The organism is Blastococcus sp. SYSU D00813, from assembly GCF_054050735.1.
This window is the reverse complement of the sequence record NZ_JBJGZX010000007.1, coordinates 1-55,457: the sequence shown is the minus strand read 5'-3', so window position 1 is coordinate 55,457 and position 55,457 is coordinate 1. Positions and strand designations below refer to the sequence as shown.

Below are 55,457 nucleotides of genomic sequence, written 5' to 3'. Positions count from 1 at the left end.
GGGGAGGCCGGCGAGGTGGTCGGCACCGGCCCCGGTCCGGACGTCGACGTCGCCGGTGTGCTCGAGCACCTCTCGGCCCGGGGCGTGGACCGGCTGATGGTCGAGGGCGGCGGGACCGTCCTCACCCAGTTCCTCGCCGCCGACCTCGTCGACGAGCTGCAGCTGGTGGTGGCGCCGCTGTTCGTGGGCGACTCCCGCGCCCCCCGGCTGGTCGGCAACGCCTGCTTCCCGTGGACCGCCACCCACCGGGCCCAGCTGGCCGAGGCCCGCGCGATCGGCGACGTGGTCCTGCTGCGGTACGCGCTGTCGGAGCGGTTCTGCGCCGAGCACGCCGCGGGTGCCGCCCGATGACCGCCCGGCCGGCGACCGCGCGGCCCCCGGACGCGACGGTGCGCACCCAGGTCAGGGTGCCCCTGCGCTTCCCGGACGGGTACGCCACGACCGTCCTCGTCAGCAGCTTCTCCGGCCTGGCGGACGGCCGCGAGCACCTCGCCCTCGCGTGCGGCAGCCCGCCGTCCGTCCCGCTGGTGCGGCCGCACAGCGAGTGCCTCACCGGCGACGTCTTCGGCAGCCAGCGCTGCGACTGCGGGCCGCAGCTGCGCGAGGCGGTCGAGCGGATCACCGCCGCCGGCGGCTACCTGCTCTACCTGCGCCAGGAGGGCCGCGGCATCGGCCTCTACGACAAGCTCGACGCCTACGCGCTGCAGGACACCGGCCTGGACACCTACGAGGCCAACGTCGCCCTCGGCCACGCCCCCGACGAGCGCGACTACACGGTCGCCGCGCAGATGCTGCGGGCGCTGGGCGTCTCCCGGGTGGCCCTGCTCAGCAACAACCCGGACAAGGCCGACCAGCTGGCCCGGCTCGGCATCACCGTGGCGGCGTCGGTGCCCACGGGCGTGCACCTGTCCGCGGCCAACGCGGCCTACCTGTCCACCAAGGCGCGCAACGGGCACGCCGCGCTCGGCCCGGGCCGGCTCACCGGCGTGGGCTGAGCGGCGGCCGGCCGGCGGTCAGGAGGCCGCGCCCGCCTCCTGGCCGGCGCCCTCGCGCAGGGCGTCGGTCAGCAGCGCCACCAGCGCCTCGAGCTGCACGTCGGCGGCCGGCGCGACCTCGTCGTCGGACCCGTCGAGCGCCCGCGCGGCCAGGCCCGCCTTGCTGCTGATCAGCTCGGCGATGCGGGCGTCGAGGGTCTGCGCGGCGATGATCCGCCACGCGGTGACCGGCTCGGTCTGCCCGATGCGGTGGCTGCGGTCGATGGCCTGGGTCTGCTCGGCGTCGGTCCAGGAGAGCTCCGCGAGGACGACGTTCGAGGCGACCTGCAGGTTCAGCCCCACCCCGGCCGCGGTGAGCGAGCAGACCGCGATCGCGACGTCGGGCTCGGTCACGAAGGCGTCGACCTCCCGCTGCCGCGCCGAGGGGGTCTGGTCGCCGCGGATCGAGGAGTACCGCACGCCCTGGCGGGTGAAGGCCTCCTCCGCGGCGTCCATCACGTCGACGTGCTTGGCGAAGAAGACGACCTTGCCGGCGCTGCGGGCCAGCTGCGCCGCGTAGTCGGCGGCCAGCTCGGCCTTCGCGCGGCCGATCCGCCGCATCATGCCGAACACGTTCTCACCGGTGCCGGTGGCGGCGTCCTTGAGCTCCGCGCGGGCGATCCGGCGCACCAGCTCGGTGTCGATGCCCTCGGTCGTGACCGTGCGCGCGGCCAGCGCGTTCTCGTACTGCCGGACCAGCCGGCGGACGAGCTCCCGCTCGGCGGCCCGGATCGACCGGCCGGCCGCGCCGTCCAGCTCCACGGGCAGGTCGGCGATGCGGCGGGCGGGGATGTCGGCGGCGACGTCGACCTTGCGCCGGCGCACGATGCCGAGGTCGACCACGCAGCGGCGGGCGGCGGCGTAGAAGCCGGGGTCGGCGGGCGTGAGGCCGGTGGCCTCCAGGGCCTCCATCAGCGCGCCGAGCGGCTTGCTGTCGTCGATCCAGCCGAGGAACTGCCAGATCGCCCGGAAGTCGTCGATGTCGTTGATCAGCGGGGTGCCGGTCAGCGCCATGAGCAGGGGCCGCCCGGCGCGCTCGCGGAGGCGCTCGGACAGCGCGAGCACGTGCTGGCTGCGCTGCGAGGTCTTGTTCTTGATGAAGTGGGCCTCGTCGACCACCATGCCGCCGAAGCCGAACCCGCCCAGCCAGCCCACGTGCCGGTCGAGCACCTCGTAGTTGACGACGACGACGTCGGCGAAGCCGTCCACCGTGTCCCCGTCGCCCTGCACGACCGTGGCCCGCCGGTGCGGGATCCACCGGGCGGCCTCGCGGGCCCAGTTGGTCTTGACCACGTTCGGGACGACCACGAGCAGCGGGTAGGCGTCGGCCGCCTCGGCGGCCAGCAGCGCCTGCGCCGTCTTGCCCAGGCCGGGCTCGTCGGCCAGCAGGAAGGTGCGGTGCCCGGCGGCGGCCGCGGCCACCAGCTGCCCCTGGTGGGTCATCAGCTCCAGCCCGGCCGGGGTGAAGCGGGAGGTCGGGAAGGGCAGGTCCATGCACGCCGGGGCGCCGCCGGCCCGCTCGAAGGAGCTCAGCAGCGGGCCGATCAGCTCCCACCCGGCCAGCCGGCGGGGGGCGGCGGGGCGCTGGGCGACGGCGGAGAAGTCGGGGGCCAGGAAGGGGTTGGCCAGCTGCCGGGAGATCACCGACTGCGGCACGACCCGCCGCTCGGCGGCCGGCGCGGCCACCGGCTCCGGTGGAGCGGTCTCCTCGGGCTCGGGCTCGATGCCGATCTCGCGCAGCATCTCCCGCTTGAGCGTGCGGGCCGCGTCGGTCACCACGGCGTCCTCCGCCAGCAGCGCCATCAGCCCGGCGTCCCGGACGGCCGTGGTCGCGAGGATGGTGGCGATCCCGTCCAGCCGCTTGAGCTGCTCGGAGCGCCAGGCGTCGCTGCCCTCCGCCGTCCGGACGCGGGCGCGCTCCTCGCGCAGCAGCAGCGCGACGGCCTGGAACTCCGCCCGCACGGTGGGGGTGACGCGGCCGCGCTGGGCGGCGGCCTCGACGTGGCGGGCGCCGCGCGCCAGGATCCCGACGACGTCGCCGCGGGCGGGCACCCGGCGCTGTCCCCGGGGTGCGGTGCGGCGGGCGCCGGTCGGGCGCTGGCCCGTTCGAGCCACGGATCCTCCTCCGTTCACCGGGGCGGAGTCGCCCCGGCAGCGTGCTGCGGCCCGCGGACGGGCCGGGGACGTCCCCGGGGTCTCGTGCCCCGGGACCGGACGTCCCTGTCCCCCGCCGGCGACGGACGCCGGCGGGCCTCGAGCCGGGCGCCGCAGCCGCCGGTGCGGGCTGGGGCGCGGCTGCGCGCGGACCTCGGTCGGGTCGCGTGCGGCTCCCGGACCGGTACTCCTGCACCAACGCCTGGGCGCGTGCGCGATTCCCGGTCCGCCGTCCATCGTGCCAGCCGTGCGCCACCCGGCGCGCGCGGCACGCGTCAGAAGAGGTTCTCCCCGTGCGGCAGGAACATCGCCCACCGCGCGGGCGGGCCCTCGATGGTGGCGGTGACCGTGACCAGGGAGCCCTCGGCGCGGACGTCGGGGTCGCTGAGCAGGCTGCTCCACGGGCGGTCCGCGACCGCGCTGGAGCCGGAGGTCAGCAGCTCCTCCAGCTCGGTGGCCAGGGCCTCCGCCTCGAGGCCCGAGCCGGTGGAGTAGGCGAGCACCGCCCGCCCGCGGCCGTCCCACACCAGCCCGAGGCCGACGGTGTCGTAGGTGAGGTCGCTGCCGTCGGGGCGGCTGGTCAGCTGCGCCGAGAGCACGCCCTCGGCGTCGAGGGCGGCGGCGACCGCGGCGAGGTCCTCGTCGTCGGCCAGGCTCGGCCCGCCCATGGCAGCGCCGACCAGTCCCTCGATGCCGTCGTCGTAGGCGGCGTGCAGCAGCGTGCCGTCGTCGGGCGTGCCCAGCCGGCCGGCGCTGCCGGTCGGCGAGAGCGCGTGCTGCTGCTCGAGGTCGGTCTCCAGGTCCTCCCGCCAGCGCAGCACCGGCACCCCGTCCACCTCGACCTGCTCGGTGTCGGGCCCCACCGGCCCGGCCAGCGTCGTCTCCGCGATCGCGCCGGGGTCGAAGTCGCCCCGGGCGGCGGAGAGCAGCCGCGGCGCGACGCCGGCGGAGACGTCCGCGGCGACCTGCTGCGGCCCGAAGCCGAACTCCTCCTCGGCCGAGGCGGTGACCACCGTCACCAGGTTCACCAGGTCGCTGGCCTGCGTCAGGCCGCCGTCGTCGAGGGTCAGCGGTGAGAAGTAGTCGAGCAGCTCGTCGGAGGACACCCCGACGGGTGGGACGTCGACGCCGTAGGCCTCGGCGGCGGCGTGCCAGCGGCTCACGGTCACGACGCCCAGGTCGGCCGCGTCCAGGGGCGGGAGGAGGGCCAGCATGGCGGTGATCGAGTCGTCGGCCGCTCCCGTGCCGGCGCCGCCGTCCTGCCCGGCCGGCGCGGCGCTGCCGTCGGCGGTGGAGCTGCACGCCGGCGTGAGCAGCGCCAGCCCGGCGAGCAGGGCGAACAGCGACGGGCGGGCGCGGCGGCACGGGGACACGGCGCGGGATCATGCCGTCCGCCACGCAGCCGCGGGGCGGTCGCCGGCACGGGCGGCGGCGCCGTGAGGCTGACCACATCCGTGCCCGGCCGGGCTCGGAACCGGGCGGAGCGGCGGAACGCGGTGGTAACACTGCCGGCATGGCCGTGTTCGAACCGCGCACCCGCGTGGCGCAGACCCTCGCCACCACGGCGCTCCTCGTGCTGGTGCTCGGGGTGCTCCCGTTCCTCTGGGACGCCCCGGGCGTGTGGCGGGTCCTGGGCCCGGCAGCCGCCGCCCTCTTCGCCGTGCACGCCGTCCGCGTCGTCTGGCACGAGGCCTTCAGCACCCGGCACCTCACCGGCAGCCGCTGACCCCCGCACCGCGCGCAGCAGCCCCGGACCGCAAGACGCGGTCCGGGGCTGCTGCTTCTCGGGGGGTGCCCGGCGCGGGGCCGGGCCGGGTCAGCCGAAGATCAGCACCCCCAGGACCGTCGCGACGACGAGGCCGGCCATGACGGGGAAGAACAGCATCCGGGCCAGTTCCACCGCCGACACCCGGCAGAAGCCGGCGACGGCGAGCAGCGAGGACCACGCCACCAGCGTGCCGCCGCCGGACCAGATGTTGCCCATCTGCCCGATCGCGGCCAGCGTCGGGCTGCTCACGCCGGCCCCCTCGGAGAGCGACCCGGCCAGCGCCCCGGTGAGCGGGAGGCCGGAGAACCCGGAACCGTCCAGGCCCGCCACCACGCCGACCAGCATGATGCCGAGGGCCGTGATGAGCCCGTTCTCGGGCAGCTGCTCCTGCACCTTGGTGACCAGGTCGAACAGCAGGCTGGGTCCGGTCTCACCCTCCGCGACGCCGAGGATCTGCCCGGAGAAGTCGCCGCTGCCGATGAAGAAGAACCCGGCGATCGGCAGCACCACGCCCATCGCCTTGAAGGCGAACACCAGGCCGTCGATGATGTGGTCGGCCGCCGTCTCCAGGAACTTGGGGCCGCTGCGGGCGTAGGCGGCACCGAACATCACCAACAGGGCGATGCCGCCGACCAGCGCAGCCGCCTCGCCGCCGGCGAGGTCGTCCACGTCGTCGGACACCGTGGCCACGATGAGGTAGACGACCAGCGCCAGGTAGGCCAGCGGCACGAGCAGCGCGAACGCCTTGGAGGCCAGCGGCTTCTCCACCGGCTGGATCGTGTGCGCCTCCGGCGGCACGGGACCACCCGCCGGGGTGCCGATCAGCGCGCGGCCCTTGCCGAGGCGGGTGGCGACGGTCTCGGCCTCGTCGCGCGGCGCCGTGCGGCCCCCGCCGCTGACGGCGCCGACCAGCTCCCGCTGCCCGGTCGCCGACGGGCCGCCGCCACCGGTCTCGTCGACCGGGATGCCACCGGCGCCACCCGCACCGCCACCGGACGGGCCGTCGCCGTCGCGGCCGTCCGCCCGGCCCTCGGCGGCGTCCTCGATCGCCTCCGCGTCCGCGGTGCCCGACCGGCGGTCGCCCGCGGCCTCCCACTCGGCCAGCAGGGCATCGGAGGGCCGGCGCATCTTGCGGATCTCCATCGCGTAGCCGATGGCGATCGCCACGGCCCCGACGATCAGGGACAGGACGAGCGCCCGGTCGGCGACGAGCCCGACGTCCTCGATCCCGGCGGTGGTGGCCGACAGCTGCGGCGCCACCCCGATGATGTAGTCCGACGACAGGGCCATGCCCTGCCCGGCGACCGCGACGGTGAACCCGATCGCCAGCGGGCGCAGACCGGACCGGACCGCCACGGGGATCAGGACCGCCCCCACGAGCGGCACGGCCGGCGTCGGCCAGAAGAACAGCGAGATGAAGTACGTGACGATGATCAGCGTCCACCAGGACAGGTGGGCGTTGCGCATCACCTTCCGGAAGGGCGCGACCATCCGGCGGTCGGACCCCAGCCCCTCCAGCGCCCGGAGCATCGCCGTGACCATGGCGATGATCAGGAAGATGTTGAACAGGGCGGTGGCCGCCGCGAGGCTGGCGTTGAACACGGACGCCAACCCGGTCAGGAGGCTCCCCGACCACACGAGCGCGGTCAGGAACGTGGCCAGCACGGCTGGGACCACGATGTTCTTGCGCATGATCATCGTGGCCAGGATCACGACGACCCCGGCCAGGAAGACCCAGTGCGCTGCTTCGAGTTGCATCGACGCCCCTAGGGGTGTGAGCCCAATGTGATGACGAGCACCGTCCCCGACGGGTGGGGGCCCGTCCATGAACGAAGTGCACATCCGCTCCGCCCCGGAATGTGCAGCGTGCCGTAGGAACGTTTCCCCGCTGTTGACAGGGTGTTGGCCACGCGGACAGGAAGAGGACGCCTCGTGACCTCGACGAGACCGGTCAGGTCCCGCCCCCCGGCCTCCCCCGGCGGGAGCGCCGACGGGCCGCCGGCACGGGCCGGCTGGCTGCTCGCCGCCCTGCTCGGTGCGACGTTCCTGGGCACGGTGAGCAACAACATCGTCAACGTCCCGCTGCGCGAGATCACCGACGGCTTCGCCGCCCCGGTCAGCCAGGGCGTGCTGGTCGCCTCGGCCACGGTGCTGGTGCTCGCCGTGGCGATGCCGACGACCGGCTGGGTCAGCGACCGGCTCGGCCGCCGGCGCACCCTCGTGCTCGCCATGTCGGTGCTGCTGGTCGGCACCCTGGGCGCCGCCCTGTCACCGACCCTGCCCCTGCTGGTCGCCAGCCGCGCACTGCAGGGCGTCGGGTGCGCCCTGGTCCCGACCGCCGTCATGGGCACCCTGGCCCGGCTCTGGCCGGCCGCGCAGCGCAACCGCGTCATGGGCGCCTGGGGCGCGGCCAACGGCATCGGCCAGGCGGTCGGCCCGCCGATCGGCGGCCTGCTGGCCGACGCCTTCGGCTGGCGGTCGATCTTCTGGCTGCTGCTGCCGATCACCGTCGGCGTCCTCGTGCTGGCCGCGGCGATGATGCCCCGCGACGCCGCGCAGCGCGTACCGGTCGACGTCCCCGCCATCGGCTCGCTGACGCTCGGCGTCGCCGCGCTGATGACGGCGATCACCGTCGCACCCCAGGACGGCGTCCCGGCGTGGCTGCCCCTGGCGGCGACCGGTCTGGGCGTGGTGGCGCTGGGCGCCTTCGTCACCGCCGGGCTGCGCCGGCCGGAGGGCTACATCGACCCGCGGCTGCTGGTCGAGATGCGCTGGCTGCGCAGCGCGGTCGGCGTCTTCGTGCAGCAGGTGACGCTGTTCTCCACGCTCGTCGCCGTCCCGCTGCACCTCACCGGCGTCGTCGACCTCTCCCAGACCGCCACCGGGCTGCTGGTGTTCCTGCTCCCCGTGGTGTGGGCGACGTCGGCGCCGCTGGTGGGGCGCCTGGCCGACCGGATCGGTCCCCGGACGGTGCTGCGCTCCGGCCTGCTCGTGCTGCTGGCCACGTCGGTCGCCCTGTCGGTGCTGCTCGGACTGCGCTCGACGCTGGTCCCGGCCTTCGGCGCCGTGCTCGTCGTCGCCGGGCTCGGGGTGGCGCTGGTGCAGACGCCGTCGCTGGGCGGGGCGACCCGCTCGCCCGCCGGCCAGAAGGGCGCCGGCCTGGGGCTGTTCAACATGATGCGGTTCGTGGGCGCCTCGGTGGGCGCGGCGGCGGTGGCCGCCGCCTACCCCGGTCACCTCGGCTGGCTGTTCGGCGGCTGCGCGGCGGTCGCCCTGCTGGGCCTGGCGGTGAGCTTCGCCGGCCGCGAGGTCGCCGACGCGCCGGCCCCCGCCGCCCGCTGACCGCGACCGCCTGACTGTCGGACGCGCAGCCTGCCCCCGTCCGCCGAGCCCCGGCACCGGGGTGGCCGGGGCGGACGACAGCGCCGTCACCGCGCCCGTGCGACGGCGGGTCCGCAGTGGTCATCGTGCACATTGCGGGGCGGACCCCTTTGTGCAGTTCACTCGTGACCCAGCTCACGGCGCTCGCTAGCGTCCAGCCTCAAGATCAAACACGGACCGGAGGCATCGTGACTGCTGCACACTGGGTCTACCTGGCGGGAGTCGCCTCGCTGATCGTCGTGATGGTCATGCGCAAGAACGTGATCATCCCGGCGATCGTCGCGACGCTGCTCACCACCTGGGTCCACACCGGGGACTTCCTCAACGCGCTGGGCTCGGTGTTCAGCGCCAGCATGGTCGCCACCACGGAACTGCTGAACATCTTCCTTGTCCTGGCGGTCGTCTTCGCGCTCCTGTCGGCCATGCGGTCGATCGGCGCCGACCAGCGCATGATCGCCCCGATCGCGTCGCTGATGAAGAACGGGCCCGTCGCCTTCGCGGTCCTGTTCGTCGGTACGTACCTGCTCTCCCTGGTGTTCTGGCCCACCCCGACGCTGGCCCTGATGGCCGCGGTCGTCCTCCCCGCGGCGGTGCGCGCGGGCCTCTCGCCCCTCGCCGCCGCCATGGCCATCGCCATCGCCGGCCAGGGCATGGCACTCGCCTCCGACTACGTCATCGGGGTCGCCCCGAGCCTGTCCGCCGCGGGGGCCGGCGTGCCCGCCGACGACATCGCCGACCGAGCGCTGGTCCTCAGCTGGATCGTCGGAGCCGTCGCCATCGGCATGACGTACGTCCTGCACGTCCGCAGGCGCACCCGGGCAGCAGCGGCGGCCGGTGGCACGGCCGGCGAGGCCGCCGCGGGCAGCCTGACCGTCGAGAGCGTGCCCGTCGCGGTCGGCGAGGCCATGACCACCAAGCACGAGCCGCAGCTCACGGCGGCACCGCGGTCGCCGTCGACCGCGCCCGCCGTCGACGCCGGCAGCGGAGACGGCGGTGGCACCGGCACGAGTGACGCCGACGACGCGCCGGCCGGCGGCATCGTGGGCTTCTCCCGCCGCGCCGGGACCGCCGGGCCTGAGCATCCCCAGGCGCGCCTGTTCGCCATCGCGGTCCCGGCGGCCTTCGCGGTGCTGGTCGGCTACATCCTGCTGGGCAAGACCACCGACCTGGTGCCCGAGGTCGAGGCCGGCTGGGGCGCGGCGCTCGTCGGCGGCCTGGCCGTCCTCCTCATGCTCGGCGTCACCGTCAGCTCCGGCGGCGACGGGCTCGAGCGCGCCGGTGAGCACTTCGTCGGCGGCCTCGTCTTCGCCTTCAAGGCCATGGGAGTGGTCATCCCGGTGGCGGGTTTCGTGCTGGTGGGCATCTCCGACTTCGCCGGCCGGATCATGCTGCTGCCGGAGGACGCCGAGGCACCGGGCTTCCTGTTCGACGCAATCGCCAGTGGTGAGCGCTTCATCCCCGACAACGGCGTCGTGGTCATGTTCGCCATGCTGCTGGCCGGCATGCTGATCGGCCTGGACGGTTCCGGCTGGGCGGGCCTGCCGTTCACCGGCGGTCTCGCCGAGGCCTTCGCCAGCTCGACCGGTGCCGACACCGCCACCTTGGCGGCGATCGCCCAGAACGGCGCCAGCTGGACCGGCGGGGGCACGCTGCTGATCTGGTCCTCGCTCATCGCCGTCGCCGGCCTGACCGGGGTGCCCGTCAGCACCCTGGCGCGCAAGCTCTTCGTACCCGTCGTCAGCGGGCTCGTGATCAGCGTGGCGGTCGCGGCGGTGATCTGGTGAGCGCACTCGCTGCCCGGCCGACCGTGCGCGGGCTGGCGGCTGCCGTCCGCGACCGGCACCGCTCACCGCTGGAGATCCTCGACGACTGCCTCACCCGGATGGCTGAGAGCGAGCCCACGGTGCATGCCTTCGTCTCCCTCGACGAGGGAGCACTGCGCACCGAGGCCGCGGCCCTGTCCGAGGAGGCCGCTCGTGGACACCTCCGGGGACCGCTGCACGGCGTCCCGATCGCCGTGAAGGATCTGATCGACGTCCGCGGGCTGCCGACCCGGGGCGGGTCTGCGGTCACCGACGACCGGCCCGCCGCACAGGACGCGCCGGTCGTGCAGCGGCTGCGCGGGGCGGGTGCGCTCATCGTGGGGAAGACGGCGACGCACGAGTTCGCCCACGGCGTCACGACACCGCCCACCCGGAACCCGTGGGACCCCGCGCGGATCCCCGGCGGTTCGAGCGGCGGGTCCGCCGCCGCGGTGGCCGCCGGGCAGTGTCCCGCGGCTCTCGGGAGCGACACCGGCGGGTCGATCCGCGTACCGGCCGCTCTGTGCGGCGTCTCCGGGCTGCGACCGCGCCGCGGTGACATCCCGACCGAGGGCTGCCTGCCGTTCTCCGCCCGGCTCGACACGTGCGGCCCGCTGGCCGCCGACGCCGAGGACCTGGCCCTGCTCTACGAGGTCCTCGCCGGCTCCTCGTGCCCGCTGGACCAGGAGCCGGCCGGGCTGCGCGTGGGCACCGTGCCGGTGGAGCGGCTCGGCGAGGTCGATCCCGAGGTGCTGGCGGCGGTCGAGGAGGCGCAGGCGGTCCTCGCGGCCGCCGGCGCCGCGACCAGGCCGGTGCGCGTGCCCCACTTCGCCGCGTGGAGCGCCGCGCGGACGACGTACGTGCTGCACGACTTCCTCGACGTGCACCGCTCGGCCGGCTGGTACCCCGGCCGCCGGGACCGCTACGGGGAGGAGGTGGCCAGCTATCTCGCGGTGGCCGAGGGCATCACCCGCGAGGCCCGTGACGCCGCCGTGCGGGAGCTCCAGCGACTCGGGGCCGAGCTGCTGGCCGGCCTGCACGAGGTGGACGTGCTCGTCCTCCCCACGACCGCGATCCCGGCGCCCACGGTGGTCGACAGCGCCTTCCGCGCCGACGGGGACGGCCGCTCCCCGCTGGTGGGAACGCTCATGCGGCTGTGCGGACCGTTCAGCTGGTGCGGCCTGGCTGCGGCGAGCATCCCCTGCGGCACCACGGCGGCCGGGCTGCCCGTGGGGCTGCAACTGGTCGGCCGCGACGTGCCGACGGTGCTCGGTGCCGCCGCCGGCTACCAGCGCCTGACCGGCCACCACCTCCGGACGCCCGAGCCCGGTCCCCTCGCCGCGGCCCCGGCATGACCCGGGGCCGGGTGGTCCCGGCCGGTCAGGCCGGCCGGACCACCCGGTCGACCTCCGCGCCGGTGACGGCCAGCAGGTCCAGGGTGTGCGCCAGCCAGACGGCGAACTGGTTCTCCGCCTGGCGCAGGTCCATGCCCAGCAGCCGGGAGGCCCGGTCGAGCTTGTAGAGCATCGTGTTGCGGTGGATGTGCAGGTCGCGCGCGGCGGCGTTGACGTTGCCGCCGGCCGCCACGTAGGCCAGGACCGTGGCCTCCAGCTCCCCGGCGGCCGGGTCGCGCAACGGCGTCAGGACGTCGGTGGCGAAGGAGCGGCCGGTGCGGCTGGCGGCGACCTCCTCCAGCACCGCGTGCACCCGCAGCTCCTGGTAGCCGCAGACCGGCGCGAGCTCCAGCCTGCCCTGCAGGCCGTGCGCCAGCCGGGCCTCCCGGTAGCTGTCGGGGATGGCGAGCGCCCCGACGACCGGGCGGCCGTAGGCGACCCGGACGGGCCGGCCGCCCTGGTCCTTGCGGTGGGACAGGTAGCGGTGCAGCGCGGCCGCGTACTCGCCGACGGCGGCCACCGCGTTGTCCGGGGTGCCCATGGTCCCGCGGCGGGCCGCCTCCCGGACGACGACCAGCACGTCACCGACCATGGCGGCCTGGGTGTGCCGGTCCTGCTCGGGCAGGAGCCGCGCCGCCTGCAGCGCGATGCCCTGCAGCCGGGCCGGCGAGTCGACGTCGGCGGCGGTGGTCAGCCCCGAGGCGACGACGACGCCGAACCAGGAGCGGACCGGGAACTGGTAGTGGGCCGCGCGCGCGCTGATGTCCTCGAGAGTGGCGAACCGGCCGTGCAGCAGCCCGTGCACGAAGTCCCCGCGCGCCTGCTCCTTCGCCCGCTGGACGCTGCGCAGGCGCAGCATCTCGGTGCCGATGATGGGCGCCGCCTGCTCGATGAGCACCCGGTGCTGGGCCAGGTCGTGCGGGTGCGGGTCGTCGCTCTCCTCCAGCAGCAGCACCCAGCCGTCGTGCCGGCCGCCGAGCACGATCGGGGTGAGCGTGCAGGCGACCTCGCGTCCGTCCAGGACGACGTCGGCGAGCCGCGGGTGCAGCTCCTGGGGCTCCCCGGCCACCCCCAGCGCCTCGGCCTGCGCGGCGAAGGCGTCGACGAGCACGGCGGGCTCGACCGTCCGAGGGGTCGGCTGCTCCAGCGCCGCCAGGGCCCCGGAGCTGTCGAAGACCGCGACCGGCCGCCGGGACATGCGCGACATCTGGCTGCACAGCGCCGACAGCTCCGCCCCCCGGTAGAGCAGCTCGGCCAGCGCCCGGTGCACCTGGAGCCCGTAGCGCAGGTCGTGGGTCTCGCGCGCCAGGGTCAGCTCGGCCACCAGCCGGCTGACGGTGGCGAAGGGAACGGTCTCGGCCATCGTGGCCAGCGGCATCCGGGCCGCGGCCCCTGCGTCGGCGGGCCCGGCCGTGTGGCCGTCGACGAGCAGCGCGGCGGCCCCGCGGTCGGCGAGCCGGGCGGCGGCCCGCTCGAGGGTCGTGCCCTCCTCGGCGAGGTCGGCCGCGTGCGCGTGCACCAGGACGCCGGTCAGGGGCTCGTCGGTCAGGGCCGCGCCCCACGGCACGACCCAGTCCAGGCGGGTCACCGCACCGGCGCGACCGGCGTGGATCCGCGCCCGGCGCAGCGCGGGCTCCTGCAGGAGCCGGGCCAGGGTCAGGGCGTCATCGGAATGCGCGTGCGGCATGAGAGGCCCCTTCGGTCAGAGTGCACACGTATCTACCCGGTCGGCCGGGCAGTGTCACCATTGCCGCTCGCGCAGCCGCCCGTGAGGGTGGGGTCCCGGCCGTCCTCGCCCCGCGGGACGGCAGCCGACCACCCGGCCCCTCGGCCGGAGGAGGAGAACCCCCGTGCACCAGGTCTTCCGGATCACCCTCGACGACGCGCTGCCGATCCTGCAGGCGGCCCGTGCCAAGGCCGAGGAGATCGGCGTGAAGCAGACGATCTGCGTGGTGGACGACGGCGGCAACGTCGTCGCCCTGCACCGGCTGCCCGGCGCCCGGCTGACCGGCGTGGAGATCTCCATCGCCAAGGCGTTCACGGCCGCCGGCCACGAGCGGGCCACCCACCTGTTCAACGAGCCGCCGAACGGCCCGGCGCTGCCCGGCAACGAGGCGTTCGGGATCAACCAGATGCTGCCGGGGAAGTTCGCGATCTTCGTCGGCGGCTTCCCGATCCTGCACGAGGGCCAGATCGTCGGCGGTGTCGGCATCAGCGGCGGCAACGGCGAGCAGGACAAGGCCGTCGGCGCCGCCGCGCTGCAGGGCTTCGCCGACCACATCGCCGCCGTCGGCCTCACCGACCGCCCCTGACGACGCCGTCCCGCAGCACTTCGCGCGCGAAAGTCCCTCCCCCACGGGGGGCTCTCGCGCGCGAAGTGGTCAGGACGGGCGGACGGCGGCCAGGAGCTCGACCTCGACCGGGGCGCCGCCGGGCAGCGTGGCCACGCCGATGGCGGCCCGGGCCACCACCCCGCGGTCGCCGAGCCGCTCCCGGAGCACCGCGGAGGCGCCGTCGGCCACCGCGGCGTGCTCGGTGAAGCCCTCGACGGCGGCGATGAACACCGTCAGCTTCACGGCCCGCTCGACGGCGTCGAGGGAGCCCAGCGCCTCCTCGACGGCGGTCAGCGTGTTGCCCGCCGCCGTCCCCGCCGCCTCGCGCGCGGTGGCGACGTCGACCTCCCGGCCGACCGTGCCGCGCACCAGCAGCACCCCGTCGCGCCGGGGGGTCATCCCCGCCGTCCAGACCATCCCGCCGTGCACCACCGCGGGCACGTAGGCGCCCTGCGGCGGGACGGCGGTCGCCGGGGACACGGCCCGCTCCTCGGGCACCCGCTGCTCAGACACCGAGCGCCACCCCGTCCTGGCGGGGGTCGGCGCCCCCGGCGAGCACGCCGCGCTCGTCGTCGGCCGACACCACCAGCGCGCTGCCGCCGGCCCCCCACGGCCCCACGTCGCGCACGACGTGGCCGCGGTCGGCGAGCTCGGCCAGCGTGACCGCGCCCAGCCGGCTCTCGACCTGCAGGGTCTCGGGGCTGTCGATGGCGTCGGCGTCGCTGCCCGGGTGCACCGTGAACCGCGGCGCGGCGACGGCCGCCTGGGGGTCCAGCCCGCCGTCGACCAGGTGGGAGATCAGCTGCGTGTTCCACTGCACCTGGCCGTCGCCGCCGGGGGTGTTGCCGACGTGCCGCAGGCCGCCGGCCCGGTCGGTGAGGACCCAGGCGTTGAGCGTGTGCAGCGGCTTGCGCCGCGGCGCCAGCGCGTTCGGGTGGCCCGGGACCAGGTACGCGCCCCGCCCCAGCCGGTTGTTCAGGGCGATCTGCGTGCCCGGGATCGAGATCCGGGCGCCGTAGGTGAAGGCCAGGGAGGAGATGGCGCTCACCGCGCGGCCGTCGCCGTCGACGGCCACGCAGCTGGTGGTGTCCCCGGCCATGCCGACCCCGAGACCGGCGACGGCCGGCTCCCCGGCCAGCTCGCGGCGGGCCTGCGCCAGGTTCGCCGGGTCGAGCAGCGCCCGCCACTCGTCGGTGTCCGAGCCGCACCGCTCGTAGCGGTCCCGGAAGGCCCGCCGCGCGGCGAGCGCCATCCGGTGCACGGCCTCGGCGCCGAGGGTCGGCAGCCCGGTGAGCTCCCCGTCGAGCAGCCCGGCCTGCTGCAGCACCATCCACCCGGGGGTGGGCGTCGGGGTCTGGTGCACCAGCAGGTCCCCGTAGCGGCCGACGACCGGCTCGAGCACCGGGACGTCGGCCGCGGCGGCCCACTCGTCCCCCGAGAAGGGCGCACCCCCGGCGCGCAGCAGGTCGACGGCGCGCTCGGCGAGCGGGCCGCGGTAGAGGGCCAGCGGGTCCCCCGCCAGGAGCTCGATGCTGTCGGCCAGCTCCGGCGCCGGGAGCAGGTCGCCCACCGCGGGGACCCGCCCGCCGGGCAGCAGCCACCGGGCCAGCGCCTCGTCCCGGACCAGCGAGCCGGCGTGCTCGCCGATGTCGGCGCGGTTCTTCACCGAGCACGGCACCCCGGCGCGCGCGGCGGCGACGACCGGGGCCCACAGCTCGGCCAGCGAGCGGGTCGCGCCGGCGGCGTGCAGGGCGGCCAGCGCGCCCATCGCGCCGGGAACGGCGACCGAGCGCGCGCCGCCCAGCGGCAGCGCGGTGAGCCCCTCGTCGCGGTAGGTCTCGGCGGAGGCGCCGTCGGGGCCGTAGCCGCTGCCGTTGACGGTCCAGACGCGGCCGTCGGGCTCGCGGACGACGGCGAAGGCGTCCCCGCCGATGCCGCACTGCCCCGGCAGGGTCAGCCACGCCATGGCCGTCATGGCCAGGGCGGCGTCCACGGCGTTGCCGCCGCCGGACAGCACCGCCGCGCCGAGCTGGCTGACGGCCGGCGAGCTGCTGGTGACCATGCCGCCCGTGGAGACGGTCGGCCCGCGGCCGGCCTCCTCCCCGGGCGTCCAGGTGCCGGTGCGGGCCGCCATCAGCCGGCCGCCGGTGGCTTCCGCCGGCGGGGCCCGCCCTCCAGCACGTCGCGCTCGGAGAGCCCGACCAGCACCTGGCCGTCCTCCTCGCGCACCGGGTAGGTGCGGATCGGCTCGGTGGCCGGCGGCTGGATCGGCGCCCCGGTCTCCAGGTCGAAGACGCTGTTGTGGCAGGAGCAGCGGATGCCGTCGTCCTGCAGCTTCCCGGAGCTGAGCAGGCAGTCCAGGTGCGTGCAGTAGTTCGACGTCGCGTACGCCTTGCCGTCGAGGCGGGCCACGGCGATCTCGAGCTGCCCCGCGTCGGTCTCGGCGTAGAAGCGCCGCACGTAGCCCTCGGGGACCTGTCCCTTGCGGCAGATGCGGACGAACCGGCACTCGGTGCTGGCGGCGGCCAGCTCGGCGTCGCTGACGGGGGTGGGCCGGGTGTTCTCCGAGGTGCTCATGCGCTCAGGTACACCGTCTTGTCGGCCGTGTAGAAGGTCATCATCGCCTCTCCTGCCTGTTCCTTCGAGGTCTGCGTGCTGCTGTCCTTCAGGCCGCCGAACGGGGCGTTCATCGACTGGCCGGTCGTGGTCTGGTTGATCTTCACCAGCCCGGCGGGCACCTCGCGGGCGAAGCGCATCGCCCGGGCCAGGTCGTTGGTGACGATGCCGGCCGACAGCCCGTAGCGGGTGGCGCCGGCGAGCTGGATCGCCTCGTCGAGCGAGCCCACCCGCAGCACCGCGAGCACCGGGCCGAAGACCTCCTCGTTCGCCAGCGCCGAGGCCGGGTCGACGTCGGTGAAGACGGTCGGCCGCACGAAGTGCCCGTGCGCGAGCTCCTCGCCCTCGGGGGCCTCGGGGCCGCCGGTGACCAGGGTGGCGCCGTCGTCGAGGGCCCGCCGGACGTGCCCGACGACGTTGTCCTTCTGCCGGGCGGTGGCCTGCGGGCCGGCGTCCACGCCCTCGGTCAGGCCGTTGCCCAGCCGGAGCGCGGCCGCCCTGGCGGCGACCCGCTCCACCAGCGCGTCGTGGACGTCGGCGTGCACCAGCAGGCGGCTGGTGCCGGTGCAGGCCTGCCCGGCGAGGCCGAAGGCGCCCTTGGCGACGAGCGTGGCCGCGCGGTCGAGGTCGGCGTCCTCGAGCACGATCATCGGGTTCTTGCCGCCCATCTCCAGCTGGGTCCGCTGGCTGGCCCGCACCACCGAGTGGATCGACTCCCCCACCGCGGTCGAGCCGGTGAAGGTGACCGCGTCGAGCCGGTCGTCGGCGACCAGCGCCCTGGAGACCTCGGCGCCACCGTGCAGGACGGCGAGGGCGCCGGCGGGCACCCCACCCTCGAGCAGCGCCTCGACCAGGCGGACGCCCAGCAGCGGGGTGACCTCGCTGGGCTTGAAGACCACCCCGTTGCCGGCCGCGAGCGCCGGGCCGAGCTTGCGGGAGGGGATGTTGAGCGGGAAGTTCCAGGGGGTGATGGCGGCGACCACCCCGACCGGCGCGCGGTGGGTGAACAGCAGGCTGCCGTCGCTGCTGGGGATGGTCTGCCCGGTCAGGCGCAGGGCCTCACCGGCGTAGAAGCGCAGGTTCATCGGGGTCCGCGAGACCTCCATGGTGGCCTCGGCGCGGGTCTTGCCCTCCTCCCGGACGAGCTCCTCGACCAGCGTGGCCCGCTGTCCCTCCAGCACGGCGGCGGCCCGTTCGAGCACCGTGCCCCGCTGCTCGGGGCTCTTCGCCGCCCACTCCTGCCAGCCGGCCCGGACGCCGGCGATCGCCGCCTCGGCGTCCTTGGCGTCGGACTCGGGGAAGACGCTGACCAGGTCGCGCTCGTCGGCGGGGTTGCGCCGCTCCTGCGTGCGGCCGGTGAGCGAGTCGACCCACTGGCCGTCGACCAGGTTCCGCACGGTGGCCGTCGTGGTGGTGCCCATCAGGCGTTGACCTCCTCGGCGTCGAGCAGCTCGTCGAGCTCGACCCCCTCGTCGGCGAGCTGCTCGGCCCGCACCGGGATCTCCAGGTCGATCAGCTCGCGCGCCACGGCGACGTCCTCGCCGCGCTCGACCGAGGCGGCCGCGACCACCACGCCGTCGCGCAGCCAGAACACCGTGCCGTCGAGCGCGGACAGGTCGCCCCGGCTGACCAGCTCGTCGGTCGGGCGGACGCCGCCGAGGCCGAGCCCCTGGATGTTGACGTGGTACTGGTCGGTCCAGAACCAGTGCGGATCGGCGAAGGTCGCCGGCTTCCCGGCGATCGTCCTCCCGATCGCGGCGGCCTGCTGCTGGGCGACGTCGACGTGCTCCACCCGCACCCGGCCGTAGCGCGGGTGGTCGTGGGCGGCGACGTCGCCGGCGGCGAAGACCGTGGGGACCGAGGTGCGGCACCCGGCGTCGACCTCGACGCCGTTGCCGACGACGAGCCCGGAGCGAACGGCGACCTCGGTGTTCGGCTCGATGCCGATGCAGACCACCAGCTCGTCGACGGTCTCGGTGCCGGCCGCGGTGGTCAGGGTGACCCCTTCGGCACCCACGTCGATCGACTCGATCGGCCGGCCGAGCCGGAACTGCACGCCCCGGGAGGCGTGCAGGGCCTGCACGGCGGTGCCGATGTCGGCGCCCAGGCCGCGGGCCAGGATGAGCGGGTCGCGGTCGAACACGACGGCCTCCGCACCCCGGCCGGCCGCCGCGGCCGCGACCTCGGTGCCCAGGAACCCGCCGCCCAGCACCCCGATGCGGCGACCGGGGACCAGCCGCTCCCGGAGCCGGTCGCTGTCGGCGAGGGTGCGGATGGTGTGCACCCGGTCGCCCTCGACGCCGGGCAGCCGGCGGGGCCGGCCGCCGGTGGCGAGCACGACCAGGTCGGCCGGGATGCTGCCGCCGTCCTCCAGCACCACCGAGGCGCTGCCGGCGTCCACCCGCTCGACCGGGGACCCGGTGCGGAGGGTGACGTCGTTGGCCGCGCACCACTCGGGGTCGAGCAGCCAGAGCCCGGCCTCGCCGTCCCCGGCCAGGCGCTCCTTGGACAGCATCGGCCGTTGGTAGGGGCCGGTCGGCTCGTCGCCGACGACGACGACCGGGCCGGCGAAGCCCCGGCGGCGGCCGGACCGCACGAGCGCGGCGGCGACGTGCCCCGCCCCGACGACGACGAGGGTCTGCTCCGCGCTCACGGGGTCACCGCCGGGACGTCCTCGAGGCCGCTGCTCTCCCGGGCCGTGGCCGGCGCCGTCCCGACGAGCACCGCGCCCTCCTCGGTGACCATCACCGGCCAGGTCGCCTGGCAGCCGGGCTGGTCCTCGGGCCGGCCGGTGCGCGGGTCGAACTTCCACTGGTGCCCGGGGCAGATCACCTGCCCGTCGAGGACCGTTCCCTTGGAGAGGAAGCGCTCCTTGTGCACGCACACGTCGTCGAGCGCGAACACCTCGTCCTCGATGAGGAACAGCGCCACGGGCGTGCCGGCGACGGTCACCTGCTTCTTCTTGCGCCGGGTGAGCTCCTTGAGCTCGGCGACGTGCACCCACTCGCTCATGGGTTCCTCCGTGGTCCTGGGGCGGCGGCGGTTCTGGGGCGGTGACGGGGAGGGCGCCGAGACGGCCGAGCGGGGTGCCGGGGACGGGCGTCCCCGGCACCCCGCTCGTGGCCGATCGGTGGGGTCAGGCCGAGGCGGCCTCGAGGTCGGGGGCCACGTAGGAGTCGTAGAGCGACTTCGTGTAGCTGAACCGCATCTCCGCGCCCCAGCGGATGAACTGCAGGCAGCGCTGCTGGAGCTCGACGGTGTTGGCGTGCTCGAGCACGATCTGGAAACCGCGCTCGCCGTGCACCACGTCCGAGGTGATGTGCAGGTCGAAGAACTCGATCTCGTCCTCGGTGAACCCGTAGGTCTCGCGCAGCGGGACGATCTGCTTCTTGTAGATGTCGGGCACCTGCGACTCCAGGCCCACGACCAGGGCGGCGGTGGCCACGACGAAGTGCTCGCGGTAGGCGGTGGCGTAGCACCAGGCCTGCAGACCGCGGGTCACGGCGTTGGCGTTGTTCGGGTCCTCGATCCGCTCCTTGGTGGTGCCGCAGGCCTCGCCGAAGCGGATGAGCAGGTCCGTGTGGCGGATGTCGGCCAGCTCCTCCTCGTACATGTTCTGCAGGAGGAAGTCCTTCGCCTCGGTGCAGGTGTCGGGGGTGTTGGCGTAGACGATGCCGAGGTAGTCGGCGAAGGGGCCCACGTACTGGTAGTGGTTCTCGGCCCAGCGGGCGAAGTGGTGGCGCTGCAGCTTGCCCTCGGCCCAGGCCTTGCTGAAGGACGCGTTCTTGGCCTCGCGGCCCTTGATCGCGTCGAGCATCGCGGCGCGGAACTCCTCGGGGCCGAGCAGCTCGGTGGTGGGAGCGAGCGTCTGGGTCATGGGATCGCCTTCTCTCGAACGGCTCCGGTCGGTGGCTTGCAGGACCAAGCATGACGGCCGGACGTGCCTGGGCTCACGGTCAAGGTGCACATGGTTGCGCCCCACGCGTGGGCACTTCGACCAAGACTCCGGGAGCCGGCGCCGGGAGACTGCTCCCCGTGTCCCACGCCGCCACCGCCGCTCCGTCCCCGCCCTCCGCCGAGGCCGGCACCCGCCCCTCGAGGCGCATGACGACGTGGCTGCGCCAAGGACTCGTCGTCGTCCTCGCCGTGGTCAGCGGCGCCACCGACGCCATCGGCCTGCTGGCCCTGGGCGGCGCCTTCACGAGCGTGATGACCGGCAACCTGGTCATCCTCGGGGTCTCGGCCAGCACGGCCGACGGCGCGCTGGCGATCGCCTCGGGCGGCGCCATCGTCGCCTTCTGCATCGGCGCGTGGGCCGGGGTGCGGCTGGCCGGGGCGGCGCGTCCGGGGGACTCGGTCTGGCCCCGCCCGGTCACGCTCGGGCTGGCCGTCGAGCTGGTCCTGCTGGCCGGCTACGCCGTCGGGTGGTGGGTCAGCGGCGGTGAGCCCGGGCCGGTGCTCACCCAGGTGCTGCTGTTCACCATGTCCTGCGCCCTGGGCATCCAGAGCAGCACCGTCCAGCGCTTCGGCGTCAACGGGCTGTCGACCACCTACCTGACCGGCACGCTCACCACCGTCGTCATGAGACTGGCGTCCGGCAGGGGCGTCCGCGAGGTCCGCGGCAGCCTGGAGATCCTCGGCGGGCTGGTGGCCGGCGCGGCCGCCGGCGCCGCCCTGCTCGAGGTGGCACCGATGACCGCCCCCGTCCTGCAGGTGGGCTGCCTGGCGGCGGTCCTGCTGGTCGCCGTCGTCGCCACCCGCCGCCGCGGCTGACCGCCGCCGGGCCCGGGCCGGAGCGGCCCGGGCCCGGCGCCCTCAGCCCTGCTTGCCGAGGGCGGCGAGCTCGCGCTCGACGGCCTCCTCGTGGGCGCGCTCGTCCTCGCGGGCCCTGCGGGGGCTCCACCGGCCGGCCATCACGAAGACGAACGGCAGGAAGAGCACCTGGCCGGCGATGCAGACCCACCACCAGGTCTGCCACTGCCCGGGGTTGTCCTCGGCGGCCTCGGCGACCTCGGGTCCGTTGGCGGCCAGGTACTCCAGCTGCTCCTCGGAGAAGACCGCCGGGGCGGCCTGCAGCTGGGCGCCGTACTCGGCGGCGGCCTGCAGGGCCGCCGGGTCGGCCTCGCCCACGGCGACCAGCCGCTGCAGCGCGGTGTCGGCGTCGACGCCCAGCCCTTCCTGGATCTGGGAGAGCGCCGCACCGATGGCCGCTCCGTCGCCCGGGTCGGCCTGCAGCGCGGCGAGGGTGTCGGGCTCGATGGCCTGGGCGGTCACGACCTCCTCGGACACGGCTTCGATGCCCTGCACCGTGTCGGCGTCCGCGCCCCGGATGGCGGCCACCTGGCCGAGCAGCCGCCCGAGCGCCTCGGCGTCGGCCGGGTCCTCCTCGACCCGGGCGACCAGCTCCTGGTCGATGCCGGTGATGACGGCGAACTCCTCGGGGTGCTCGGCCTGCATCTCCTGGATGGGCTCGGCGTCGTCGACCAGCACCGAGGTGGCCGGCACCACGAGGGTGAACACCGCCAGGGAGACGGTGACCACCAGCCGCAGGATCCAGCCCCAGATCGCCAGGCCGGTCGCGGTGGCGGCGGGGTTGTGCCGCTCCACGGTCTCGGTGAAGCTCGCCATCCACGCCACGTAGGCCATCCCGCCACCGCCGGCGGACAGGATGAAGTAGAAGGCGAAGGTGTAGTAGCTGGTGTCGGGGTCGGTGGCGGCCAGCGCGAACAGCACGCCGCCGACCAGGCTGATCAGCGTGCCGACGATCATGAACGGCTTGCGCACCCGGAACCGGTCGCTGAGCACACCCGTGACGACCAGCGCGATCGCGTTGGTGATCCAGTACCAGTTGGCCAGCGCGTTGGCCCGCGCCTCGGAGTAGCCGAAGACGGTGGCGAAGTAGACGACGGTGAAGCCGACGAGGATGTAGTACAGGAGCAGGAAGACGCTGATCGCGAACGCCGAGCCGATCACGTCGAAGCGCAGCATCTGCCGCCAGTGGCCCTTGAGCGCCTCCTCCGGGTCGATGCCCGCGGCGCGGGCCTCGACCAGCGCGCGGTCGCGCATGCTCACCATCAGCTGGTCGCGCAGCGCCGGGGACAGCTCGCGCAGCCCGAAGAACGCGATCACGAACACCACCAGCCCGGCGATGCCGCACACGTAGAACTGGAACCGCCAGTCGGGGTGGTCGTCGAGGGTGTTGCTGGAGACCAGGGTGACCACCAGGCTGCCCAGCACCGGGCCCAGCGTCCAGAAGCCCATCGCCACGCCGCGGCCCACCTGCGGGGAGAAGTCGCGGATCAGCGCCGGGGTGGCCACCAGCACCACGCCCTCGACGAAGCTCAGCAGCGCGAACAGGACGGTGAACAGCGTCTTGTTCTGCGAGTGCGGCAGCCCGACCAGCGTGATCAGCCCCGTGGCCAGCAGCCCGTAGACGACCAGGTTCGCCCGGCCCCAGCGGTCGGCCAGCCCGGCGAACAGGGACGCGAACGCGCCGACCAGGTTGCCGATGACCGAGACGAAGACGTAGAGGGTGAAGGAGAAGTCCAGGTCCCGGATGATCTGGGTGGCGACCGAGCCCCCGACGTAGAGCTCGTAGTACAGGATCACCGTGGCCAGCACGGTGATGCCCAGGTACAGCGACCGCGGCCCGTTCTCCGGGTAGTGCGGCAGCTGCCGGTCCCAGATCCCGCCCCGCCCCCGGGAGGCCGGTGCCGGCTCGCCCTCGCGTCGCGACGGCACTGTCGTGGAGGTCATCGTCGTCCCTTCCCCGGGGGAACCGGGTGCTCGCGGGGACGTCCGGCGCCCCGATGCCCGGGGGCCGGGACGGCGGACTGTGGTGGCGGCCACTAACGCGCGTCAGCGACCGGGCGGTACCGTAAGGCCTGTGTGACACGGGTCGCAATGTCCGGAGGAGGTGTCGTGTCGCGGGAGACCGCGCCCCTCCACGCCCGGCGCGCGACCAGCGCCGACGTCGCCCGCGAGGCCGGCGTCTCCCGGTCGACGGTGAGCTTCGTGCTCAACGGCACGCCGGGGCAGACGATCCCCGAGGCCACCCGTCGCCGGGTCCGCGAGGCCGCGGCCCGGCTGCGCTACGCGCCCTCGGCCGAGGCCCGCACGCTCAGTCGCGGGCGCAGCGACGTCGTGCTGCTCTACGGCGCCCCGCAGCAGCCGGTCACCGCCGCGATCGGGGCGTTCGTCGAGCACCTGTCCGCGGAGTTCGCCGGGGCCGGGCTGACGATGCTGGTGCACCCGTGGGCGCGGCGCCCCGACGGCGACGCCTGGACCGCGGTGACCCCGGTCGCCGTCCTGGCCTGGGAGGTGGCCGAGGACGACGTGGCGGCGATGCGCGCCAACGGCGTCGGCGCGGTCGTCTCGCTGGACGACGCCGCCGACCCCGTGGCGCGGTGGCTGTGGGGCGCGCGGGAGGACGCGATCGCCGCGGCGCAGGTCGGCCGGCTGGTCCGGGCCGGCCACCGGCGGCTGGGCTACGCGCCGCCGCTCGACGACCGCCTGGCCGACGCCGGCCGCCGCCGGCTGGAGGCGCTGCGCCGGGCGTGCACCGGGCACGGGCTCCCCGAGCCCGTCGCCGTCGCCCCGCCGCCGGTCGGGGACGGCGCCCGGCCGGCCACCGAGGCGGTGCACGCCTGGCGGGCGGCGGAGCCCGCGGTCACCGGGGTGTGCGCGCACGACGACGTCGCCGCGCTGGCGGTCCTCGCCGGGCTGCGCGCCGCCGGGCTGTCCGCGCCGCGGGACCTCGCCGTCGTCGGGGTGGGCGACTCCCCCGCCGCCGCGCTGGCCGACCCGCCGCTGACCATGGTCGCCGTCGACGCGCAGGCCACGGCCCGCCACGTCGCCGCGGTGGTCACCGGCCTGCTCGCCGGCCGGGACCTGCCCCCGCCGCCCGAGGCGGTCCACGTCGTCGAGCGCGGCTCGGTCTGAGGCCCGGTCCGGCCGCGGAACGGCGTCGGCGCTGGTTGACTGGGGCGATGGTGTCCCCACTCCCCGAGCCCGACCGGGAGATCGACCCGACCGAGCCGGTCCCCGACGACCCCGGCGAGCTGCTGCCCGACGCGCCGGAGCCGCTCCCGCCGCCGCCCATCGAGGCCACGCCGGAGGACCCCGGCGGCGACCCCGGCGGCGTGCCCGAGCCCGCCTGACCCGGCCGCGCCGGGCCGGTGCGGTGCCGGCGCGGGGCCGGTGCGAGGCCGGTGCGAGGTCAGCGCCGGGCGAGCACGGCCAGCGCGGCGGCGCCGGCCCACCCCGTCACGACGACCGGCGTCTCCACCGGGTCGAGGCCGCCCGGGCGCACCCGCACCCGGTTCCACCGCTCGCTGAGGTAGCCGACGGTCAGCCCGGCGCCCAGCCGCTGCAGCACCCACCGCGCCCCGTCGTCCGGGCCGCGCAGCAGCCGGGCGATGGCCCAGACCTGCGCCGCGAGCAGGTACGGCGGCCCGCTGTAGGCGGTGCCGAACCACAGCCAGTCCCGGACGATGTGCTCGGGACGCCCCCTCATGAACGGGACGTCGAAGCAGCGCTGCCGCCGCAGGGCGACCACGTGGCCGGCCGCCTGGGCCGCCAGCTGGGCCGACGCGACCGCCACCAGCGCCGATCGGTGCACCATGCCGACGCACCGTAGGGCCCCGGGGGGGGGGGGGGGGGGGGGGGGGGGGGGGGGGGGGGGGGGGGGGGGGGGGGGGGGGGGGGGGGGGGGGGGTGGTCGTTTCGGTGGGGCGGCGCGCCCCCCCGCGACGCCCCCCACCGTCACCCCACCCCCCCCCCCCCCGCCGCCCCCCGCCCCCCCCCGGGGCCGCCCCCGGGACGCGCGGGTTCAGCGGCTGCGGTAGAGGCGCGTCGTGATCGGCAGGAACACCGCGGCGAGGGCCGCCGCCACCGCGAGCGAGACGAGGACCGCCCCGCCGTCGGGCTCCCCCGCCATCAGCGACCGCGACGCGGTCGACAGGATCGAGATCGGGTTGACGTCGACGAACGCCTCGAGCGGGCCGGGCAGCGTGGCCGGGTCGACGAAGACGTTGGAGAGGAACGTCAGCGGGAAGATGCCCATGAAGCCGGCGTTCATGACCGCGTTCGGCGAGCGCAGCAGCAGCCCGAGCACCGAGAACACCCACGACAGCCCGAACGAGAAGACGACGACGAGCGCGAGCGCCGCCACCGCGCCGACGAACCCGCCCTCGGGCCGGAACCCCAGCGCGACGCCGACCACGATGATCACCGTGCCGGCGATGACGTACCGGACGCTGTCGCCGAGCAGCGAGCCCAGCAGCGGCGCCGGCCGCCAGATGGGCAGCGACCGGAAGCGGTCGACCACGCCCTTGGTCAGGTCGGTGTTGAGCGAGACGCCGGAGTAGACGGTCGTGAACAGCACCGACATCACCAGCAGGCCCGGCAGCGTGTAGTCCAGGTAGGCGCTGGTCGAGCCCGCGATGGCGCCGCCGAACAGGTAGGTGAACATCAGCAGGAACATGACCGGGGTGACGGTCACGTCCAGCAGCTGTTCGGGCACGTGCTTGACCTTGAGCATGCCGCGCCAGCCGAAGGCCAGGCTGGTCGACAGCGGGCCCGGCCGCGGCGGCCGGGGGCGGGAGGAGATGGCCCGGCGGACCGCCGCGGTGTCGGCGGCGCCCGGCGCGCGGGTGGTCGCGGTCATGACAGGCGCTCCTGGAGGACGTCGGCGGACGGGGCGGTCTGCTCGGACTGCTCCTCGGCGGCGTGGCCGGTGAGCGCGAGGAAGACCTCGTCGAGGCTGGGTTGCTGCAGGGAGAAGTGCGCGAGCGGGACGCCGGCCCGGGCGAGCTCGGCCACGGCGATCGCCGCCCGCTCGGCGTCGGCCCCGGTGGCCGACAGCGCCGCCGGCTCCGGCTCCAGCACGACCGGCCCCACCGCGCGCTCGAGCAGCTCGGCCGCCTCGGCGCGCCGGGCCGGGTCGAGCAGTCGCACGTGCAGCGAGCCGGTGCCGACCGAGGCCTTGAGGTGCCCGGGGGTGCCCTCGGCGATCACCCGGCCCCGGTCGATGACCGCGATCCCGTCGGCGAGCTGGTCGGCCTCCTCCAGGTACTGGGTGCAGAGCAGGATCGTCGTCCCCTCGCCCACGAGCGCCCGGACGATCTCCCAGACCTGGTTGCGCGAGCGCGGGTCCAGCCCGGTGGTGGGCTCGTCGAGGAACATCAGCCGCGGGGTGACGACGATGCTCGCCGCGATGTCGAGCCGCCGCCGCATGCCGCCCGAGTAGTGCTTGACCAGCCGGCCGGCCGCCTCGCTGATGTCGAAGGCCTCGAGCAGCTCGTCGGCGCGGGAGCGGGCGTCGGCCCGCGAGTAGCCCAGCAGCCGGCCGAGCAGCACGAGGTTCTCCCGGCCGGTCAGCTCCTCGTCGACCGACGCCAGCTGGCCGGTGAGGCTGACCAGCTCCCGCACCGCGTCGGCCTCGGTGACGATGTCGTGCCCGAGCACCCGGGCGCTGCCGGCGTCGGGCCGGATCAGCGTGGCCAGCATGCGGATGGTGGTGGTCTTCCCGGCGCCGTTGGGGCCCAGGACCCCGTAGATCGAGCCGGCCGGGACGGCGAGGTCGACGCCGTCGACGGCGCGCTTCTCGCCGAACGACTTGCCGAGCCCGCTCGCCTCGATCGCGAGGGGTGTGTGGACGGTCATCGGTTTCCTCACCACGTGCGCTGCTCGGGCATCTCCGGGAGCTCTGACGGACTGTCCGCCAGGAAGTCATCGGACGCGACCGACTTTCCCGGCGGGACGGCCCGACGGTGCTGCCGACGACCCTCCGGCCTCCAGCGCACTCGAGGTCAAGCGCGGACCGGACGGTCAGCCGAGGCGGTGCGCGAGGGCGGCGGCCAGGGTGCCGAGGGAGTTCGTGGCCAGGTGCAGCAGCACCGGCGCCAGCAGGCTCCCGCTGCGCAGCCGCAACCAGACGAAGAGCAGCCCGGCCGCGCCGGTGGACAGGCACCCCAGCGCCACGGCCAGCGCCTGCCCGGCCGGGCCGCCCGCGAGGTCGTTGGCCGTGACCGCGCCCAGGGTCGGACGGACGTGCCAGACCCCGAAGAGGGCGGCCGACGTCGCCGCCGCCGCGCGGGTGGGCACGAGCCGGGTCAGGGCGGCCCACAGCACCCCGCGGAAGGCGACCTCCTCCCACAGCACCGTGCCCAGGGGGACGTGGACGAGCACCCGGGCGGCCACGGCCGCGGCGTCGAGGTCGGCCACCCGGGCGTCGGCCAGCAGCGGGCGCAGCGCCGGGACGGTCACCGCCAGGACGTAGCCGGTGGCCACCACGGCGGCGCAGGCCCCACCCCACCGCGCCCCGGCGCCGAGCCGGGAGCGGGACAGCCCCAGCTCCGCCCACGACAGGCCGCCGGCCCGGGCGGCTGCCAGGAGCGCCGCCGTCGCCGTGAGGTTCGCGGCGACGGGGGACCCCGGCAGCCGGGTCACGACGACGTTGTTCCACAGGCACAGGACCAGGACCAGCGGAACCGCCAGGGCCAGCACCCGGCGCCGACCGGGTGGACGAGCATGCACCCGTGGTGTCTTCCCGCTCCGCACGCCGCCTCACGTGGGCCGCGGTCGCCGTCGTCTGCGTCGTCGCCGTCGTCGGGTCCGGCGAGCTGTCCACCGGCGCGCTGCTGGTGCTCTCCGGCGTCGGCCTCGCCGTCGCCGGCACCGGGCTGGCTCGGCGCACCGGCGCGGCCGCCCCGCCGGTGGGCCGCCGGGGTCTGCCGTGGCTCGGCTGGCTGGCCGCGGGCCTCGTCTGGGAGGTCGTCACGCTGGCCGCCGACGACCTGCCGACGGTGAGCGACCTCGCCGATCCCCTGCTGGCGCACCCGCCGGTACGGGCGGCCGCGACGGTGGGCTGGGTCGCGGCCGGCGCCTGGCTGCTCGCCCGGCCCGGCCCACGACGGCCGTGACCGGCACGCTGCTGTCCGCGGCCGCCGTGGTCATGCTGCTGGTCACCGGCGCGGTCCTCGAGACCACCGCGCGCCGCCGAGGGCACCCGGTGACCGCCGGCCGCGCGCTGCAGGCCGCCATGCGGACCGCTCCGGGGCGGGCCACGGTCCTGCTGGCCTGGGCCTGGCTCGGGGTGCACTTCCTGGCCCGCTGACCGGCCACCGCCCCTGCCCACCACCGCCCTGCCGGCCACCGCCGGGGGCGCGGATCAGCCGCGCGGCACCGGGTGCACGTCGCGCGCGGTCGCCAGGGTGTGCCCCTCCTCGCAGGTGAGCGTCAGGTGCACCGGCGCCCCGCAGTCCCGGTGCCGCAGCTCCATCGGCCCGCCGCCGTCGGTGGCCAGGTACCGGTCCCCCCACTCCATCAGCGCCACCAGGGCCGGGTAGAGGTCGACGCCCTTGCGCGTCAGCCGGTACTCGTGCCGCTGCCGCTCGCCCTCGGCCTGGTACGGCACCCGCCGGAGGACGCCCTCCTCGACCAGGCGCGCCAGCCGGTCGGTGAGGACCGCGCGCGGCGCCCCGAGGTTCCGCTGGAGGTCGGCGAAGCGGCGGACCCCGAGGAAGGCCTCGCGGAGCACCAGGAGGCTCCACTTCTCCCCCACGACGGCGAGGGTGCCGGCCACCGAGCACCGGGTGCGGTCCATCGCGAGCTCGCTCACGACGTCAGCATAGTCACCCTGAGTTCGCTTGACGAACCGAGGAGAGGAGAGCAGAGTTCAGGTAGCGAACCCAGGAGGCGGCGATGGACCTGACGGTGACGACCCGGCCGGTGCAGCCCGACGACCTCGCGCGCTTCCTCCGGCTCTGGCCGCGGCTGTCCGCGGAGACCCGGTACCGGCGCTTCCACGCCCCGGTGCACCGCCTCCCCATGGCCGACGTGCGCCGGCTCGTGCACGTCGACCACCACCTGCGCGAGGCCGTCGTCGCCGTCGTCGGCGGGGAGGTCGTGGGCGTCGCCCGCTACGACCGCTCCCCCGCCGACCCCGGCACCGCGGAGTTCGCCGTCGTCGTGGAGGACGGATGGCAGGGCGTCGGCCTGGGCCGGCAGCTGCTGCGCGACGTCCTCGACCGCGCCGCCCGCTCCGGCGTGCGGCGGTTCACCGCCACGGTGCAGGAGGACAACCTCCGCACGCTCGCGCTCGTCCGCCGGCTGCTGCCCGGCGCCACGGTCGAGCCCGACGCCGGCGTCCTCACCGTGCGCAGCCCCGTCCCGTCCCGCTCCCCCGCACCCGTGCCGGCTCCCGTGGCCGGCTGACCCGAGAGGACACCGCCATGACCCGCATCCGCACCGCCCTGACCCGCGCCCGCGACCGGCGCGCGCACCTGCGCGAGGAGCGCGCCCTCCAGCAGGCGCTCGCCGGCGCGCCGACCCTCGAGTCGGCCCACGAGATCGCCGCGCTCACGACCCGGCGCTGACCCGGCGGCCGGGCGGGCGGGCCGGGGCCGGCGGACCCCGGCCCGCCCGCGAAAGTCCCTTCCGGGTCGCCCCACCGCGTCCCTAGGGTCGGCCGGGCCGAGGACCCCCGCCCCGAGGAGACACCGTGCACCAGGCTCCGCCCACCGACCCCGCCCCGCCGTCCGCCCCCGCCGCCTCCGGCCGCGCCCTCACCAAGGTCTACGGCGAGGGCGACACCCGGGTCGTCGCGCTGGACGCGGTCGACGTCGACTTCCCGCGCGGGCAGTTCACCGCGATCATGGGCCCCTCCGGGTCGGGCAAGTCGACGCTGATGCACTGCATGGCCGGCCTCGACGCGGTGACCGACGGCCGGGCCCTCATCGGCGACACCGACCTGGGCGCGCTCGACGACAAGCACCTGACGGCGCTGCGGCGGGACCGGATCGGCTTCGTCTTCCAGGCCTTCAACCTGCTGCCGACGCTGACCGCGCTGGAGAACATCACGCTGCCGATGGACATCGCCGGCAGGAAGCCCGACCGCGAGTGGCTCGACCTGGTGATCGACACCGTCGGGCTGCGGCCCCGGCTGGCGCACCGGCCCAGCGAGCTCTCCGGCGGTCAGCAGCAGCGGGTGGCCTGCGCCCGGGCGCTGGCCGGCCGGCCCGAGATCGTCTTCGCCGACGAGCCGACCGGGAACCTCGACTCCCGCGCCGGCGCCGACATCCTGGCCTTCCTGCGCCGTTCCGTGCACGAGATGGGCCAGACGATCGTCATGGTGACCCACGACCCGCTGGCAGCCGGCTACGCCGACCGGGTCCTGTTCCTCGCCGACGGGCGGATCGTCGACGAGATGACCGCCCCGACCGCCGACCGCGTCCTGGAGCGGATGAAGGCCTTCGAGCCCGAGACCTCGCCGGCCGGCGACGGGACCACCGCGGGCGTGCGCTGACATGTGGCGCACCACCTGGCGCAACCTGCTGGCGCACAAGCTGCGCCTGGCGATGTCCGGCCTGGCGATCGTGCTCGGCGTCGCCTTCGTGGGCGGGACGCTGATCTTCACCGACACCCTGAGCAAGACCTTCAACAGCCTCTTCGAGAGCACCTCCGCCGACGTCAACGTCGCCCGCGCGGCCGCCTTCGACCAGGGGCTGACCGGCCCCGGCGGCTCGGCGTCCTACGTCCCGGCCGAGCTGGTCGAGGAGATCGCCGGGGTCGACGGGGTGGCGGCCGTCGAGGGCTACGTCCAGGCCGAGGGCGTCTACATCCTGGAGCGCGACGGCGAGGTCCTCGACACCGGCGGTGCCCCGGGCCTGGGCATCAACTGGAACACCGAGGAGGCGGTCTCGCCCAACACGCTCGTCGACGGGCGGGCGCCGTCCGGGCCCGGCGAGGTCGCGATCGACACCAACGCCGCCGAGGAGACCGGCTTCCGGGTGGGCGACACGATCACGCTGCTCACCCCCGGGCCGCGGATCGAGGCCGAGCTCGTCGGCACGTTCCGGTTCGGCGACTCCGGCGGCCTCGCCGGCGCGACGCTCACCGCCTTCGACACCGCGACGGCGCAGGAGCTGCTCACCGCCCCCGGCCAGTTCCACGGCATCGGCGTCGCGGCCGCCGACGGCGTCGACGACGACGAGCTCGCCGACCGGGTGGCCGCCGCGGTCGGCGACGACTACGACGTGAAGACGGCGACCGAGCAGGCCGACAGCCTCGCCTCGGACTTCTCCGAGGGGCTGGCCTTCTTCAACGTCTTCCTGCTCGTCTTCGCCGGCGTCGCGCTGTTCGTCGGCGCCTTCATCATCGTGAACACGTTCTCGATGCTCGTCGCCCAGCGCACCCGCGAGCTCGCGCTGCTGCGCGCGCTGGGTGCCAGCCGGGCGCAGGTGACCCGCTCGGTCCTCGGCGAGGCGCTGGTGCTGGGCGTGCTCGGCTCGACCGTCGGGCTCGCCGCCGGCTACGGCATCGCCGCCGGCCTGCGCGCGCTGTTCGGCTCCTTCGGGCTGACCCTCGACGGCGCCCTGGTGTTCGCCGCCGACACCGTCCTGTGGTGCTACGTCGTCGGGATCGTGGTCACCCTGGTGGCCGCCTACGTGCCGGCGCGCCGCGCGGCGAGGACGCCGCCCGTGGCCGCCATGCGCGACGACGTCGTGGCCACCGAGCGGGGCCTGCGCCGGCGCACGGTGACCGGCACCGTGCTGGCCGTGGTGGGCGCCGCGTCGCTGGTCGCCGGGACCCTGGTGGACGACGGCGGCAACGCCGCGTCCCTGGTGGGCATCGGCGCCCTGCTGCTCATCCTGGGCGCCACGGCGCTGAGCCCGGTCCTGGCCCGGCCGTTCCTGCGGGTCGTCGGCGCCGTGCTGCCCCGGGTCTGGGGCACCACCGGGCGGCTGGCCCGGGAGAACGCGATCCGCAACCCGCGCCGCACCGCGGCCACCGCCTCGGCGCTGATGATCGGCCTGGCGCTGGTGAGCGCGTTCAGCGTCATCGGGGCCTCGACGAACAGGAGCATCGACGCGCTGATCAGCGGCTCGGTGCGCAGCGAGTTCGTCGTCTCCAGCGCCGTCGGGCAGCCGTTCAGCCCCGACGTCGCCGGCGAGCTGGGCGGCATCGACGGGGTCGACGGCGTCACGGTGATGCGCTGGGGCCAGGTGCAGCTCGACGGCGAGACGGTGTTCCTGACCGCCATCGACCCGGCCGGGGTGGACCGGAGCATCGAGCTGGACTGGGTGGACGGCTCGGCCGAGGGGCTGACCGGCGACGGGCTGGTGGTCGACGAGAGCACCGCGCAGGCCCGCGGCTGGTCGGTCGGTGACACGGTGCAGGCGCTGAGCATCGACGGACGGGAGCGGGACCTCGTCGTCGGCGGGGTCTACGCGGCCAACCAGGTGGTCGGCTCCACACTCGTCTCCCTGGACACGCACGCCGCGCTCGGCGGGGTGGCCCTGGACCGGTACCTCTACGTGGACCTGGCCGACGGCGTGGCCCCCGGCGACGTGCGGCCGGCGATGGAGGAGGCGCTGGCCGCCTACCCGATCGTCGACCTCAAGGACCAGGGCGAGTTCGCCGACGAGCAGAAGGGCCAGGTCGACCAGCTGCTGCTGCTGATCAACGCGATGCTGGTGCTGTCGGTGGTCATCGCCGCGCTGGGCATCGTCAACACCCTGGCCATGTCGGTGATCGAGCGGACCCGGGAGATCGGCCTGCTGCGCGCGGTCGGGCTCGGGCGCGGGCAGCTGCGCCGCATGGTGCGGCTGGAGGCGGTCGTCATCTCCGTCTACGGCGCGGTGCTGGGGCTGGTCCTCGGCACGCTGTTCGGGATCGCGCTGAGCCGGTCGCTGGCCGACCAGGGCATCACCGAGCTGTCGGTGCCGGTGCCGCGCCTGGCGGTGTTCCTGCTCGTCGCCGCGGTCATCGGGGTGCTGGCCGCGCTCGGCCCGGCACGGCGTGCGGCGCGGTTGCAGGTCCTCGACGCGATCGCGCGGGCCTGACCCGTGGCCCCTCCCGGGGTGCCACGGGTGGCCCGCGCCGTCCGGCGCGACTGGCAGCGGCTCGCCGGCGGCCACCGGCCGGCCGAGGTCTTCGACCCTGCCCTGGTCGCCGGCCTGCCCGCCGCCGCGCGCCGCTGGCTGACCCACGCCGTCGCGCCGGGCACGCCGCTGTGGCCGTCGGTGGTCCTGGACATGCGGGGGGAGATCCGGCTGGGGGCCTGGCGGCCCTTCACCGCCACGCAGGTCCTGGCGCCGCCGAACGGCTTCGTCTGGGCCGCCACCGCCCGGTTCGCCGGCCTGCGGGTCGCCGGCTTCGACCGGTACAGCTCCGGCTCCGGCCAGATGGACTGGCGGCTGGGCGGGGTGGTGCCCGTCATGCGGGCGAGCGGGCCCGACGTCACGCGCAGCGCCGCGGGACGCCTGGCCGGCGAGGCGGCGCTGGCCCCCACCACCGCCCTCGGGGCCGCCTGGACCGCCGGGGCCGACGACGGCTCCGCCGTGGCCAGGTGGCGGATCGGCGACCAGGACGAGAGCGCCGAGTTCACCGTCGGCCCCGACGGCCGGCTGGTCGGGGTCGTCATGCAGCGGTGGGGCGACCCGGGCGGGGAGCCGTTCGGCCGGTACCCCTTCGGCGTGGCGATCGAGGCGGAGGAGACCTTCTCCGGGGTGACGATCGGCTCGAGCCTTCGTGCCGGCTGGTGGTGGGGCACGGACCGGCAGGCCGAGGGCGAGTTCTTCCGGGCCCGCATCACCGGGGTCCGCTTCCCCGGGGCCTGAGCCCCCCGGCGTCAGGAGGCGAGCAGCCCCCGCACCTGCCGGCGGATCCCGAGGTCCTCGCGGGCGGTCACCACCACGGTCCGTGCGGCCGCTCCGGCCGCGCTGATCTCCGCGTCGGTCGTGGCCGCCCGGTTGGCCGCCGGGTCGAGGTCGACGCCGAGGTGGGCCCGCAGTGGTCGGCCACCGACAGCAGGGTGTTGGCGTCCGGGCCCCCGACCGTGCACGGGACCCTCACCCGGCGGACGCCCGGCCGTCGTCCGTCCCCGCCCGGACGTGGGCTGCCAGCGGCTTGCAACAGCAGTGCAAGCGGCCGGCGGGACGGTGTCCGCACCGGCCCCGCAGGGGGGCCCGCCCCGAGTCGGGGGACACCCGTCAGGAGAGACCGATGACCGCCTCGACCCTTCCCGCCGCCGTCCGCACCGCCGCCGCCGTCCCCGGGCCGGTCGTCGCCCGGCCGGCCCGCGAGACCGCCGAGGGCCCGCTGCAGCGGCTGCGCGCCCGCCTCGCCCGCCGCCGGGAGTGGCGGCGGTCGCTGCGCGACGAGCGGGCCCTGCAGCACGCCGTCGCCTCCGCGCCCACGGCCGCCACGGCCCGCGAGCTCACGACGCTGGCGCTGCGCCGCTGACCGGTCAGCGCGGGTTGGGCCCGGGGGTGACCAGCCGGATCGTCTCCGGGAACTCCTGGAGGGCGGCGACGAGCTGCGGCGGCAGCGGCGCGCTGACGTCGGTCACGACGTACCCGAGCTCGCCGCGGGTGCCCAGCACCTGGCCGTCGACGTTGAGCCCGTGCTCGCCGACCAGCGCGTCGATGCGCGCGAGGACGCCGGGCACGTTGCGGTGCAGCAGCGAGAACCGCGCCGCCGAGGAGCCGTGCAGGACCACCGCCGGCAGGTTGACGCTCAGCGTCGTCGTCCCGGTGGCGGTGTAGTCGATGAGCTTGCCGGCGACGAACCGGCCGATGTCGTGCTGGGCCTCCTGCGTCGAGCCGCCGACGTGCGGCGTGAGGATCACGTTGGGCAGGCCGCGCAGCACGGAGTCGAAGGCGTCGCCCTGCTCGCGCGGCTCGTCGGGGAAGACGTCGACCGCGGCGCCGGCGATGTGGCCGGACAGGATGTTCTCCCGCAGCGCCTCGTGGTCGACGACGAAGCCGCGGGAGAGGTTGAGGAACAGGCTGCGCCGGCGCATCTTGGCGAACTGCTCCGCGCCGAACAGCCCGGCGTTCCCGGCCCGCCCGTCGACGTGCAGGGTCACCGCCTCCGCCCGCTCGAGCAGCTCGTCGAGGCTGTCGCACCGCTCGGCGTTGCCGAGGGCGAGCTTGTCCTCGAGGTCGTAGAACAGCACCCGCATGCCCAGCGCCTCGGCCAGCACCGACAGCTGGCTGCCGATGTTGCCGTAGCCGACGATGCCCAGCGTGCGGCCGCGCACCTCGTGGCTGCCCGAGGCCGACTTGTCCCAGGTGCCCTCGTGCAGGGAGCGGTCGCGGTCGACCAGCCGCCGGGCCAGGGCGATGATCTCGGCGACCGCCAGCTCGACGACGCTGCGGGTGTTGGAGTACGGCGCGTTGAACACCGCGACCCCGCAGCCGGCGGCCGCGCCCAGGTCGATCTGGTTGGTGCCGATGCAGAAGGCGCCCACCGCCGACAGGCCCGGGCGCCGGCGCAGGACCTCCGCGGTCACCTGGGTCTTGGACCGGATGCCCAGGACGTCGACGCCCTCGAGCGCGTCGACCAGGTCGGGCTCGTCAAGCGCCCCGCGCAGCGACTCGACCTCGTACCCGGCGGAGCCGAGCAGGTCGGCCGCCACCGGGTCGATGTTCTCCAGCAGCAGGGCTCTCGGCACGGACCCAGTATCCCCTCACCGGGATCGGGCACCGTGACCTCCCCCGGCGCGTGCTCGGCGACCGGCGGTCGGGCAGCGGCCCGCCCGCGCGCGTCCTCGCCGCCGTCCTCGCCTGACGCGACCTCAGGCGGTCCGCGACCGCTGCCGCAGGTCGTACAGCTTCCGCCACTCGTGCTTGGAGCGGATGGTGGTGTCGACGTCGGGGCTCAGCGCGCGCAGGGCGCCGACCGTGGCGTCCTCCTCGGCGATGTGCGCGAACGGGTCGAGGCCGAAGAAGCGCGTGGTGTTCTGCCACAGGATCTGGTGCATCTCGTCGTCGGGCACCCCGGCGCCGGCCATCTCGGCGTGCACGAACTCCGGGGCGTCGGGCCAGATCGAGTCCGAGTGCGGGTAGTCGCACTCCCAGGCGATGACGTCGACGCCGATGTCGTGGCGGACCTTGAGCGCGGTCGGGTCGGTGACGTAGCAGGCCAGCGAGTGCTCCTTGAACACCTCGCTGGGCAGCTTGCCGCCGAAGTCGTGACCCAGCCAGCGCTGGTTCAGGTAGTGCCGGTCGCAGCGGTCGAGGAAGAACGGGATCCAGCCGATGCCGGCCTCCGACCAGGCGATCCTCAGGTCGGGGTACTTCCGCATGGCCCCGCCCCACAGCAGGTCCTGCGCGGCGAAGGTCGACACCTGGGTGGCCAGGATGATCATGTTGTCGATCGGCGCGTCGGGCGCGCCGTTGATGGCCCCGAAGCCCTGCCCGATGTGCAGGCACACGACCACGCCGAGCTCGGAGACCGTGGAGAAGAAGGGACCCCAGTACTCCAGGTCGTGGTAGCTGGGCAGGCCCTGGACGTGCGGGAGCTCGGGCATCGTCACCGCGCGGACGCCCTTCGCCGCGACCCGGCGGACCTCCTCGACCATCGCGGCCGGGTCCCAGACCGGCATGATCGCGCACGGGATCATCCGGCCCGGGTAAGCGGCGCACCACTCGTCGACGTGCCAGTCGTTGTAGGCCTTGAGCATGACCAGGGCGACGTCCTTGTCCCTGGCCTCCTGGAAGTAACGGGCGCTGAACCCGGCGAAGGAGGGGAAGCACATCGACGCGAGGATGCCGTTGCGGTTCATGTCCTCGACGCGGGCGTGGATGTCGTAGGCGCCCGGGCGCATCTCGGCGAACGTGGCGGGGTTGAGCCCCCACTCCTCGTTCGGCCAGCCGACGACGGCGTTGAGGCCGATGGTGCCCATCGAGTTGCCCTGGAACCACCACTTCTCGTAGCCGTTCTCGTCGACGATCGACTTCGGCGCCTGGTCCCGCCATCGGTCCGGCACGTGGTTCGCGAACATGTCGGGCGGCTCGACGACGTGGTCGTCGATGCTGATCATGATCATGTCCTGGACGTCCACGCCGGGCCTCCCTGCCGCGTGCCGTCAGTGCGGCACGGCCATGTAGTCAACTGATGACTTCGACTCTAGGCGGCGGTTCGACAGCAAGTCAACACCTGACTACGTCGGGTGGACGGCGGTCCGGCGCCACCGCCGGGGTCACTAGGGTGACGCCGACCGACGACGCCCGACGACGCCCGACGAGGAGGACCGCGTGACCGACGGAGCACCCGCCGCCGGGGGCCCGCGGCGCCGTGACGCGGCCGCCACGCGCGCTGCCCTGCTCACCGCGGCGCGCGACCTCATCGCCCGCGACGGCGTCGCCGCGGTGAGCACCCGCGACGTCGCCGCGGCGGCCGGGGCGAACCAGGCGCTGGTGTACCGCTACTTCGGCTCGAAGGAGGCGCTGCTCACCGAGGCCCTCCAGCCGACGGGTCCGGACACCACCATCGCCGAGACGCCGCTGGCCGACCTGCCGCACGCGCTCCTGCGCCGCGCCCTCGACCCGGACGCGCCGGCCGAGATGCGGGCGAGCAGCATGTCCACCCTCGTGGCCGGCGCCGGCTCCGACCTGGTGCGGGCCATCGCCCGCGACCGCATCCACGCCGGCTACACCGCCCAGCTGGCCGGGCGCCTCGAGGGGGACGACACCGCGCTGCGGGCCGAGCTGGTGGCCGCGCTGCTCACCGGCATCTCCTCGCTGCGCGACTCGATCGGCACGCGGGCGATCGCCGAGGCCGACCTCGACGTGCTGGCGCGCTACGTCGACGCGATGGTGGCGCCGCTGCTGACCCCGGCAGCCGACGGGCCCGCCGGCGCCTGACCGCCCGCCGGCCGCCGCGGCCGCAGCACGGCGACGACGAGGGCACCGGCCAGGGCCGTCGCGGCCCCCAGCAGCGCCGCGGTGTTCCACCCCGACAGCAGCCCGGCGGCCGAGCCACCGGGCTCGCCGGCGCCCACGACCAGCACGACGACGGTCACGCCGACGGCGGCACCGAGGTAGCGCGCCGTGTTGTTGGCGCCGCTGCCCATCCCCGCCGCCTCCGGCGGGACGTGGGCGACCGCCTCCCGGCCCAGCGCCGCGTTGGCCGCCCCGTAGCCGATGCCGAGGACCACCATCCCGGGCAGCAGCCGGGCGCTGGTCGCCCCCGGGCCCAGCACCGCGAGGACGGCGAGCCCGGCCGCGGAGACCGCCAGCGCCGCCGCCAGCAGCACGCCGCCGTCCACGCCGGGCACCCACCGGACCGCCAGCGCGGTGGCCGTCCCGACGACGGACCACACGAGCACGAGCAGCGTCGCGGCGAGCAGGCTCTCCCCCAGCCCCCGCTGCAGGACCGTCGGCAGGTAGGAGCTCAGGCCGATGACGGTCGCGCCGGTGACGGCCGCGCCGACGGTCGCCGACGTGAAGCCCCGCGCGCCGAACAGCCGCAGGTCGAGCATCGGCGCGCGCACCCGCCGCTCGACGGCGACGAACCCGGCGAGCGCCAGCGCCCCGGCGACGAGCAGGACCACGACCGGCGGGCGCCCCCAGCCGGCGCGGCCCTCGACGAGCCCGGCGAGCACGGCGCTGGTCCCGCCGGCCAGCAGGACGACACCGGCCACGTCGACGGCCCTGCCGGCCCGGCCGCCGGACTCCCCCAGCAGCCGGGCGGCGGCCGCCGCGAGGACGGCCGCGGTGGCCGCGGTGACCAGGTAGGTGACCCGCCAGCCGTCGCCGGGGTCCAGCACGACGGCGGCGACACCGCCCACGCCGGTGCCCGCGCCCACGCTGGCGCCCCAGACCGCCGCCGCCCGCGCCCGGGCGGGCCCGGCGGGGAAGGTGGCGCCGATCAGGCCGAGCGCCGCGGCCAGCACCGCCGCGCCCCCGACCCCCTGGACCACCCGGCCGGCGATGAAGAGGCCGGCCGACCCCGCGGCCCCCGCGACCACCGCACCGGCGGCCAGCACCCCCAGCCCGGCGGTGAACACGCGCCGGCGGCCGAGGTCGTCGGCGAGCACGCCGGCGGTGAGCAGGGTCGCCGCCAGCCCGACGCTCATCGCGCTGAGCGCCCAGGCCTGGGCGCCGAGCCCGGAGTCCAGGGCGGCGGCGGTCCGGACGCCGGTGGCCAGCGGCGTCACGAAGGTGACGAGCACGAGGACGGTGCTCGCGGCGGCCAGGGTCAGCGTGCGCCGCTGGACCCTCACGTTCGCGGGAGCGGGTGCGGACACGACGGGCCCCTGTCGGTCGGTCGGGCGGACGCCGAAACCGTAGCCCCGAGTCGGTTTGACATGCAAACCCGCAGGGCGCCTCCCCGGAGCGGCCCCTGCGCGACGGCGCCCCGGGCCCGACGGGACCCGGGGCGCCGCCTCCCGACCGCGGGGGCACGGCGGTCAGTCCAGGCAGTACGTCGTGACCTCCGCGGAGCCGACGTCCTGCCGGTCGTAGATCGCCACGAACGTCGTCGCGTCCTCGGCGGTGGCGAAGTACACGGCGAGCCGGTTGTCGTCGGGGACGAAGCCGAGCTGCTCGGCGGCGCCCGCGTCGCAGGAGACCGAGCCGATGCCGGAGCCCGTGTAGCCGTAGAGGCCGGTCAGGTAGCTCTCGGTCTCCCCCAGCGAGGCCGCCTGCCACTCGTCGACCGGCGAGCCGGTGTCGAGGTAGACGGCCCACACGACCGACCCCTGCGAGACGAGGACCTCCGCCGGGAGCGGGCCGGCGCCGTCGGGGTCGTGCAGCCGGTCGCCGTCCGGGGTGGTGCCGGGGGCCGGGGCGTCCGGGGTGCCCGGCGCGGGCCGGCTCGTCGACTGCGGGGCGGGGGCGCCACCGCTCCCGCCGCTGCCGCCACCGGAGGCCGGGGTGTCCTCGTCGGCGGCCTCCTCGGCACCGCCGTCGCCGGCCGTGCCGGTCGGCTCGTCCGTCGCGGGCGCGGACGACGCGGCGGAGGTGGTGGAGCGGTCGTCGGACGTGGCGTCGGCGTCGTCGTCCCCGCCGCAGGCGGTGAGCAGCACGGCCGCCGCCAGCAGCGGCGGGACGAGAGCGGAGCGGTACATCGGGGCCTCCTCGGTGTGTGAGGCCCGTAAGGAACAGCAGGTCAGCGGCTCGTCACCAGGGGATCTGGCCTCACATCTCGCCGAAGCCCACCGGTCGCGCGGGCAACACCTGCCACGGACGTCTGGCCGGCGGGCAGACCATTCGGCAGGTTCCTCCAGAGCGCGCAGAGCCGGTGACGCAGCGTGAATGGGGCAGGATGGCGGGGCCCACCGGGACCCGAGGAGGCCGACCGTGACGACCCGCCACGAGGAGCGGCTGCGGTCGCTGTACCGGGCGTTCAACTCCCGGGACGTCGACGCGGTGCTGGCCGCGATGGCGCCCGACGTCGACTGGCCCAACGGCTGGGAGGGCGGCCGGCTCTCCGGGGCCGAGGCCGTCCGCGCGTACTGGGAGCGGCAGTGGGCCGAGATCCGGCCGTGGCTGCAGCCGACCGGATTCGCCGACCGCCCCGACGGCACCGTCGAGGTGCGCGTGCGGCTGGTCGTGCGGGGCCCGGCCGGCACGGTGCTCGAGCGCACCGACGTGCGCCACGTCTACGCGTTCGACGGCGACCTCGTGGCCCGGATGGACGTCGAGCGCTGACCTCCTCCCCCACCGGCACCCCCGGCTCGACGGAGCCGCAGGTCGGGGGCGCAGACTCGGGGTCGTTACCGAACCGAACGACCCCGGAGCCCCCTCGCAGTGAGAGCCACCCGCAGTTCCCTCGTCCTGGCCGTCGTCGGCGTGCTGCTGATCGTCGCCGCCGCCGTCGTCCGCTTCGTCGTCGTCCCGACCGTCACCAAGCTGCCCGAGGACCTCGACGTCACCCTCCGCTTCGAGGGCACGTACAACGGGGTCGACCCCGGCGCCCTCTCGGGTGCGGGCGGCGACCTCCTCCTCCAGGACGTCCCCATCGAGGCCACCCGCCGGGTGCAGGCCGAGTCCTCCGACGGGGACACGGAGATCGTCAGCCGCACCGACGAGCGCACCGTCGGCGACGCCGAGCCGTCGGTGACCGAGGTGCTCTTCGCGGTCGACCGGGAGACCGCCGAGGCCGGCCCGGCCCCCGACGGCGCCGAGGGCGTCACCGACGCCGAGGGCCTCGTGTTCACCCTGCCCGTCGACCCCTCGACCGCCGACGGCGCCTACGAGTACTGGGACCAGAACACCCGCACCGCCGCGCCGGTGACCTTCGAGGGCGAGGAGCGCTTCGGCGGCCGGGACGTCTACCGCTACGAGTCGGTGGCCGAGGGCGAGCTCGCCGACCCGGCCGCGCTCGGCCTGCCCACGGCCCTGCCGCGGGACCTGGCCGGCCTGGCGCCGAGCCTCGCCCGGGACGTCGACCCCGAGCTCACCGCGCAGCTGCCCGCGATCCTGCCGACCCTGCCCGACGAGATCCCGATCGCGTGGACCTCGCGCACGACGACGTTCGTCGACGCCGACCAGGAGCTCGGCGCCACCATCGCCGGGGGCAGCACCCAGGTCATCACCGGCACGCTCGACCTCGGCGGGTTCCCCGTGGTCGTCGAGTTCGCGACGATCGACGTCTACTCCACCGACGACTCGATCGACGAGCGGGGCAGCGACGTCGGGGACGACTCCAGCCTGCTGGCCCTGGTCGGGACGGTCCTGCCGGTCGTCGCCGCCGCGCTGGGCGTGCTGTGCCTGCTCGTCGCGCTGCTCCTCGCGCGTCGTGCGGCGAGCCGGACCGGCGGCACGCCGCCGCGGGACGGCGCGCACGCGGCGGCCTGACACCAGGCGCGACGGAGGCCCCGGGGCGGACGCCCCGGGGCCTCCGTGCGTCCCGGACCGGATGGCGTCCGGCAGCCGCAGCCGCCCGTGGGCACCGGGTCGACGACGTGGGTGGCCACGGGTCCCGGTCCCGGACGCGGGCCCGCGAGATGGGGTGCCGCGCCGGCCGAGATGGGGAGTTCTCCCGACGAGGCCCACCCCCTCCCGTTCCTAGCTTTGCCGCATGACAACGCCAACCCAGGCCACCACCACCATCGACCCCACCGCCGACCGCGCGCTCAAGGCGAGGCACCGGGCCATGTGGGCCCTCGGCGACTACCCCGCCGTCGCCATGGACCTCATCCCCGAGCTCGGCCCCGAGCTGGTCGCCGCCGCCGGCGTCCGCGCCGGCGACCGCGTGCTCGACGTGGCCGCCGGCACGGGCAACGCCGCCGTCCCGGCCGCGCTCACCGGCGCCCGCGTGACCGCCTCCGACCTCACCCCCGAGCTGTTCGTCGCCGGGCGCGAGTTCGCCGCCCGCCACGGCGTGGAGCTCGACTGGCAGGAGGCCGACGCCGAGGCGCTGCCCTTCGCCGACGGCTCCTTCGACGTGGTGATCTCCTGCGTCGGGGTCATGTTCGCCCCGCACCACCAGCAGGCCGCCGACGAGCTCGTCCGGGTCTGCCGGCCGGGCGGCACCATCGGCCTCATCGCCTGGACGCCGGAGGGCTTCGTCGGCGAGCTGTTCCGGCTCATGAAGGCCTACGCGCCCCCGCCGCCGCCGGGCGCCTCCCCGCCGCCGCTGTGGGGCGACGAGCAGCACGTCCGCGGGCTGTTCGGCGACCGGGTCACCGACGTCACCGCCCGCAAGCAGCTGCTCACCTGCGACCGGTTCACCAGCCCCGCCGAGTGGGCGCAGTGGTGGAAGACCGTCTACGGCCCGACCATCGCCGCCTACCGGAACGTCGCCGACGACCCGGAGCGCACCGCCGCGCTCGACCGGGACCTGACCGACCTGGCCGCCCGCTTCGACCGGGGCACCGGCGGCAGCACCGTCATGGACTGGGAGTACCTGGTCCTCACCGCCCGGACCCGGGCCCGACCCCGCCGAGGAGCACCCCGTGGGAAGCGTCCCCGCCCAGCCGCTGCTGATCGCCGTCCTGGTGGTCCTCGAGGTGGCCGTGTGGCAGCTCCGCGTCGCGCTGGCCACCCGCGGGCGCAAGCGGATCGCCGCCGGCCTGGGCGCCGTCAACGCCGTCCTCTCGGTCGTCGCGCTCGGCCAGGTGGTCACGAACCTCGACCGGCCCGCCAACGTGGCCGGCTACGCGGTCGGCGTCGCCGCCGGCGTCTACCTCGGGATCGTCGCCGACGGCCGGATCGCCGGCGACCCCGTCGAGCACCGCGTCGTGCTCCCCGGCGACGGCACCACGGCCGCCGGCCGGCTGGCCGCCCGCGGGTGGCCGGTGACGGCCCACCCCGCCTCCGGCCCCGGCGGCCCGGCCACCGTGCTGGTCGTCGTCGCCGAGGCCGCCCGCACCGCCGCGGCCGAGCGCGACCTCGACCAGGTCGCCCCCGGCGCCTTCCGCACCAGCACCCGGCTCCGGTCGGCCACGCGGCGGCCGCTGCTCGTCCCCGGTCGCGGCTGAGCTGCGCCTACCCCGCCCGGACGCCCAGGCGCCGCGCCACCGCCGCGGCCTGGCCCCGGGACCGCACGTCGAGCTTGGCGAGCACCGCCGACACGTGGTGGTCGGCGGTCTTGCGCGAGATCACCAGCCGGGCGGCGATGTCGGCGTTGCTGCAGCCGTCGGCCAGCAGGGTGAGGACGTCGAGCTGCCGCGCCGTCAGCCCCGCCGGGTTCGCCCGGGTGGCCGGCGCCGGCCCCCGCGGGACGCTGCCGACCCCCGTCTCGCGCAGCCGGGCACGCACCAGCGCGGCCGGGGCGGGGGCGTCGAGCTCGTCCAGGACGGCCAGCGCCGCCAGCAGGTCGTCGGCGCCGCCGGCGTCCCACCGGGCCAGCGCTGCCTCGAAGGGCTCCTCCGGTCCGGGCGCCGGGGAGCCGGCGTCCGTGTCGTCGGCCGGGCCGGCGTCCTGCACGCCGTCGGCGGCCAGCCGCCGGGTCCACCGCAGCAGCGGGGCCAGCGCGACCTCGCGGCCGGCGAAGGGCCGGGTCACCAGCTCGCGGACCGCAGGCGTCGCCAGCCGCGGGTCCGGCCGCCGGGTCGTCCACGCCTGCTCGGCCAGGGCGGCCGCGGCCGGCGCGAGCGTGCCGGGGGTGTCCAGCCGCCGGGCCAGCCGCCACAGCTCGTCCAGGTGCGCGTTCTCCGGCGCCCCCTCCCGGCGGACGCGGAGCAGGCCGAGGACCAGGTGCGGCCACAGGTGGCTCAGCGGCAGGTCGCCGGAGGTGAGCACGGCGCGGGCGTCGTCCTCCGCCTCGGCCCACCGGCCCTGCCGCAGCCGCAGGCGGGCGCGGACGCCGAGCTGCCACGCGGTGCAGATGGGGGTGTCGCGCTCGCCGCTGATCCGCAGGCCCCGGGCCAGCGACACCTCGGCGTCGGCGAAGCGGCCCTGCTCGACGTCCAGGTGGCACAGGTTGGTCATCGGGGTGGTCGCCAGGTTGTCCAGCCGGTGGCGCAGCCCGGCGTCGCTGATGGCCAGCAGGTCCGCGCGGGCACCGAGGTCGCCCTCGAGCAGCCGGGTGACCGCCAGCCCGATGCCGGCGGTGCTGCGCAGGACGTCGTCCCCGAGCTCGGCCGCGATGGCCTCGGCCCGCGTCCCGGCCTGCCGGGCCTCCTCGCCGTCACCCCGCTGGGAGGCCAGGAACGAGGTGTTGGCCAGGGCGAACCCCAACGCCCGCCGGTCGTCGGCGCGGGCGAGCAGCTCGACGGCGGCCCGGTTGTGCTGCTCGGCGCCCGTGCGGTCGGCCGCGAACCAGGCGAAACGGGAGATCGCGGTGTGCCCGGCGCCCACCGCGACGTCGTCGGCCAGCGCGTGGCGCAGCTCCACCGCCTGCTCCCCGGCGGCGATGGCGTCGGCGAGCCGGTCGGTGAAGTACAGCTCGGTCGACAGCGCCTCGAGCAGCGCCGCGCGCCGGGCCGCGTCCCGGCCGGCGTGCCGCAGCGCCGTCTCGTAGAAGGCCACCGCCTCCCGGTGCGCGCCCGACGAGGAGGCCTCCGCCGCCGCGGCCGGGGCGTACCGCAGCACGCGCGCGACGTCCCCCGCCGCCGCGGCGTGGTGGGCCAGCAGGCTGGGGTCCCCGCCGCACGCCTCCAGCGCGCCGACCATGGCCGTGTGCAGCGCCGGCTCGGCGCCCGGGGTGGTGGCCTCGAGCACGGCGGAGCGGGCGATCTCGTGGCGGAAGGCCACGCCGCGCCCGCGTCGGTCGAGCAGGCCGGTCGCCGCGAGCACGCCCACCGTGGTCGTGGAGATCCCCAGCGCGCCGAGCAGCTCCCCGCTGACCGGCTCGGGCGTGCACGACAGCAGCTCCAGGGAGTGCCGCGCGGACGGGGCGAGGCCGGCGACGCGGGCCAGCACGGCGTCCCGCACGCTCTCGGGCAGCGGCGAGTCGGGCTGGGCGAGGATCTGGCTGACGAAGAAGGGGTTCCCCGCAGTGCGCCGGTGCACGTCGGCCGGGTCCAGCCGGTGCCCGTCGAGCAGCGTGGCCACCGCCGGGCGGCTCAGCGGGGCCAGCTGCAGACGGCGCGCGTCCGGCGCGGAGACGAGGTCGCCGAGGACGGCGCGCAGCGGGTGCTCGGCGGTCAGCCCGTCGCGGTAGGACACCACGAGCAGCAGCGGCAGCTGCACGATCCGCCGGGCCAGGAAGCGCACCAGGTCGAACGTCGCCTCGTCGCCCCAGTGCAGGTCCTCCACGACGAGGACGCGGGGCCGCCCGCGCAGCACCTCCAGGAGGCCGCCGAACAGCTCGTGGCGGGTCGCGGCCCCCGCGAGCAGGTCCGGCACCGGGGGGCCGAGGTCGTCGGCGACGTCCCGGAGCGGGCCGAGCGGTCGCGGCGTGCTGAGCGAGTCGCACATCCCCCACAGCGGCTGCGTCCGCTGCCCGAGCCCGTCGAGGAAGGCGCGCAGCAGGACCGTCTTGCCGATGCCGGCCTCACCGGCGACGAGGACGACCGAGCCGCGCCCGGCGACCGCGTGCCGGGCGTGCTCGGCGAGGGCGTCCAGGGCCTGCTCCCGCTCCAGCAGCAGCACCCCGCCGAGCGTAGGGACACCGGGGGCCGGTGGACACCGGGTTGGGACGAAGGTCCCGGGTCAGTCGCCCGGATCGGCTCCCGGGGACGGCTCCGGGACGCCGGTCCACCGGGAGCGCCCGGCCAGCCAGGCCTCCCACTCCCGCCGCCCGCCGCGGCGGCCCGACGCCGCCCCGGCCACCGCCACGAGGACGGCGACGGCGAGCACGAGCAGCACCACCGCCGCCACGGCCTCCCAGCCGAACAGCGGCGGCACGGTCATCTCCCCCGGCACCGGCGGGGTCGGCGCGTCGGTCACGGCCCGAGCCTCCCCGCCCCCGGCCGGCGCGCCCATCCCCCGGGGCGGTGGCGGTCGGGCGGTCCGGCGTGACGCTGAGCGACCGGCCGGCGGACCCGCACTCCCATCGGGCGGCGCGCGCGGCCGGGCGGGTGAGCCGTCCGCGCCGCTCCCTCCAGCGGACCCTTCCGGGCCCGTACCGTCCGGATCTCGGGCCCCACGGCCGAGGGAGGCACCCCTGAGCACCCAGCTGGACACCGAGACCCACCCCGCGCAGCGCCGGCCGAACGTGGCCGGCGACCTGGCCGACGTCCTCGGCGCCGCGCCGATGTTCGCCCGCGCCGTCGCCGGCTACGACCGCTTCCAGGTCGACACCTACGTGCGCTGGGCGGAGGAGGAGCTGGCCACCGCCGAGCGCGAGCGCGAGCACCTCATGGCCCGGCACCTGCGGCTGCAGGCCGAGCTCGACGAGGCCCGGACGCTGGGCGCCCACTCGGCCGGCGGCGGGGAGCTCCTGCGGGTCTCCCGCCGGATCGGCGCGCTGCTCGCCGACGCGGCCGACCAGGCCGAGGACATCCGTGCCGAGGCCCGGGCCGAGCGGGACGCCGCGGGAGCGGCGGCCGACGAGCTCCGCGCCGAGGCGTCCCGCGCGCTGGCCGACGCGCACCGGCGCTCCGCCGCGCTGACGGCGCAGGCCGCCGCCGCCGCGGCCCGGACCACCGCCGAGGCCGACCGGGTCCTGGCCGCCGCACGGGCGGCCCAGGACCGGGCCGGCGCCGAGGCCGCGGCTCGGCTGGCCGAGGTCCGCTGGTGCGAGCGGCGCGCCGCCGACGACGCGGCCGAGGTCCGCCGGCGGGCCGCCGGGGACGCGGCCGCGGCGCTGCTGGTGGCGCGGGCCGAGGTCGTCGCCCTGCACGGCACCGGGCGCGAGCAGCGGCGGCGGGCCGACGAGCAGGCGGCCGCGGCGCGCGAGCGCCTCGACCGGGAGGCCGCGGCCCGGCGGTCCGCCCTGCTCGCCGAGGTCGCCGCACTGGAGGAGCGCCGCGCCGCGCTGCGGGACCAGCTGCCCGCGCCCGCGGCCGTCCCGCCCGGCGGCGGCCTGACCGCCTGGCTCGGCCGGCTGCGCGACCTGCGCCCGGCCCGCCCGGGGGTGTCCGGCACGGCCTGACCCGTGTCACGCGTGGGGGCAGGTGTTGACGAGCGGACGGCGCCGTTTCGTCGAGAAGCGCGGGTGCCGGGGCACATCTCGGTTCCGTAACGTGACCGACAGCAGTCAGGGCGTACCCCTCCGTCACATCGAGACGGAGCCGCGCCACGCCCCCTCCCGAGGAGCTCCCCGTGCCTTCCCCCACGCGTTCCCACCTCAGCCTGATCACCGAGTCGACCGCCCCCGAGCACTGGTACGCGCCCGAGTACCCCGAGGTGTACGACGGCTTCGCGGCCGCCGAGGAGCTGCCCGCCCCCGCGTGGGCCGACGCCGACGCCGGCGAGGAGCCGTGGCGGCTGGACGCCCTGTGCGCCGAGACCGACCCGGAGGCGTTCTTCCCGGAGAAGGGCGGCTCGACGCGGGAGGCCAAGCGGGTGTGCAGCGGCTGCGCCGTCCGGTCCGCGTGCCTGGAGTTCGCCCTCGCCAACGACGAGCGGTTCGGCATCTGGGGCGGCCTGTCCGAGCGCGAGCGGCGCCGGCTCAAGCTGCAGCGCCGCTCGCTGTCGGCCTGAGGCGCTCAGCGCTCGACGACGTTCCGCAGCTCCCGCCCCGCCAGCAGCGCCGCCGCGTTCTCCGCGACCAGGGCGTCGGCCCCGACCGGCCGGCCACCGGCGGCGTGCGGGGTGAGCACGAGGCCGGGGGCGTCCCAGAGCGGTGAGTCCGGCGGCAGCGGCTCGGTCTCGGTGACGTCCAGGGCGGCGCCGCCGAGGCGGCCGGCCGCCAGGGCCCCGGCCAGCGCCGCCTCGTCCACCGTCGTCCCCCGGCCGACGTTCACCACGAGCGCGGAGTCGGGCAGCGCGGCCAGCCGCCGGGCGTCCAGCGCGTGCCGGGTGGCGTCGGTGGCCGGCAGGACCATGACCAGCACGTCGGCGCCCGCGAGCTCGGCCTCGAGGTCGTCCTCGGCCACCACCGGGAACCCCGCGCGCTCCCCCGCCGAGCGCGCCACACCGCGCACCTCGGCGCCCAGCGACCGGAGCACCGGCGCCAGCGTCTGCCCGATCGCGCCGAACCCCCACACGAGCACCCGGGCGTCCAGGAGCGTGGTCACCGCGCCCTCGGGGTGCAGCGGCTGCAACCCGCCGAGCTCGCGGGCCCAGCGGTGCTCGGCCTGCGCCCGCCCGGCCGCCGGCAGCCGGCGCACCAGCGACAGCAGCAGCGCCAGCGCGTGCTCGGTCACCGTCGCGCTGTGCAGGCCGGCGCCCGAGGTGACGACCACGTCCCCGGGGAAGCCGGCCCGCAGGACGGCGTCCGGCCCGGCGGCCAGCGACTGCACCCAGCGCAGCCGCGGCATGTCGCCGGCGACGGCGGCGAGGTCGGCGGCCGAGCTGCCCCACACGACCAGCGCCTCGGCGTCGCGGTGCTCCGGCGGGACGGGCGCGCCGGCGGCGTAGGTCACGGCGGTCACCCCCTCCGGCAGCTCCGGGGCCAGGGGCAGCGAGTCGGGCAGCAGCAGCTTCACCCGGGTCATCGTGCCGTGCCGGGTGCGCCACGATGGACCCGGCCGGAGGCCCCGGCGGACCCGGCGGGAGGTGGGGCGGTGCAGGTCGGCGACATCCGCGTCGACGCGGTGAGCGACGGGACGTTCGTCGCCCGCCCGCGCTACTTCGGGTCCGCGGTGCCGGCGACGGCCGCCCCCGAGCTGTTCTCCCGCGACGGCGCCGCGTGGCTGCCGATCGGCTGCTTCGTCGTCCGCACCGGCGGCCGCGTCGTCCTGGTCGACGCCGGGCTCGGGCCGGAGGCGCAGGACGTGCCGGGCGGGATGCTGCTGGTCGGGGGCCAGCTGCCCACCGGGCTGCGCGCCCTCGGGCTGACCGCCGGGGACGTCACCGACGTCGTCTGCACGCACCTGCACGCCGACCACGTCGGCTGGCTGTTCGGCGAGGACGGCGAGCCGCTGTTCGCCGGGGCGGACCTGTGGTTCGGCGCCGCCGACGGCGCGCACTTCGTCGAGGGGCCGGGCGAGATGGCCGCGCACGTCCGGGCCGGCTTCCGCGCGCTGGCCGGCGACCCGCGGCTGCGGCCGCTGGACGCCGACGCCGTCGTCGCCCCCGGCGTCGAGGCGCTGATGACGCCCGGCCACACCCCCGGGCACCTGAGCGTCTCCGTCACCTCCGGCGGGCAGCGGCTGGTCCTGCTCGGGGACGCCGTCACCTGCCCGGTGCAGCACCGCGAGCGGGCGTGGCACAGCATCGGCGACGTCGACCCGGCGCAGGCCGGACGCACGCGGGAGCGGCTGTGGCGGGAGTTCGCCGACGGGCGCACCACCGGGGTCGGGGCGCACTTCCCGGACCTCGCCGCGGGCCGGCTCACCGGCGGCGCGGCCCCTGCCTGGTCCCCCGTCGCGCCCTGACCGGTCAGCTCCACAGGGGCCGCAGGTTCTCCGTCCACACGTCGGCGCCGACCCGCAGGACCAGCGCCGAGACGACGACCAGGAACGCGACGCGGATGAACCGGCTGCCGCGCGCGGTCGCCGTCCGCGAGCCGAGGTAGCCGCCGAGCACGTTGGCCGCCCCCATGAGCAGGCCCAGCCCCCAGAAGACCGACCCGTGCGGCACGAAGACCGCCAGCGCGCCGAGGTTGGTCGCGACGTTGACGATCTTGGCCTTGGCGCTGGCGTTGAGGAAGTCGTAGCCCAGAAGCGACACCATGGCGAAGACCAGGAACGAGCCGGTGCCCGGGCCCAGGACGCCGTCGTAGAACCCGATGACGCCGCCGATGCCGACCGCGGTCCCGTGGTGCCGGCGGCCGGTGTGGCGCAGCGCCGTCACCTCGCCGAGCGACGGCCGCAGCAGCGTGAACGCCCCGATGCCCACCAGCGCCACCACGATGACCGGCTTGAACACGCTCGCCGGCAGCAGCGCGGCGACCGAGGCCCCGGCGGCGCTGGCCACCAGCGCCACGGCCGCCATCGGCAGCGCCGTGCGCAGGTCGGGGTGGACCCGCCGGGTGTAGGTGACCGCGCTGGTGGTGGTGCCGAACACCGAGGAGAGCTTGTTGGTGGCCAGCGCCTGCACCGGGCTGATGCCGGGCACCAGCAGCAGCGCGGGCAGCTGCAGCAGGCCCCCGCCGCCGACGACCGCGTCGATCCAGCCGGCCGCGAAGGCCGCGAGCAGCAGCAGGGCCAGCGTGGTGGCCGTCAGGCCGGCGGGCAGCCACGTGGCCGCGAGCGCCTCCGCCATCCCCGCCTCCCCCGCTCCGGTCCGCTCGCGCCATGGCGCTGCGCCTGCCGCCGGGGACACGTCACGGCCCCGGCGCGGGGGTTCCACGGCCACGCCGGGGCCGGGAACCGGGGGTACCCCGCCGCGGCGCGACGTGAACACCGGCCGGACGAGTCTCGCAGGCGGCCCGGGACCGGCCTCAGCCCGGGGACCGCCCCGGCCGGTCGAGGGACACCGGGTCGACGAGGACCCCCGCCGGCGTCCGCACCCACCAGGCGCCGGTCTCCCGCCGCTCGGCGCGCGTGGTGAACCGGTAGCGGTAGAGCAGCACCCGCACGTACGCCGGCGGGGCCCCGGGCGGGAACGGCGAGGAGCGCAGCAGCCGCAGGGTGTCCCGGTCCCCCTCGAGCAGCCGGCGCAGGAACGCCGGCAGCCAGGCGCGGCCGTAGCCCGGGTCGATGGCGACGAACCACATCAGCCAGTCCAGCCGCAGGTGGTAGGGCGCCACCTGCGGCGGGCGGCGGCGGACGTCGCCGGGCTTGCCGCGGAACTCGTACTCGCGCCAGACGGCGTCGGGCCCGGCCACGCGGTCGTCGGTGCCCTCGACCACCACCTCGTGCCGGGTGCGGGTGACCGACCCGAAGGCGCCGTAGCTGTTGACCAGGTGCAGCGGGTCGAAGCTGGCGTTCATCCGCTGCCGCGGCGACAGCAGGTTGCGCGCCGGCCGCCAGCTGAGCGCCAGCAGGCCGGCGGCGACGACGGCGACCAGCACGGTGTGCCAGGTGGGCGCGTCCAGGTCGGCCGGGGGCTCCACGGGCAGCACCGCCGCCCACACCCGCCCGTCGACCATGGAGGTCGCCAGGACCAGCGTCAGCCAGTTGAGCCAGGAGAAGTTGCCGCTGAGCACCAGGTACCCCTGGGTGACGACCACGACGAGCGCCGCACCGGTGGCGACCGGCTGCGGCAGCAGCAGTCCCCACACGACCACGAGCTGGGTGACGTGGTTGGCCAGCGCCTCGACCGTGTGCACGCGCGGCGGCAGGGAGTGGAACCACCAGCTGGCCGGGTTGGGCATCGGCTGGGTCTCGTGGTGGTAGCGCAGGCAGGTCAGGTCCCGCCAGCACGGGTCGCCGCGCAGCTTGATGAGGCCGGCGCCGAACTCCAGCCGGAACAGCAGCCAGCGCAGCAGCCAGAGCACCAGCACCGGCGGGGCGACGTCGGCCGGCCCGAGGAACACGGCGAGGAAGCCGGCCTCGAGCAGCAGGGTCTCCCAGCCGAAGCCCCACCACGTCCGGCCGACGTTCACGATCGACAGGTAGAGCACCCACAGCAGCGCCCACGCCGCCATCCAGCCCACGAGCGGCGCCCGGTCCAGGAGGCCGGCCAGCCCCGCGGCGGAGACGGCGATCCCGGTCCAGCAGACCGCGGCGAAGAAGCGGTCGGACCAGTACAGGTGGAACAGGCTCGGCGCCCGGAGGAACGGCGTCCGCTCGACGAACCGCGGCACCGGCAGCATGCCGCGGGTGCCGATCAGCGGCCGGAACTGCCGCAGCGCCACGAGGAAGGCGACCAGGTAGACCGCGGCCAGGCCGCGGGTGAACACCAGCCGGGCGGCCCAGTACCCCGGGTCGGAGAGCCAGTCCACGTCGACCTCCTCGGCCTCGCCCGCACACGCCGCGACCACTCCCTACCCGGCCGGAGCGCGGCTCGCTCGGGACCCGGGGCCTACGCTGGCCGGCGCGCGGGCATGGACCGGGTCGTCCCGGTGTTGCCCCCGTGGGAGTCCGCCCGTCGAGCGGCGTCGACCCCTCTCCCCGTGCACACCGCACCCGGCCCCCGAAGGACCCTGCCTGCCCGTGACCGCTCCCCGTACCGACACCGCCCGACGCCGGGACCGCTCCGCCCGCGAGTCCACCGCTCGCGACGCCTCCCGCTCCGCCGCGCGGGAGGAGCGGCGCGCGCAGCAGAGCTGGGTGGAGGGGGCGGCCCCGTCGCTGCCGGTCCGGGCGGTCCGGCCGGCCGAGGTCGTCTTCCACCTCGGGCCGACCAACTCCGGCAAGACCTACGAGTCGCTGCAGGCGCTGGCCGCCGGTGGGTCCGGCGTCTACGCCGCGCCGCTGCGGCAGCTGGCCCACGAGGCCTACGCGAAGCTCTCGGCCACCCTGCCGCCCGGCACCGTCGGCCTCTCCACCGGCGAGGAGGAGATCGACCCGGGGGCGCCCATCGTCTGCTGCACGGTGGAGAAGGCGCCGATGCGCGGGGACCTGCTCGTCCTCGACGAGTCGCACTGGGTGGCCGACCCCGAGCGCGGCCACCACTGGGCGCGGCTGCTGCTCACCGGCGAGTACCGCGAGATGCACCTCATCTCCGCCGCCGAGGCCTACCTGCTGCTCAAGCCGCTGGTGTCCGACGCCGAGCACGTCACGGTCGTCAACCACAAGCGGCTGTCCCGGCTCGACGTCCTGCGCGCCCCGGTCCGCCCGGAGACGGTCCGCCCGCAGACGCTCGTCGTCGCCTTCTCGCGCAAGAACGTCTACGCCGTCGCCGCCGCGCTGCACGCGCACCGGCCCGGGAGGGTCGGCGTCCTCTACGGCGCGCTGCCGCCGGCCACCCGGCGCGAGGTGATCGAGCAGTTCACCAGCGGTGAGTTCGACGTCCTGGTGACCACCGACGTGATCGGCCACGGCATCAACGTGCCGGCCACCACGGTCCTGTTCGCCGAGACGACGAAGTTCGACGGGGAGCGCGTGCGGCCCCTGCGGTCGTGGGAGACCGCGCAGATCGCCGGCCGGGCCGGCCGGTACGGCCTCACGGGGCACGGTCGGGTCGGCGTCCTGACCGGCGTGACCGGGCTGCGGCCCGACCAGGGGCTGCTGGTTGCCGGCGCCGCGGTCGCCCGCGGCGACGCGATGAGCGACCTCCCCAAGCGGGCTCCCCGGCTGCGGCCGGAGCTCGAGGACCTCGGCGCCTTCGAGGCCGAGGACCTGCCCGAGGCCCTCACCCGGTGGATGGCCTGGGCGCGGTCGGCGACCCGCGACGAGGCGATGACCGCCGACGACGTCAGCAGCCTGGTCCTGCGGGTGCAGGCGCTGCTGCCCCTGCTGCGCGGCCCGCTCGGCGCGGCCGGCGACCTGGACACGGTGTGGCGGCTGGTCAACCTCGCCATCGACTACGACCCGCCGCGCCGCACCCGCTGGCTGACGCTGGCCCGCGCGGCCCTGCAGCACGCCGTCGGCCTGCCGGTCCCGCCGGAGACCGTGCTGCCCGACGTGCCCCGCGGGGGGACGGTCGAGGACTTCGAGCAGGCGGCCGCCGCCGCCCGCGACGCCCAGACCCTGCTGCGCCGCTTCCCGGGCGTGGCCGGGCTGACCACCGACGACGCCGCCTGGGTCGAGGAGGAGTGCGCGGAGAGCATCTCGGTGCTGCTGCCGCGCGCGATCTCGACCGTCCGCACCGCCACCTGCCGGGAGTGCGGCCGCGCGGTCGCGCCGCGGTTCACCACCTGCCGGCCGTGCAGCGGCCCGGCCGGGCGGGGCGACGGCGACCGGCGTCCGGCCGGCGGGGGCCGGCGCGTCGCCGGGCGTGCCGCCGGCCGTGCGCTGGGCGGCCGGCAGGGCGGACCGCGCGGGCGCTCCCGCCGGGGCTGACCCCGCCGCCGGTCAGGCGGTGGCGTCCGTGATGGTGGTCCGAGAGCGGTACTCGAGGTCGCCGTAGTCGGCGGCGTGCCGGCTCATCCAGCCGGCGACGAACGGGCACAGCGGCAGCACGCGCAGCCCGTCCCGCCGGACCGCGTCCAGTCCCCGGCGCACGACCTCGGACGAGATCCCGCGGCCCTCGAAGCCGGGGAGGACCTCGGTGTGCGTGAAGACGACGAGGTCCGGCGTCCGGATGTACTCGGCGATCGCCGCCAGCTGCCCGTCGACCCGGCCCTCGAAGCGCTTCCGCTCGGCGTCGTCGGTCACCGCGACCGCCCCGGGGTGACCGCTCACCGGTAGTTCACGTGCACGTGGTCGTAGTGGTTCGCGGTGACGCCGCCGCGGTCGGCCATCGTCGACCAGGAGCCGCCCGGCGACTGCAGGATCCGCTGCTCCCAGATGATGTACTCGACGCCGAGCTCGTTCCAGTGCGCGACGTGGTAGGCGACGATCGCGTCGCCGAGCGAGGCGTTCGTCATCACCATGTAGTCCAGCGCGTTGCCCGACGGGTGACCCCCCGGGTCGGTCGCGCTGGGCCGGGTCCCCCCGAGCGAGATCGAGCCGGCCCCGGGCACGTTGCGCACCACGGCGTTCGCCGCGGCCTGCACCCGCGAGGAGACGGGGCCGGCGGTGTTGTTGATGCGCGCGACGGCGCTGACCGCGGTGCTGCCGGCTGCGGCGGCCGAGCCGCCGCCCGACGACTCCTCGGCCTCCTCGGCCTCCTCTGCCTCCTCCGCGGCCGCGGCCGCTGCCGCCGCCTCGGCAGCGGGAGCCGCCTCGGCCTCCGCCGCCCCCTGGGCGGGGGGGGGGGCGGGGGGGGGGCGCGGCGGCGCCCGGGGCGCGCCCGGCCCGGCGGTTCTCT

Annotated in this window: 54 protein-coding genes and 2 pseudogenes (1 of these 56 running past the window's edge); 27 read left to right on the top strand and 29 right to left on the bottom strand. The window is 76.1% G+C overall.

Features of this window, described 5'->3' with window-relative positions:
* Nucleotides 1–351, top strand: the end of a protein-coding gene (locus ACI8AX_RS06960) for a RibD family protein (RefSeq protein WP_456549059.1). It extends 369 nt beyond the left edge of the window; 351 of the gene's 720 nt are visible here — the last part of the coding sequence; the start codon falls outside the window, past its left edge; its stop codon occupies nt 349–351.
* A complete protein-coding gene (locus ACI8AX_RS06955) occupies nt 348–995 on the top strand; it encodes a GTP cyclohydrolase II (protein WP_456549058.1) in 648 nt (215 codons plus the stop codon). Before ACI8AX_RS06960 ends, ACI8AX_RS06955 begins: the two co-directional genes overlap by 4 nt.
* An 18-nt stretch (nt 996–1,013) precedes the next feature.
* On the opposite strand, the gene ACI8AX_RS06950 is transcribed toward ACI8AX_RS06955, so the two are convergent.
* Together ACI8AX_RS06950 and ACI8AX_RS06945 are read right to left on the bottom strand one after the other, a co-directional pair.
* Nucleotides 1,014–3,149 (bottom strand): DEAD/DEAH box helicase, encoded by a 2,136-nt coding sequence (locus tag ACI8AX_RS06950; protein ID WP_456549057.1) that lies wholly within the window; start codon nt 3,147–3,149, stop codon nt 1,014–1,016.
* Between the two features lie 314 nt (nt 3,150–3,463).
* Nucleotides 3,464–4,561: a hypothetical protein gene (locus ACI8AX_RS06945; protein WP_456549056.1), complete on the bottom strand. Its 1,098-nt coding sequence runs from the start codon at nt 4,559–4,561 to the stop codon at nt 3,464–3,466.
* Between the two features lie 140 nt (nt 4,562–4,701).
* On the opposite strand from ACI8AX_RS06945, the gene ACI8AX_RS06940 reads away from it, so the two are divergent.
* A complete protein-coding gene (locus ACI8AX_RS06940) occupies nt 4,702–4,914 on the top strand; it encodes a hypothetical protein (RefSeq protein WP_456549055.1) in 213 nt (70 codons plus the stop codon).
* Nucleotides 4,915–5,004: 90 nt separating this feature from the next.
* On the opposite strand, the gene ACI8AX_RS06935 is transcribed toward ACI8AX_RS06940, so the two are convergent.
* Complete coding sequence (locus tag ACI8AX_RS06935; RefSeq protein WP_456549054.1) at nt 5,005–6,714, bottom strand: hypothetical protein; 1,710 nt, start codon at nt 6,712–6,714, stop codon at nt 5,005–5,007.
* 174 nt (nt 6,715–6,888) lie between these two features.
* Here ACI8AX_RS06935 and ACI8AX_RS06930 point away from each other — a divergent pair, with 174 nt between their 5' ends.
* The 3 genes from ACI8AX_RS06930 to ACI8AX_RS06920 all read left to right on the top strand — a co-directional run bounded on the left by ACI8AX_RS06930 (nt 6,889) and on the right by ACI8AX_RS06920 (nt 11,494).
* Nucleotides 6,889–8,298: an MFS transporter gene (locus ACI8AX_RS06930; protein WP_456549053.1), complete on the top strand. Its 1,410-nt coding sequence runs from the start codon at nt 6,889–6,891 to the stop codon at nt 8,296–8,298.
* A gap of 227 nt (nt 8,299–8,525) precedes the next feature.
* Nucleotides 8,526–10,121 carry a hypothetical protein gene (locus ACI8AX_RS06925; protein ID WP_456549052.1) on the top strand — a complete coding sequence of 532 codons (1,596 nt, stop codon included), beginning with the start codon at nt 8,526–8,528 and terminating at the stop codon, nt 10,119–10,121.
* Nucleotides 10,118–11,494 (top strand): amidase, encoded by a 1,377-nt coding sequence (locus tag ACI8AX_RS06920; protein WP_456549051.1) that lies wholly within the window; start codon nt 10,118–10,120, stop codon nt 11,492–11,494. The genes ACI8AX_RS06925 and ACI8AX_RS06920 overlap by 4 nt, the downstream gene beginning before the upstream one ends.
* 25 nt (nt 11,495–11,519) lie before the next feature.
* On the opposite strand, the gene ACI8AX_RS06915 is transcribed toward ACI8AX_RS06920, so the two are convergent.
* Entirely contained in the window at nt 11,520–13,220 is a 1,701-nt protein-coding gene (locus ACI8AX_RS06915; RefSeq protein WP_456549050.1) for a PucR family transcriptional regulator, read from the bottom strand.
* A 163-nt stretch (nt 13,221–13,383) separates the two neighbouring features.
* On the opposite strand from ACI8AX_RS06915, the gene ACI8AX_RS06910 reads away from it, so the two are divergent.
* Nucleotides 13,384–13,845, top strand: coding sequence for a GlcG/HbpS family heme-binding protein (locus ACI8AX_RS06910; protein ID WP_456549049.1), 462 nt, complete (start codon nt 13,384–13,386; stop codon nt 13,843–13,845).
* Between the two features lie 69 nt (nt 13,846–13,914).
* Here ACI8AX_RS06910 and ACI8AX_RS06905 read toward each other — a convergent pair whose 3' ends face one another.
* The 7 genes from ACI8AX_RS06905 to ACI8AX_RS06875 form a co-directional block, all read right to left on the bottom strand.
* A complete protein-coding gene (locus tag ACI8AX_RS06905; RefSeq protein ID WP_456549048.1) occupies nt 13,915–14,346 on the bottom strand; it encodes a RidA family protein in 432 nt (143 codons plus the stop codon).
* Between the two features lie 25 nt (nt 14,347–14,371).
* The gene (locus tag ACI8AX_RS06900; RefSeq protein ID WP_456549047.1) at nt 14,372–16,000 is read right to left on the bottom strand and encodes a gamma-glutamyltransferase family protein; all 1,629 of its coding nucleotides are present in this window, start codon (nt 15,998–16,000) and stop codon (nt 14,372–14,374) included.
* On the bottom strand, nt 16,000–16,443 hold the full coding sequence (locus ACI8AX_RS06895; RefSeq protein WP_456549046.1) for a Rieske (2Fe-2S) protein: 444 nt from the start codon (nt 16,441–16,443) through the stop codon (nt 16,000–16,002). Before ACI8AX_RS06895 ends, ACI8AX_RS06900 begins: the two co-directional genes overlap by 1 nt.
* On the bottom strand, nt 16,440–17,903 hold the full coding sequence (locus tag ACI8AX_RS06890) for an aldehyde dehydrogenase family protein (protein WP_456549045.1): 1,464 nt from the start codon (nt 17,901–17,903) through the stop codon (nt 16,440–16,442). Before ACI8AX_RS06890 ends, ACI8AX_RS06895 begins: the two co-directional genes overlap by 4 nt.
* Nucleotides 17,903–19,135 carry an NAD(P)/FAD-dependent oxidoreductase gene (locus ACI8AX_RS06885; RefSeq protein WP_456549044.1) on the bottom strand — a complete coding sequence of 411 codons (1,233 nt, stop codon included), beginning with the start codon at nt 19,133–19,135 and terminating at the stop codon, nt 17,903–17,905. Before ACI8AX_RS06885 ends, ACI8AX_RS06890 begins: the two co-directional genes overlap by 1 nt.
* Nucleotides 19,132–19,494, bottom strand: coding sequence for a Rieske (2Fe-2S) protein (locus ACI8AX_RS06880; RefSeq protein WP_456549043.1), 363 nt, complete (start codon nt 19,492–19,494; stop codon nt 19,132–19,134). Before ACI8AX_RS06880 ends, ACI8AX_RS06885 begins: the two co-directional genes overlap by 4 nt.
* Nucleotides 19,495–19,618: 124 nt before the next feature.
* The gene (locus ACI8AX_RS06875; protein WP_456549042.1) at nt 19,619–20,359 is read right to left on the bottom strand and encodes a TenA family transcriptional regulator; all 741 of its coding nucleotides are present in this window, start codon (nt 20,357–20,359) and stop codon (nt 19,619–19,621) included.
* 158 nt (nt 20,360–20,517) lie between these two features.
* Between ACI8AX_RS06875 and ACI8AX_RS06870 the strand changes: the two genes are divergently transcribed.
* Entirely contained in the window at nt 20,518–21,255 is a 738-nt protein-coding gene (locus tag ACI8AX_RS06870; RefSeq protein ID WP_456549041.1) for a YoaK family protein, read from the top strand.
* A gap of 42 nt (nt 21,256–21,297) precedes the next feature.
* Here the strand turns inward: ACI8AX_RS06870 and ACI8AX_RS06865 are convergent, their stop codons facing one another.
* The gene (locus tag ACI8AX_RS06865; protein ID WP_456549040.1) at nt 21,298–23,238 is read right to left on the bottom strand and encodes an MFS transporter; all 1,941 of its coding nucleotides are present in this window, start codon (nt 23,236–23,238) and stop codon (nt 21,298–21,300) included.
* A 165-nt stretch (nt 23,239–23,403) separates the two neighbouring features.
* On the opposite strand from ACI8AX_RS06865, the gene ACI8AX_RS06860 reads away from it, so the two are divergent.
* Both ACI8AX_RS06860 and ACI8AX_RS06855 read left to right on the top strand, forming a co-directional pair.
* Nucleotides 23,404–24,423, top strand: coding sequence for a substrate-binding domain-containing protein (locus ACI8AX_RS06860; RefSeq protein WP_456549039.1), 1,020 nt, complete (start codon nt 23,404–23,406; stop codon nt 24,421–24,423).
* A gap of 47 nt (nt 24,424–24,470) precedes the next feature.
* On the top strand, nt 24,471–24,641 hold the full coding sequence (locus ACI8AX_RS06855) for a hypothetical protein (protein WP_456549038.1): 171 nt from the start codon (nt 24,471–24,473) through the stop codon (nt 24,639–24,641).
* Nucleotides 24,642–24,700: 59 nt separating this feature from the next.
* Here ACI8AX_RS06855 and ACI8AX_RS06850 read toward each other — a convergent pair whose 3' ends face one another.
* The 4 genes from ACI8AX_RS06850 to ACI8AX_RS06835 all read right to left on the bottom strand — a co-directional run bounded on the left by ACI8AX_RS06850 (nt 24,701) and on the right by ACI8AX_RS06835 (nt 27,990).
* Complete coding sequence (locus ACI8AX_RS06850; RefSeq protein ID WP_456549037.1) at nt 24,701–25,105, bottom strand: hypothetical protein; 405 nt, start codon at nt 25,103–25,105, stop codon at nt 24,701–24,703.
* A gap of 207 nt (nt 25,106–25,312) precedes the next feature.
* Nucleotides 25,313–26,149, bottom strand: a complete 837-nt coding sequence (locus ACI8AX_RS06845; protein WP_456549036.1) for an ABC transporter permease — start codon at nt 26,147–26,149, stop codon at nt 25,313–25,315.
* Complete coding sequence (locus ACI8AX_RS06840; RefSeq protein ID WP_456549035.1) at nt 26,146–27,147, bottom strand: ATP-binding cassette domain-containing protein; 1,002 nt, start codon at nt 27,145–27,147, stop codon at nt 26,146–26,148. The genes ACI8AX_RS06845 and ACI8AX_RS06840 overlap by 4 nt, the downstream gene beginning before the upstream one ends.
* A 165-nt stretch (nt 27,148–27,312) precedes the next feature.
* Complete coding sequence (locus tag ACI8AX_RS06835; protein WP_456549034.1) at nt 27,313–27,990, bottom strand: CPBP family intramembrane glutamic endopeptidase; 678 nt, start codon at nt 27,988–27,990, stop codon at nt 27,313–27,315.
* A 32-nt stretch (nt 27,991–28,022) separates the two neighbouring features.
* Between ACI8AX_RS06835 and ACI8AX_RS06830 the strand changes: the two genes are divergently transcribed.
* Both ACI8AX_RS06830 and ACI8AX_RS06825 read left to right on the top strand, forming a co-directional pair.
* Entirely contained in the window at nt 28,023–28,406 is a 384-nt protein-coding gene (locus ACI8AX_RS06830; RefSeq protein WP_456549033.1) for a hypothetical protein, read from the top strand.
* On the top strand, nt 28,403–28,600 hold the full coding sequence (locus tag ACI8AX_RS06825) for a DUF6186 family protein (RefSeq protein WP_456549032.1): 198 nt from the start codon (nt 28,403–28,405) through the stop codon (nt 28,598–28,600). The genes ACI8AX_RS06830 and ACI8AX_RS06825 overlap by 4 nt, the downstream gene beginning before the upstream one ends.
* A 54-nt stretch (nt 28,601–28,654) precedes the next feature.
* On the opposite strand, the gene ACI8AX_RS06820 is transcribed toward ACI8AX_RS06825, so the two are convergent.
* Nucleotides 28,655–29,104 (bottom strand): winged helix-turn-helix transcriptional regulator, encoded by a 450-nt coding sequence (locus ACI8AX_RS06820; protein ID WP_456549031.1) that lies wholly within the window; start codon nt 29,102–29,104, stop codon nt 28,655–28,657.
* A gap of 83 nt (nt 29,105–29,187) precedes the next feature.
* On the opposite strand from ACI8AX_RS06820, the gene ACI8AX_RS06815 reads away from it, so the two are divergent.
* The 5 genes from ACI8AX_RS06815 to ACI8AX_RS06795 all read left to right on the top strand — a co-directional run bounded on the left by ACI8AX_RS06815 (nt 29,188) and on the right by ACI8AX_RS06795 (nt 34,106).
* Complete coding sequence (locus ACI8AX_RS06815; RefSeq protein ID WP_456549030.1) at nt 29,188–29,700, top strand: N-acetyltransferase family protein; 513 nt, start codon at nt 29,188–29,190, stop codon at nt 29,698–29,700.
* A 17-nt stretch (nt 29,701–29,717) separates the two neighbouring features.
* On the top strand, nt 29,718–29,861 hold the full coding sequence (locus ACI8AX_RS06810) for a hypothetical protein (RefSeq protein WP_456549029.1): 144 nt from the start codon (nt 29,718–29,720) through the stop codon (nt 29,859–29,861).
* 125 nt (nt 29,862–29,986) lie between these two features.
* Entirely contained in the window at nt 29,987–30,790 is an 804-nt protein-coding gene (locus ACI8AX_RS06805) for an ABC transporter ATP-binding protein (protein ID WP_456549028.1), read from the top strand.
* Nucleotide 30,791: 1 nt separating this feature from the next.
* A complete protein-coding gene (locus ACI8AX_RS06800) occupies nt 30,792–33,329 on the top strand; it encodes an ABC transporter permease (RefSeq protein WP_456549027.1) in 2,538 nt (845 codons plus the stop codon).
* Between the two features lie 27 nt (nt 33,330–33,356).
* The gene (locus ACI8AX_RS06795) at nt 33,357–34,106 is read left to right on the top strand and encodes a DUF6544 family protein (RefSeq protein ID WP_456549026.1); all 750 of its coding nucleotides are present in this window, start codon (nt 33,357–33,359) and stop codon (nt 34,104–34,106) included.
* An 11-nt stretch (nt 34,107–34,117) separates the two neighbouring features.
* On the opposite strand, the gene ACI8AX_RS06790 is transcribed toward ACI8AX_RS06795, so the two are convergent.
* Nucleotides 34,118–34,330 carry a hypothetical protein gene (locus ACI8AX_RS06790; RefSeq protein WP_456549025.1) on the bottom strand — a complete coding sequence of 71 codons (213 nt, stop codon included), beginning with the start codon at nt 34,328–34,330 and terminating at the stop codon, nt 34,118–34,120.
* Nucleotides 34,331–34,491: 161 nt separating this feature from the next.
* On the opposite strand from ACI8AX_RS06790, the gene ACI8AX_RS06785 reads away from it, so the two are divergent.
* Nucleotides 34,492–34,731, top strand: a complete 240-nt coding sequence (locus ACI8AX_RS06785; RefSeq protein WP_456549024.1) for a hypothetical protein — start codon at nt 34,492–34,494, stop codon at nt 34,729–34,731.
* Between the two features lie 4 nt (nt 34,732–34,735).
* Here ACI8AX_RS06785 and serA read toward each other — a convergent pair whose 3' ends face one another.
* Both serA and ACI8AX_RS06775 read right to left on the bottom strand, forming a co-directional pair.
* A complete protein-coding gene (gene serA, locus ACI8AX_RS06780) occupies nt 34,736–35,944 on the bottom strand; it encodes a phosphoglycerate dehydrogenase (protein ID WP_456549023.1) in 1,209 nt (402 codons plus the stop codon).
* Nucleotides 35,945–36,067: 123 nt separating this feature from the next.
* The gene (locus tag ACI8AX_RS06775) at nt 36,068–37,336 is read right to left on the bottom strand and encodes an amidohydrolase family protein (RefSeq protein WP_456549022.1); all 1,269 of its coding nucleotides are present in this window, start codon (nt 37,334–37,336) and stop codon (nt 36,068–36,070) included.
* A 193-nt stretch (nt 37,337–37,529) separates the two neighbouring features.
* Here ACI8AX_RS06775 and ACI8AX_RS06770 point away from each other — a divergent pair, with 193 nt between their 5' ends.
* Nucleotides 37,530–38,138, top strand: a complete 609-nt coding sequence (locus tag ACI8AX_RS06770; RefSeq protein WP_456549021.1) for a TetR family transcriptional regulator — start codon at nt 37,530–37,532, stop codon at nt 38,136–38,138.
* Here ACI8AX_RS06770 and ACI8AX_RS06765 read toward each other — a convergent pair.
* Entirely contained in the window at nt 38,075–39,523 is a 1,449-nt protein-coding gene (locus tag ACI8AX_RS06765; protein WP_456549020.1) for an MFS transporter, read from the bottom strand. The two genes, ACI8AX_RS06770 and ACI8AX_RS06765, sit on opposite strands and share 64 nt — an antisense overlap.
* Before the next feature lie 162 nt (nt 39,524–39,685).
* Complete coding sequence (locus tag ACI8AX_RS06760; protein ID WP_456549019.1) at nt 39,686–40,345, bottom strand: hypothetical protein; 660 nt, start codon at nt 40,343–40,345, stop codon at nt 39,686–39,688.
* Between the two features lie 232 nt (nt 40,346–40,577).
* Between ACI8AX_RS06760 and ACI8AX_RS06755 the strand changes: the two genes are divergently transcribed.
* The 4 genes and pseudogenes from ACI8AX_RS06755 (at nt 40,578) to ACI8AX_RS06740 (ending at nt 43,702) form a co-directional block, all read left to right on the top strand.
* Nucleotides 40,578–40,928 (top strand): nuclear transport factor 2 family protein, encoded by a 351-nt coding sequence (locus tag ACI8AX_RS06755; protein ID WP_456549018.1) that lies wholly within the window; start codon nt 40,578–40,580, stop codon nt 40,926–40,928.
* A gap of 99 nt (nt 40,929–41,027) precedes the next feature.
* Nucleotides 41,028–42,077: a porin PorA family protein gene (locus ACI8AX_RS06750; RefSeq protein WP_456549017.1), complete on the top strand. Its 1,050-nt coding sequence runs from the start codon at nt 41,028–41,030 to the stop codon at nt 42,075–42,077.
* Between the two features lie 223 nt (nt 42,078–42,300).
* Nucleotides 42,301–42,705, top strand: a pseudogene (locus ACI8AX_RS06745) (class I SAM-dependent methyltransferase); the annotation flags it as partial.
* Nucleotides 42,706–43,177: 472 nt separating this feature from the next.
* Nucleotides 43,178–43,702 carry a DUF5698 domain-containing protein gene (locus tag ACI8AX_RS06740; protein WP_456549016.1) on the top strand — a complete coding sequence of 175 codons (525 nt, stop codon included), beginning with the start codon at nt 43,178–43,180 and terminating at the stop codon, nt 43,700–43,702.
* Nucleotides 43,703–43,709: 7 nt separating this feature from the next.
* Here ACI8AX_RS06740 and ACI8AX_RS06735 read toward each other — a convergent pair whose 3' ends face one another.
* Nucleotides 43,710–46,259 carry an ATP-binding protein gene (locus ACI8AX_RS06735; protein WP_456549015.1) on the bottom strand — a complete coding sequence of 850 codons (2,550 nt, stop codon included), beginning with the start codon at nt 46,257–46,259 and terminating at the stop codon, nt 43,710–43,712.
* Nucleotides 46,260–46,319: 60 nt separating this feature from the next.
* Entirely contained in the window at nt 46,320–46,556 is a 237-nt protein-coding gene (locus ACI8AX_RS06730; protein ID WP_456549014.1) for a hypothetical protein, read from the bottom strand.
* A gap of 268 nt (nt 46,557–46,824) precedes the next feature.
* On the opposite strand from ACI8AX_RS06730, the gene ACI8AX_RS06725 reads away from it, so the two are divergent.
* Both ACI8AX_RS06725 and ACI8AX_RS06720 read left to right on the top strand, forming a co-directional pair.
* On the top strand, nt 46,825–47,703 hold the full coding sequence (locus ACI8AX_RS06725; RefSeq protein WP_456549013.1) for a hypothetical protein: 879 nt from the start codon (nt 46,825–46,827) through the stop codon (nt 47,701–47,703).
* A gap of 284 nt (nt 47,704–47,987) precedes the next feature.
* Nucleotides 47,988–48,254 (top strand): WhiB family transcriptional regulator, encoded by a 267-nt coding sequence (locus tag ACI8AX_RS06720; protein WP_456549163.1) that lies wholly within the window; start codon nt 47,988–47,990, stop codon nt 48,252–48,254.
* Nucleotides 48,255–48,259: 5 nt separating this feature from the next.
* Here ACI8AX_RS06720 and ACI8AX_RS06715 read toward each other — a convergent pair whose 3' ends face one another.
* Nucleotides 48,260–49,210 (bottom strand): NAD(P)-dependent oxidoreductase, encoded by a 951-nt coding sequence (locus ACI8AX_RS06715; protein ID WP_456549012.1) that lies wholly within the window; start codon nt 49,208–49,210, stop codon nt 48,260–48,262.
* Between the two features lie 69 nt (nt 49,211–49,279).
* On the opposite strand from ACI8AX_RS06715, the gene ACI8AX_RS06710 reads away from it, so the two are divergent.
* Nucleotides 49,280–50,092 (top strand): MBL fold metallo-hydrolase, encoded by an 813-nt coding sequence (locus ACI8AX_RS06710; RefSeq protein ID WP_456549011.1) that lies wholly within the window; start codon nt 49,280–49,282, stop codon nt 50,090–50,092.
* A gap of 4 nt (nt 50,093–50,096) precedes the next feature.
* Here ACI8AX_RS06710 and ACI8AX_RS06705 read toward each other — a convergent pair whose 3' ends face one another.
* Both ACI8AX_RS06705 and ACI8AX_RS06700 read right to left on the bottom strand, forming a co-directional pair.
* Nucleotides 50,097–50,921 carry a sulfite exporter TauE/SafE family protein gene (locus tag ACI8AX_RS06705; RefSeq protein WP_456549010.1) on the bottom strand — a complete coding sequence of 275 codons (825 nt, stop codon included), beginning with the start codon at nt 50,919–50,921 and terminating at the stop codon, nt 50,097–50,099.
* 178 nt (nt 50,922–51,099) lie between these two features.
* A complete protein-coding gene (locus ACI8AX_RS06700) occupies nt 51,100–52,545 on the bottom strand; it encodes a lipase maturation factor family protein (protein WP_456549009.1) in 1,446 nt (481 codons plus the stop codon).
* Nucleotides 52,546–52,756: 211 nt separating this feature from the next.
* Between ACI8AX_RS06700 and ACI8AX_RS06695 the strand changes: the two genes are divergently transcribed.
* Nucleotides 52,757–54,547 carry a helicase-related protein gene (locus ACI8AX_RS06695; RefSeq protein WP_456549008.1) on the top strand — a complete coding sequence of 597 codons (1,791 nt, stop codon included), beginning with the start codon at nt 52,757–52,759 and terminating at the stop codon, nt 54,545–54,547.
* Nucleotides 54,548–54,559: 12 nt separating this feature from the next.
* Here ACI8AX_RS06695 and ACI8AX_RS06690 read toward each other — a convergent pair whose 3' ends face one another.
* Both ACI8AX_RS06690 and ACI8AX_RS06685 read right to left on the bottom strand, forming a co-directional pair.
* Nucleotides 54,560–54,889: a GNAT family N-acetyltransferase gene (locus ACI8AX_RS06690; RefSeq protein ID WP_456549007.1), complete on the bottom strand. Its 330-nt coding sequence runs from the start codon at nt 54,887–54,889 to the stop codon at nt 54,560–54,562.
* A pseudogene (locus ACI8AX_RS06685) lies at nt 54,886–55,457 on the bottom strand (hypothetical protein); the annotation flags it as partial. The pseudogene ACI8AX_RS06685 and the gene ACI8AX_RS06690, both read right to left, overlap by 4 nt.

Excerpts from the sequence above, each read along its gene's own strand:
- ACI8AX_RS06955 (WP_456549058.1), top strand. The coding sequence starts at position 348 with ATGACCGCCCGGCCGGCGACCGCGCGGCCCCCGGACGCGACGGTGCGC.
- ACI8AX_RS06940 (WP_456549055.1), top strand. The coding sequence starts at position 4,702 with ATGGCCGTGTTCGAACCGCGCACCCGCGTGGCGCAGACCCTCGCCACC.
- ACI8AX_RS06935 (WP_456549054.1), bottom strand. The coding sequence starts at position 6,714 with ATGCAACTCGAAGCAGCGCACTGGGTCTTCCTGGCCGGGGTCGTCGTG.
- ACI8AX_RS06915 (WP_456549050.1), bottom strand. The coding sequence starts at position 13,220 with ATGCCGCACGCGCATTCCGATGACGCCCTGACCCTGGCCCGGCTCCTG.
- ACI8AX_RS06900 (WP_456549047.1), bottom strand. The coding sequence starts at position 16,000 with ATGGCGGCCCGCACCGGCACCTGGACGCCCGGGGAGGAGGCCGGCCGC.
- ACI8AX_RS06895 (WP_456549046.1), bottom strand. The coding sequence starts at position 16,443 with ATGAGCACCTCGGAGAACACCCGGCCCACCCCCGTCAGCGACGCCGAG.
- ACI8AX_RS06890 (WP_456549045.1), bottom strand. The coding sequence starts at position 17,903 with ATGGGCACCACCACGACGGCCACCGTGCGGAACCTGGTCGACGGCCAG.
- ACI8AX_RS06880 (WP_456549043.1), bottom strand. The coding sequence starts at position 19,494 with ATGAGCGAGTGGGTGCACGTCGCCGAGCTCAAGGAGCTCACCCGGCGC.
- ACI8AX_RS06875 (WP_456549042.1), bottom strand. The coding sequence starts at position 20,359 with ATGACCCAGACGCTCGCTCCCACCACCGAGCTGCTCGGCCCCGAGGAG.
- ACI8AX_RS06865 (WP_456549040.1), bottom strand. The coding sequence starts at position 23,238 with ATGACCTCCACGACAGTGCCGTCGCGACGCGAGGGCGAGCCGGCACCG.
- ACI8AX_RS06855 (WP_456549038.1), top strand. The coding sequence starts at position 24,471 with ATGGTGTCCCCACTCCCCGAGCCCGACCGGGAGATCGACCCGACCGAG.
- ACI8AX_RS06850 (WP_456549037.1), bottom strand. The coding sequence starts at position 25,105 with ATGGTGCACCGATCGGCGCTGGTGGCGGTCGCGTCGGCCCAGCTGGCG.
- ACI8AX_RS06845 (WP_456549036.1), bottom strand. The coding sequence starts at position 26,149 with ATGACCGCGACCACCCGCGCGCCGGGCGCCGCCGACACCGCGGCGGTC.
- ACI8AX_RS06840 (WP_456549035.1), bottom strand. The coding sequence starts at position 27,147 with ATGACCGTCCACACACCCCTCGCGATCGAGGCGAGCGGGCTCGGCAAG.
- ACI8AX_RS06815 (WP_456549030.1), top strand. The coding sequence starts at position 29,188 with ATGGACCTGACGGTGACGACCCGGCCGGTGCAGCCCGACGACCTCGCG.
- ACI8AX_RS06810 (WP_456549029.1), top strand. The coding sequence starts at position 29,718 with ATGACCCGCATCCGCACCGCCCTGACCCGCGCCCGCGACCGGCGCGCG.
- ACI8AX_RS06800 (WP_456549027.1), top strand. The coding sequence starts at position 30,792 with ATGTGGCGCACCACCTGGCGCAACCTGCTGGCGCACAAGCTGCGCCTG.
- ACI8AX_RS06785 (WP_456549024.1), top strand. The coding sequence starts at position 34,492 with ATGACCGCCTCGACCCTTCCCGCCGCCGTCCGCACCGCCGCCGCCGTC.
- ACI8AX_RS06760 (WP_456549019.1), bottom strand. The coding sequence starts at position 40,345 with ATGTACCGCTCCGCTCTCGTCCCGCCGCTGCTGGCGGCGGCCGTGCTG.
- ACI8AX_RS06715 (WP_456549012.1), bottom strand. The coding sequence starts at position 49,210 with ATGACCCGGGTGAAGCTGCTGCTGCCCGACTCGCTGCCCCTGGCCCCG.
- ACI8AX_RS06705 (WP_456549010.1), bottom strand. The coding sequence starts at position 50,921 with ATGGCGGAGGCGCTCGCGGCCACGTGGCTGCCCGCCGGCCTGACGGCC.